Source organism: Actinomyces marseillensis (assembly GCF_900155605.1).
Taxonomy (GTDB): Bacteria; Actinomycetota; Actinomycetes; order Actinomycetales; family Actinomycetaceae; genus Pauljensenia; species Pauljensenia marseillensis.
This window is the reverse complement of sequence record NZ_LT707420.1, coordinates 1,634,969-1,692,639: the sequence shown is the minus strand read 5'-3', so window position 1 is coordinate 1,692,639 and position 57,671 is coordinate 1,634,969. Positions and strand designations below refer to the sequence as shown.

The window sequence follows — 57,671 nt, the reverse complement described above, 5'->3', positions numbered from 1 at the left end:
GTGACGACCTACGTCGGATCTGGAACGGGAATAATCGATGATGAACTTGCCGTAGTCGGCGAGTAGATTCACTTCACGAACAAAGAGTGGGCGTCGTCGTCGCCTGTGAATACAAAAATTGGGGGCTGCCGAAGTGGCAGCCCCCAATCGATGAATCCTGTATCAGGCGTCAGCCGCCTGGGCGCCGAGCATGCGCTCGGTCGTTGAAATCTGCTCACGCAGGAGTCGAATCAAAGCAGCGGATGCATCCTGGTGCGACTGAATCCAACGCATTCCCTGCGCAACCAAATCAAGGCCGTCCACGTAGCCGGCGAGGGCCTTCGGGAACATCAAAGTGACGATGTCCTCTGCAATGTGGAAGGTGTGGTCGCTCCAGATCTGCTGGAGGGAATCGAAGTAATCGGCAACGACAGGAACGTACATTTCGGGAGCCGTACGAGCCTGTGCCCAGAATCCGGAGACCATTGCCCAACGGGTATCGTTCGGGATTGAGGTGTCTCGAAGAACCGCGTCCCAGACCTGCTGCTTGACAGAAACGTCGCCGACCGCGGCACGCGCAGCCGCCGCCTTTTGATGACCGGTCATCGTGTCGTCTTCCGCTTCAAGGGCTGCAATCTCTGCCTCGCCGGCAAAACCACCCCGGACAAGCGCGGTGAGCAGTGTCCAACGCAGGTCGACGTCGAGGTCGAGTCCCATGAGGGTTTCGGTACCCTCGTACAGGCCGTGCACTGCCGCGAAGTGCTCGGGGAGAATTGCGCAGTGCGCGAGCTCGCGGACGAAGAGCTGTTGCTCGTCGGAGTGGGCACTGGCGGTGCGCGCCATGATCAGCAGCGCCGAGGCAACGCGCTCTTGCAGTGCACGACGACGCGCGGGTGCAACGTAGGTTTCGAGTGCCTGGTCGAGGTGGCGCAGGTACAGTCGCAGCATGGTTGCGTTGCGCTCTGCGGGCAGGGCACTGAGGAGGAGCATCAGGTAATCGCGCGCAGGCATTTCGCCATCGCGGGTCATGTCCCAAGCTGACGCCAAGATCACGCCGCGAGTCAAAGAATCCTCAAAGCGAGCGATGTTGCGGATTGCAAAGTCCAAGGACTGCGCATCCAGACGAACCTTCGCGTATGCCAGGTCCTGATCGTTAATCAGAATGAGATCGGGGCGTGCGATGCCAGTTGCCTCGGAGACAACGGTCGAGGAACCATCGACGTCGAGTTCTTGGCTGAAGACGCGCTCGATCGATCCATCCTCTGCCTGGCTGTATCCCGAAACAATGAGGCGGTGGGGGCGCAGTGACGAACCCTCGGAGAAGGGCTCCTGAATGACCTTGAGCTGGGTGATGGCGCCGTTGTCATAGACGTCGATCTGCGGACGCAGCGAGGTGATGCCGGCTTCTTCAAGCCACACGCGCGACCACTGCTTGAGATCTCGACCCGATGCCTTTTCCAGCTCGCCCAAGAGGTCTGCCAGAGTTGCGTTCGAGTAGGAATGCTTCGTCAGGTACTCATGCAGGCCGGCAAAGAAGTGCTCACGACCGACGTATGTGACCAACTGACGCAGGACAGAGGCGCCCTTCGCATAGGTAATGCCATCGAAGTTCACTTCAACATCGGCAAGATCTCGGATCTCGGCGGTGATCGGGTGAGTAGTCGGAAGCTGATCCTGGTTCATGCCCCAGTCCTTGCGGAGCATGAAGCCGGTCCAGCCTTCGGTGTATTCGGTGGCCTCTGCAAGAGCCAAGTGGCTCATGAACTCAGCGAAGGATTCGTTGAGCCACAGGTCATTCCACCACTTCATGGTGACCAAGTCGCCGAACCACATATGAGCAAGTTCGTGGAGAATCGTATTCGCACGAGCTTCAAGGTCAGCGGTTGTGGGACGAGTACGGAAGATGTACTGATCACGGAAAGTCACGCAGCCTGCGTTTTCCATTGCGCCAGCGTTGTACTCGGGAACGAAGATCTGGTCGTAGGTCTTGAAGGGGTAAGGAATACCGTAAGCATCCTCAAAGAAAGTGAATCCCGCGCGTGTGATATCCAAGATTCGATCGGAATCCAGAGAATCAAGCAGCGATGCGCGGCACCAAACACCCAGAGGAATCGTACGACCATCGCTGGAAACCAGCGAGTCGGTCACGCCCTGGTAGGGTCCGGCGATAATCGCGGTGATGTAGGTCGAGATACGTTCGGTCTCTTCGAAACGGTAGGTCCACGAGGAGTCGTTCATCTCGGGTTCGGGAGTCGCCGAGTTCGAGAAGACCTTCCATCCGGCGGGTACCGTCACCGTAAAGGTGAAGGTTGCCTTCAGATCGGGCTGTTCGAAAGTGGTGAATACGCGACGCGCGTCCGGAACTTCGAACTGGGAGTAGCAATAGGCCTGAGAGTCGGCCGGATCGACGAAACGGTGGAGACCCTCACCGGTGTGCATGTACTGGCAGTCAGCCTCGACCGTCAGGGTATTGTGTGCAGCAAGTTGCGGAAGGGCAATGCGGTGATCTTGGTGGATGAACGGATCCAAGCTCTCACCGTTGAGGACGATCGAGTGAACATTGTTCGACACCAAGTCCGCGAAGGTTGTTTCTCCTTCGGTTGCGCTGAATGTCACGGTTGTGCGCGAAAAGAAGTCCTTGTCTCCGCGCGTGAGGTCGAGTTCGACGTCATAGTGATCCACGCGGATCACGTCTGCACGCTGGATGGCTTCCTCGCGCGTCAGGTTCAGGCCAGGCATTGCTCACCTTCCGATTGTGTTGACGATCAGGACGCGCGGATGCGCGTAAACGTCTTAATTTTTACATGTTTGCCCTTGTGGCGCGAACCTTGCCGCGCCACAAGGGCAATTGTTGTATCGAATTGAAACCTTGGTTGTCGTGGCTACCAGATATGGACGCGCTCTTCGGGGGCAATCCACAGAGTGTCCCCGGGGGCCACATCGTAGGCCTCGGCGAAGGGGTCCATATTCGCAACGATCTGATTGCAGCGGAATTCTGCGGGGGAGTGAGGATCGATACTCAGGAGCTGTTTGGCGTACTCGCGGCGGATCGCCGTCCTCCATCCGCGAGCCCACGCGGTGAAGAAGCGCTGTGCTGCGCTTTGTCCGTCGATTTCAGTGGCCGATTGTGGGGTAAGTCCCTTCTGTGCAAGTCGAGCAACATAGGCCTGCCACGCGATGGAAAGCCCCGCCAAGTCACCAATGTTCTCGCCCAAGGTGAGCGCTCCATTGACATGGAGCGGGGGTTCTTCCCCTTGGAGATCCCGTGGGGTCAGTGCGTCGTATTGATCGACGAGGCGCTTGGTGCGTTCCTCGAAACGTTCCCGATCTTCTTCGGTCCACCAATTCTCCAAGTTGCCTTCCGCATCGAAGCGCGAACCTTGATCGTCAAAACCGTGTCCGATTTCGTGTCCGATTACTGCGCCGATAGCGCCGAAGTTTGAGGCATCATCAGCCTCTGGATCGAAGAATGGTGCTTGCAAGATCGCAGCGGGGAAGACGATTTCGTTCATCGTCGGGTCGTAGTAGGCATTGACAGTTTGAGGCGTCATGTGCCATTCACTTCGATCGACGGGGCCGCCGAGTTTATTCCAACGACGTTGAACGTGGAAGCGCGTTGCTGCCTCGACGGTTGCGACCAGGGAGTCTGAATCGAAGTGTAAGGATGAATAGTCGATCCATTGATCGGGGTAGCCGATCTTGGGAGTAAAGGTGCTGAGCTTCTTCAGTGCTTGAGCGCGGGTTTCTTCGCCCATCCACTCGCAGTGGGTGAGCGCCTGCTCATAGGCGTCGAGAAGGCTGCGGACGAGACTATCCATGATCTCTTTATTGGCGGGCGGGAAATGGCGGGAAACCCAAATTTCACCCATGGCCTCGCCAAGGAGAGAAGAGACCAAGGAAAGGCCGCGCTTCCATCGAGGGCGCAGCTCTTGAGTTCCTGAAAGAGTTCGTCCGTGGAACTCGAAGGAGGCATTGACGAAGTCTTCGGAGAGCAAGGAAGCGTACTCGTCGACGAGTGAGTGTTCCATCCACATCTTGAGGACTTCGAGATCAGTGTTTTTCCACAGCTGCGCTGCGCCCTCAAAAAACTCCGGATGCGACACGTTGAGCGTCTCAACCTTTTCCAAGGGAAGCTTTGCGGCCTTCGCCCACAGGTCCCATGGGAACGAAGGGTAGTTTTCGCACAATTCAGCCCAAGTCATGGGGTGGTCGGCTAAGAGAGGATCGCGGTTCGACACCGCATCGCGGTGGAAGGAAGCAACTTGTGTTTCGAATTCACGCACGGCTCGCGCGTGAGAAACGGCATCTTCTTCATTGAATCCGACCAGAGTAAAAAGCTTGGCGACGTAGGCTTCCCATGCTTCGAGAACTTCGCGATGCTGTTCCTCGCGGTAGTAGGCCTCGTCTGGAAGAGAGAGACCGCCCTGGTACAAGTCGAGCATGTGCTGACTGGAATTGTGTGCATCGGTACCGACGTAACTTCCAAAGAGGCCAGCGATTCCCTCGTAGCGGAAGGTTCCCATAAGCGTCGCGAGTTCGTCGTGGCTCGCTACTGCTCGAAGGCGTGTGAGTTTGTCGGAGATGGGGGAGAAACCTGCCTCGTTGGCAGCATCCTCATCCATAAATATTCCGTATAAATGGGCGATCAATTCCGCGTTGTGACCGGGGATTTTATTGGCGGCTGCGTCTTCTGCGATCGCTTTTTCCCACAGCTCAGATTGATCAAGAAGCTCATGGAAGGTTCCGTGCATGGGGCGGTCTGCGGGAATCTCGTGGGTTGCAAGCCACTCGCCGTTGGTGTAGCGGTAGAAATCGTCCTGTGGACGGTAAGTCTGCTCTTCAGTCATAAAGACACTGTACGTTGCGGCTAGTATGTGGCGCACGCCCGATTTCTTAGGAAGGCCTAAGTTCGCTGTGAATGATTACAGGCTGAAGTGAGTAATGTGCACATATGTGCAACACGCCTTGGGAAGATGTGCAAAGTCTCTAAAAGGGTCATGATTAATAAGGAAACAATCAGAAACTCTCTAAGGAACAACGTAACACTATGAGGACGATGGAGACTGATGTCGTAGTCATCGGTGGCGGCTCGACCGGTGCCGGCGTTGTCCGCGATGTCGCAATGCGCGGATTCCGTGCCATTCTTCTTGACCGGGCCGATATGGCTCAAGGAACTTCTGGGCGCTACCACGGATTGCTCCACTCAGGCGCACGTTACATTGCATCCGACCCTGAATCAGCAACCGAATGTGCAGAAGAAAATGCAATCGTTTCCCGTATCAATGCTGATGCGGTGGAGAAGACCGGCGGCCTCTTCGTGACAACCTCGGTCGACGATGAAGACTACGCCGATCAGTTCATCGCTCGCGCGAGAGCCGCTCACGTTCCTGCAGAAGAGATTTCTCCCGCTGAGGCTCTTCGTCGCGAGCCTCGACTTGATCCGGGACTTAAGCGCGCATTTGCAGTACAAGACGGAACCGTCGACGGCTGGCGTATGGTCTGGGGTGCGGCGCGCTCGGCCATTGCCTATGGAGCGGAGATCCTCACCTACACTCGTGCAACCGGAATTCAACGCAGCCAAGACCGTATCGAAGCGGTCTTCGCGCGCGATGAACGATCAGGCGAGGACATCCGGATTGACTGCTCCTTTGTCTTGAACTGTGGCGGCCCCTGGGCCGGACAAATCGCGGCGCTTGCGGACTGCCATGGAGTGGAAGTCGTTCCAGGTGCGGGAATCATGATCGCCATGAATCATCGTCTTTCACAGAACGTCATTAACCGCTGCATTTGGCCCGCTGACGGTGACATCTTGGTTCCCGTCCACCCCGTGTGCATTATCGGAACGACCGACTTGCGTGCGGAAGACCCCGACAAGTTGCCGATTCTTTCTGACCAAGTCCAGCAGATGCTTGACGCGGGAGAAACCCTGATTCCTGGCTTCCGCAAGTCGCGTGCTCTCCATGCGTGGGCGGGCGCTCGTCCGCTCATCAAAGACACTCGCGTCTCCGAATCAGATACCCGTCACATGGCCCGAGGAATGCACATCGTTGACCACCTGAGTCGCGATGGCGTTGATGGCATCTTGACCATTGCCGGCGGTAAGCTCACGACCTACCGATTGATGGCAGAACGCATCGTCGACATCATGTGTCAGCAGATGGGGGAGGAACGGCCCTGCCGTACCGCCGACGAAGTCGTTCCCGAGGCAGAAGGACACTCGAACTACTACATCGGCCACCGCCTCGACGATGTTGAACACCGTGGCGAGTCGCCTTCCAGCCAAGAGATCATCTGCGAATGCGAACTTGTCACCCGTGAAATGCTCGAACGCACAATGGACGTTCTTCCCGGTGGGCAACTCGATGACGTGCGCCGTCAAGTTCGTCTCGGAATGGGTCCCTGTCAGGGAGGTTTTTGCTCCCAGCGCAGCGCGGGGATTGCACATGAACGCGGTGACATCGACGCGCCTCGGACAAATGAACTGCTTCGCCTCTTCCTCAAGAACCGTTGGATCGGACTGTGGCCCATTCTCTTCGGTAAACAAGCCCGTCAGGCTGCTCTGGACAATTGGATCCACGAAGGAACCCTAGACGTCGAGCACCTGCCGACCGCTCCCGATGCTATTCCGCATGAATGCGCGTACTGGGATGCTGTCGAGAGTGGGGAAGAAGCCCTGGAAGATGGAGAAGAACAGGAAGGACTCACCCATGCGTGACGCAGTCGTTATCGGAGCGGGCCTTGCCGGTCTTGCTGCCAGCATCCGACTGGCGCAGCGCGGGGCTCAGGTCACTCTTGTCACCAAGGGAATTGGTGGACTCCAACTGGGGCAAGGGACAATCGACGCTCTGGGCTACGCCCCGGAACTCGTTGAACGTCCCCTAGACGCAATCACACAGCTCGCCGTTGATCACCCCACTCACCCCTACGCGCGCCTCGGGGCATCATACGTTGAGCAATCGCTTGAGTGGATTCGCGAACTTCTGGGTCCCGAGCGCCTCCTTGGCTCGGCCGATACGAATGTCCGTATTCCAACAGCGCTTGGCGCACTGCGTCCGACCGCCTTGTACCAGCCTTCGATGCAAGCCGGTATCCCTGTCGGGCAAAGCTATGTGATCGTTGGTTTCAAGCGTCTGAAGGACTTTTACCCCTCCCTTGCCGCCGAGAACATGCGTCTTCAAAAGGATGCCAACGGGCAGGCGATTGTGGCGCGTTCAGCCTATATTGATCTCGATATTCGCGGGCAAGAGCGCGACACGACCGGCACGAACTTTGCGCGCGCACTGGATCATAAGGAGACCCGCGAACGCCTTGTCGCACTTCTGAAAGAAGTCGTGCGCCCAGGTGAAACCGTCGGCCTTCCTGCCGTTCTTGGTCTGAATGATCCGACTGCTTGGAAAGACATCCAAGAAATGCTCGGCCAGCCCGTCTTTGAAATTGTTCTTCAGCCGCCGTCGGTACCGGGTATGCGCCTGAACCAAGAACTCACCGAGATTGCAAAAGCAAGCTGCCGTGTGATGCTGGGATCTTCCCTGGTTTCATACGAGGTCGAAGACCAGCAGGTGCAATCCGTGACCATCTCGACCGCTGGCCATGCCCGTACAATCCCGACCAAGTCCGTGATCCTTGCCGCGGGAGGATTCGAATCGGGAGCGCTCGAGATTGATTCTTACGGTCACGTGAGGGACACGGTTATGGGGCTTCCGCTAACAGGCGTTGATACGAGTTTGCTTAATGGAGACTTCTGGGGCAGTGAGCAGCCTCTCTTCAAGGTTGGCTTTGAAGTCGACGACAAGATGCGTGTGTGCACTCCGGGAGCAGGTCCCGTCTACTCCAACGTTTATGCGGCTGGTGGGAATCTGGCTGGTTCAACGCGTTGGAAGGAAAAGTCGGGCGATGGTATCGCGCTCGCAAGTGCGCTGCGCGCAGCCGATTCGATTGTGGAGGTTCTTCAATGAGTCTGGAAATTGTACCCGGCATCGAAGAAGCCGATGTTTTGGGGCTTGAAGGTGATGACTTCGGTCTTCGTGCTTCCCTCGATGCCTGCGTGAAGTGCACGATCTGTGAAACGCAATGCCCCGTCATGCGCGTGACCGATCTTTTCGCTGGTCCGAAGTACTCTGGTCCGCAAGCAGAACGCTACCGCCAAGAAGGTCAGTTCGTTGATCACTCGATCGACTACTGCTCCTCGTGCGGTACATGCTCTTTGGTGTGTCCTCAAGGCGTGAAGGTCACCGAAATGATCCACCACGCGCGAACCGACATGAAGAAGAAGCAGGGAATCCCGCTTCGCGATCAGCTCATTGGACGCACTGGCCTGATTGGCAGCGTCATGACCCCCTTCGCTCCCATCGCCAACTGGGCGCTGGATGTTAAGCCGATTCGCGTTGCTATGGAAAAGATCATTGGCGTTCACCGCAATGCCCCCATGCCTCGCGCCTATGGTCGCACCTTCGAAAGCTGGTTCAAGAAGCACACTCCGCTTCCCAACTCCGGTACGAAGGGACAAGTGATCTTCTTCCACGGTTGCGCAGGACAGTACTTTGAGGTCGAGACCTCAATCCACTCCGTGCTGGTACTTGAGCACTTGGGCTACGAAGTCCTTGTTCCACCGCATGGCTGCTGTGGTTTGGCTCTGCAGTCAAACGGTCTTTACGACGAATCGCGTAAGTATGTCTCGCGTCTGACCCATGACCTGCGCAAGGCGAATCGGGACGCACCGATTATTTCCTCTTCTGGTTCGTGTGGTGGAATGCTTCGCCATGAGGCTCACGACATCTTGGAAATGGATACCCCTGAACTTGAAGATGTCGCCTCACGCACCTGGGACATTTGCGAGTTCCTCATCGACCTCTACGATCGCGGCGAGCTCGACATGAATATGGAACGCATCGACGTGACCATTCCCTACCACGCACCCTGCCAGCTCAAATCGCAAGGTTTAGGTATGCCCGCGGTAGAACTCATGAGCTTGATCCCCGGGGTGACAGTGAAGGAATCCCAGCAGCCCTGCTGCGGTATCGCCGGAACCTACGGAATGAAGAAAGAAAAGTATGCGATCGCCCAAGCGGTGGGAGCTCCGGTTTTCGACTTCGTTAAGCAGGTCAATGTTGAACTCGCGGCCTGCGATACCGAGACCTGTCGGTGGCAGATTCGCACGGCAACCGGCGCGAATGTTGTTCACCCGATCTGGCTGATTCACAAGGCCTACGGTCTACCCGAAGGCTGAGATGAAAGAGAATATCCCCGGATGCGCAGATGACGATGCGCGCCCGGGGATATTACTGTTGCACCATGACTATCTCTCGTCGCGTCGTTGTCACCGGAGCTTCCAGCGGAATCGGACAAGCCACCGCCCGTCTTTTGGCAAAGCGGGGGTGGGATGTCATTGCTGTGGCCCGTCGCCGCGAGCGCCTCGCGGCCCTCGCTGACGAGATTGGCTGTGAGTATTGGGCGGCGGACCTCACCGACCACGCACAGGTGGAGGAAATGGTCGCGCATGTCCTAGAAGGCGGCCCCATCGATGCTCTCGTGAACAATGCGGGTGGAGCCATCGGCGTTGACCGGGTTGCGGATGCAGATCCCGCCAGGTGGAGTGAAATGTTTGAGCGCAATGTCCTCACGGCCTTGCACTGCACGCGCGCATTTCTCCCCTCAATGCGCGAGCGGGGAGGCGACCTCGTCTTCCTGACGTCAACAGCCGCCCACGACACATACCCGGGAGGCGGCGGTTACGTTGCCGCCAAGCACGCTGAGCGCATCATTGCCAATACCTTGCGTCAGGAGCTGGTGGGTGAGCCCGTGCGGATTATCGAGATCGCGCCCGGCATGGTGCAAACTGAAGAGTTTTCTCTCAATCGCTTGGGCTCTCAGGAAGCCGCGGACCGTGTGTATGAGGGGGTTGCCGAGCCCCTCGTCGCCGAGGATATCGCCGAGGCGATTGTGTGGACCTTGGAGCGGCCGCGTCACGTCAACATCGATTCGATGATCGTGCGCCCGGTTGCGCAGGCGACGAATACTCTTGTGGCCAGAACTGTGCCCGAGGCCTAGGGCAGGTGCGCACATCGCCTTCATTCCCCCTTGACCTCTCGTTATGCGCGTAGCGTGGCATAAGCGCTCACGCTTGCAACTGCGATCAGGAGAACAATGAATGCCCATGCGAGTGCAGGAGAACTTACCCGACGGGTAAGCCTCGCCCCGAGGATACCTCCGCACATCGAGGCCGCAGCGAAGCAGGTGACCATCACCCCGGCCTCGGCACTGATATCCAAAGTTCCCCCCAGTGCACGCGAAGCCAAGCCGAACAGCGCTGTAATGAGCATGATCAACAGGGATGTCGCGGATGCTCTCTTCATCGGGTAACGCAGAACAAGGTGGAGCGCAGGAACGATAGCGAAACCTCCGCCCACGCCAAAGAAACCTGTGAGAAAACCGGTCACGCTAGCTAAAAGAACCACTAAGGCTGCCTTCTTCAAGGTCGAAGCAAGCGTGCGTGGGGAATCCCCAGGCGTGGCCTCGTCAATTGATGAAGGGGACGCATCAGCGCGTGCACGCAACTGTCTATGCACCATAAAAATCGCAACAAACGCCAAAAGAACGCAAAACTCCAGCATGAGCGTTCGTGCTGATACCAGAGGGTTGAGCGCGGAGCCTCCCCACGTGCCGACGATCCCCGCGAAGGCGAAAAGGCTTCCTTGCTTCCAATCAACATGACCACTGGAAGCGCGAGTAATAAGAGAAACACAAGCGGTCGCACCCACGATGATCAGCGATAAAGTTGCAGCTTGATGGGGGTTTTGACCCAGGAGATATACCAAGACGGGGACCGATAAAATACCGCCACCCGCGCCGAGCGCTCCGACAACGATGCCGATCAACACGCCAATGAGCGTGGCTTCAATGAGCACGATGTTCCTCCTTGGGTGGGATATGGACTCCCAATGACTGAGCGACCAGGGGATTCATAATTTCTTGAGCGCTTCGTCCACGCGAAATCAAGAAAGCCATTGCGCGAAGTGCGGGCAGCGCATGCGCGTAAAAGCTCTTGTAGCCCTGACACAGATAGTTGTGGTCGGGGCCATTGTCTTGGGAAATAAAACGATCCTTGGGGCAGCCTCCCCAGCACAAGCGCAGGAATGGGCAATTCCAACACTCGGTATCGAGGTCCTGCTTCTTCGTTCCAAAATCGCGCATTGTGGGGGAGGAGGCAAGAGCAGCGAAATCGTGTGAATCGATATTTCCGACCAGCCAATCCGGTTCAACCCAGTGATCGCACGCGTAGACATCGCCGTTAAATTCCATGGCCATATTCGCCCCGCATGAGGGGGCATGAACGCATACACTCGCGGAACCAAAAAGCGCAGAGAGTGAAGAATCAAAATCTTGAACAAAGACCGAGCCGACGTCACGAAGAATCCACTCGTCGAAAATATCGGACAGGAAGCGACCGTACGACGATGGGGTGGTCGATCGTGAGGTCACGCAGTCTCCGTCTTGGCGATACAGGAGCGCCGAGCTTCCGCTTCGCCACCCGAGTTCGGCCTGGCGCAGATGTTCGCGGGGAACGCGCTCGACGATGGGGATAAATTGCATGTACCGCGCCCCGAGCTCGTCTCGGAAATAGCGGTAGACCTCCACTCCGTGATCCTCGTTTGCAGCGTGAACCGTGCACAAAATATTCGTCTCGACCTCGGCATTGCGAAGCTGTTCCCACCCGCGGATCACCATCGAGTGAGTTCCATGCCCGCCGCGGTTGAGGCGATAGGCGTCATGGAGTTCTTTCGGACCGTCGATAGAAATCCCAACCAGCACATCATTGTCTTTGAAGAAGCGTGCCCACTGTTCGGTGATCAAGGTGCCGTTGGTTTGGATAGCGTGGTGGACCACTTGTGTGGGGCGTCGATACTTCTCGCACAGCTCAATGAGGCGTTCAAAGAAGGGGAGCCCTCGCAGGGTTGGTTCGCCGCCCTGCCAGAGCATCGTGACATCCCCATCGGGGCTTGCCGCTAGGAAGTTTTTGACGTAGGTCTCTAGGGTTTCTTCGCTCATCGACTGGCGTTTTTGGTCGTAGAGGAGTTCTTTCGACAGGAAGAAACAGTACTGGCAGTCCAAATTGCAGGCGGCGCCCGTTGGCTTTGCGACAACCGAGAAGGGGAGCGCGCGAGCGGGGGAGTGCGTCATCGGGTTCCCTCGTTTTCCTTCTTGATTGACGAGGCCGTGGTTGTCGCCGCATAGGCAGCTGCTTGCGCCGCGGCAAGCGGTCCAAGTTCGGCGCGGACGACGTCGATGTTCCATTTCATTGCGGGGATTAATTCTCTTTCGAGGCCGTGGGCGAGCATATCGGAGACCTCAGGGATCGCCTCGGGAAGTTCCCCTGCCACAATGATCGCACGGGGGTTGATGAGAAGAGCAGCGTTTGCGCAGCAAGCCCCGACTGCTTCCATCGCATGTTCGAGAATTGATAGTGTTCTGGAATCTTGATTGCTGACTTTCCTTGCCAATTCGCTCAAAGAAGAGACATCGCATTGAGCACAGAGTGCTGGGATGGATGCAAGGGTTTCCAGGCACCCCTCTTTTCCGCATGCGCATGGGGTGTGAACGTCAGGGACACGCATATGTCCCAGTTCCCCTGTGAAGCCAAAGTCTCCACCCGATAGGCGATAGGAAATCACCAGGCTGGCGCCGATACCGTTGGAAAGTCGAACGTAGAGGATTGATGGATACCCCTGTCCCGCTCCCCATAGCGCCTCACTCAGGGCAGAAAGGCGGGCAGTTGTATCAATGAGGATATTCCCTTTCCAGCGGCGTGAAATGATATCGATAACGCTGTCGCGGCTGGGGTAGGGGGAATGCGGCGAGTGGGAAATATTTGACCCCATGGGAACGGGGAGACCAACCCCGATGGTGCGTACATAGTCGGTAATGACGCCGCGGGTGTGCGCGCGCTCAAGGAGGAGCGCTCCTATGGAATCAAGCGCCTCACGATAGTTGATGGGATGCGTGGCTGGAAGTGATTGTGCGATAAGGACATCGCCGCCTCGGTTGAGCAAGACTGCGGCGAAAGAGGCTCGGCTAATGACAATGCCGACTGAGTATGCACATGAACGTGCTGATGTGAAAAGAGTTGAAGGGCGGCCTGCTCCAGTCTTTTCTTCTCCTTTAAGGGAAATAACAGCGTGTGCATCGACAAGCTTTGCGATCGCACGCCCCAGCGTCGTTCTCGAAACCGCAAGGGCCTCGCAAAGTTCTGCACGTGACGCGGGGGGATTTTCGCCAAGATAACTGGTGATCTGGTCTTCCAAAGAGGGCACAGCGACGTGAAGATCGTAGTCCATGTCCTCTCCTTTGATGCTGTGTGGTGTGGGCCTCCCGCACGCCCCGGAAGGCCCACACCGAAGGCGTGTTACTTACCCATGACCTCGTCAAGATCGCTTCGGGCGGTGTTGACCAGCGGAATATCGAAGTCCGTCATGGCCGCCATCCACTTTGCGAAGGAGTGGTCTCCGCGTTCACGGAGTTGGAGGTATAGGTTCGTTGCGAGTTCGCGGCGAATGTCGTCGTAGACAGGCACCGTGTATACATTGTTCATCTCTGCGGGATCAACTCTCAAATCGTAGAGCTCATTGATGGACTCCGGTGAGATGACGAGTTTGAATTCCTTTGTGCGCAGCATTCGCTGTTGCAGCGGGAAGTGATGTCCGTGGAACTCGCAAACGATATTTTCACGCCAGCCGGGCACGTCTTCGCCTCGCGTGAGGTCAACAATCGAGCGGCCGTCTTCAACAAGGGCTGGATCGAGGCCAGCAATATCGAGGACGGTTGCGGGAAGGTCGATCAAAGACACGAAGGCGTCGGATTGGCCGACCGCAGAAACCCCGGGGATATGTGCGATGAAGGGGACGTTGTAGATATCGTCGTACATCATCGGGCCCTTATCGTTCAGGCGGTGAGAGCCGGTGAATTCTCCGTGGTCTGCGCAGAAGAAGACCGCGGTGTCATCGAGAATTCCTAGTTCGCGTGCCACGTCCATGATTCGACCGATTTCGAAGTCGATCATGGCGACGTATCCCCAGTAGACCGCGATGAGTTTCTTCCACTGGTCGTTATCGAAGGAGGACGTTGACCAGTAAGTTGCGTAGTTCTGCTGGATCTGCGGTTTACCGATGAGCGAGTCACCGAAGTTTTCGGGCAAGGTGACATCGTTTGGATCGATCAAATCGAACCATTCATCGGGGAGGAAGTAGGGGAGGTGCGGGCCAAAGAAGTGGACATCCAAGCTGAAGGGCTGTCCGTTTTCCTTCCAATCGGCCGCATATTCCCGGAGCTTTTCGATTGCTCGATCAGCTAGGAAACGCTCGAAGGTTGCTTCTTCTGGTTGTTCGAGGCGTGCGGCGATGATGTGCCCGTCGCGGCCTCCCGGGAGCTTTCCTCGCCAGAAGTCGTGGGCGCGAACTGGGGGAAGTCCGTGCTGGTTGAGCCATGCGACGTACTTTTCGTTGGCAACGGGGTTTTCAGCGCCCCAATAGGTGTCGTCATCGGCGCCGAACTTGTCGGGGAGGTTCGCCCCACAGTGGTACTTTCCAACGATGCCAACGTTGTAGCCTGCATCGCGAAGTGCCTGAGTGTAGGTCCAGGTCCCAAGGGGGATCATCGTCTGGTAGGCGATGTTCCATTCGGGGTTGGCCAGTACAAGGTGCTTTCCGGGGCGCTTTCCTGTTAGAAGTGAGGCGCGTGCGGGTGTGCAGATTGCGGTGGGAGTGAAACAGTTGGTGAAGGCAAAACCGTTGCGCCCCATCTCATCAATGACGGGAGTTTGGGCGTGGGGGTTGCCCAGGCAGCCGATCGTATCCGTGCGATGCTGGTCCGTCATGATCACCAGGACATTGCGGACATTGTCCGGGATGTCACTGGAGCGTTCGTATGTGTCAGACATGATGGTCCTTTCACTTCTCGGCAGCGGCGAGCTTGTCCATGTCTTCGAGTTCGGTACCGGTGGTTTCCTTCAGGTACTTTGCGGTGAAGATGACAGCTAGGACACCGAATGCGCAGTAGATCCAGTAGGTTCCTGCAGGCGACCACGAGATGAGGAAGGGGAAGAGCAAGACCACAAGGAAGTTGATGAAGAAGTCAGCTCCCGAGGCCATGGACATTGCGCCACCGCGAATCGAGTTGGGGAACATTTCGCCCATGACGATCGAGAAGATCGGTCCCCACGAGGAGGTGAATCCCAGCAGGAAGGTGCACAGCGCCGCGACAGCGAGGAAAGCCAATACCGGGTTGTCTGCAACGTCGGGCTTTCCGTCCACAACGGGTGCCAGGGTGAAGACGGTTGCAACGACACCCAGGGATACGAAGATCAGTGTGCCTCCGTAGATGAGCATCCGCTTACGTCCCACGTGGTCCACAAGGAGAATGCCGGAGACAACACCGACAATCTTGAAGCCCGTGATGAGCAGGGTTTGCTGCAATGCCATTGATTCGTTGAATCCCACTGCTGCGAAGAGGGAGTTTGAGTAGAAGAAGACGCCGTTGATGCCGGTGAGCTGCTGGAACGCGGCGATCATCATGCCAACCAGGACAAGTCCGCGCCACTTCGAGGAGAAGATCTCACCAATGCTGAGCTTGCGTCCGCCAGTTTCTTCCATTGATGCGGAGATTGCTTTGACGCGCGCTGCGGGGTCGTCTTCACCGCTGACCTTTGCGAGGACAGCTTCGGCTTCCTTCTTCTTGCCCACGGATACCAGGTAACGAGGCGACTCTGGAATCTGTGCCGTAAAGATCACAAAGAGGAGAGCAGGGATGATGAGGCATGCGAAAAGAACTTGCCAGGTCTGCAGCCCCCAGAATGCGGGCTTCGCGGCACCGCCGGTCAGGCGTACGACACCCATATTGATGAGGCCGGCAAAGAAAAGACCGAGGATGATGGCCAGCTGGCGGAAGCCAATCAGGCGGCCTCGGATATCAGCAGGTGCAATTTCTGCGACGTACCCGGGTGCAACGGTGGTTGCTGCACCAAAACCAATGCCGCCGACAATGCGGGTGAGGAGGAGGAAGGGGTATCCGAAGCTTCCCAGAATTGGTGAAAGAGGACCAAGGAGCGCTTCGAAGAGGAGGAAGGGACCAACCCACATCAGGGTTGTTTTGCGCCCGATCTTATCGGAAATACGTCCCGCTCCAAGTGCGCCGATGAGGCCGCCGATGACGCCTGCTGCGCCGGCAACGCCCTGGAGGAATGGGCCAAGGTGGAAGGTGGTGCCGACGGCTTTAATTGCGGCGTTGAGGACCATTCCTTCGAATCCGTAGAAGAAGGGGCCTAGGGTTGCAATGAGTGCAAGGAAAGTGGCGTATTTCCGCGCCCGACGTTGGGTTTCGGTCAACGGAACTGCCGTACGTGAGGTTGACATGAGGTCCGTCCTAAAGGGGAGAGGAATGAACTCATCGGATTGATCCGTGATGCCTCATCTTTGAGGCACCTACACGCTATCTCTGAGTGAATTTTGGGCGTTGACGTGGACAAAATTAATTTCTGTGAGCTGCGTCATAGGCGATGGCTTTCTCTTCACAGGAAAACCTCAGGTGCGACATAAAACAGACATAGAGGTGGTCCATACCTTGAAGACCAAGACGACAGGGCGGATGCCCCAGAGGAAAGGAATGCACATGAGCGCAGAAGATATGAACAAGGACCACCTGGACGAGACTCGAGTCATCGAGACTCAGGCCCAGGATGCGAAGGCACGTGATGCTCATGCCGACAAGACGACCTATGTGAACGTTGCCTACCAGAAGGAAGATGGAACCTACGAAGGTGCTTGGCTTCCCGCTGATGAGATTGTCTCTCACGAGGCCTCAGCAAAGCCCTCCTGGAAGAAGAAGGCAGTAGCCGCCGGTGCTGCAGCGGCTTTCTTGGTTGCAGGTTTTGGCGCAGGTTGGGCAACAAGTTCGGTGGCCTCTCCCGCTCCGACGCAGCAATCGCAGGCGGCGCCCGGACAGCCGGGCCAGGGTGGTCCGGGAGGTCAGCAGGGCCAGGGTGGCCCCGGCGGACAAGGTATGCCAGGCGGTCAGCAGGGCCAGGGTGGCCCCGGTGGTCAGGGTATGCCTGGCGGTCAGGGTGGTCCAGGAGGTCAGGGTATGCCTGGCGGTCAGCAGGGTATGCCTGGCGGTCAGCAGGGTCAGAATGGTCAGCAGGGTATGCCTGGCGGTCAGGGTGGCCCCGGCGCTCAGCAGGGCCAGGGTGGTCCGGGAGCTCAGAACGGCTCCTCCAAGAAGGGATCCGAGAACTCAACTGCAAAGAAGAAGGCTGCTGAGAACTCTTCTCAAAGCTCTGACTCCCAAAATTCTGATTCCTCGTCTAAGTAATGAGGAATTCCTGGTAGGGGTGCTCGACGTCGACATGGCGTCTGGGCACCCCTACTTCTTTTCGTAGACAAAGGGGGTATCGGGCGGATTAATCGGCGTGATACTCGCCGCTTTCAGATAGAGAGCTTTTGAGTTGCGGACTTCTAAAGTTCCTTGGATGCGAACCCATTGATCAGCCTGCGGCGCGAATGAGGTTGTGTTATTCACGGCAAAACCCAAGGCGTAAGCATCGGCTGCGCAGCACCACATGGTCATCCGGGATAAGCCGAAGCTGTCATCTGGACCGAATGGCGGCATCCCTGCCTCCGAGGAGGCTTTGTCTTTGGGTAAAACGAAGCCAGATACCTCGATTGTTTTGCCATCCCACTGATCGGGGTGGGTCACCATATCGATGACGCTGTCGTAGTAATTGTTCGTGTCGATCACGCGGTCGGTGTGGAAGTGTGCTGCGGAAGAAACATCTGAAGATGAAGGGATGGGCGTCGGTGAAATAGCACTCGCTGAGCTCGTTGACCCAAGGAAACTCGAGGGGACCAGAGAAAAAGGTAGGGACCATGCAATGACTGGAATGAGAAGATATACCGCATTCGCGCGTGTTCGGTGAGTATGTTTTTCCGGCCTACGTGCAAAAAGGTCGACAACGGCCCACACAGTGAAGACGACACACAAGAAAATGATCAGCGGAAGGAAACGAGGCGGGAAGAAATAGACCCATCGCCTCGAAAGGAAGAGGAAGCCTAAGCTCGCTGCAGCCAGGACAAAGATCAAAGCGCGTGCCCTCACAATGCACCTCCCAAGCCCCACCAGGTCAAGACAAGACCGGCCAACGCAACAACTGCGGTGATGGTTGCGCAGATGCGAAGAGTAAAGCGCGTCGAGAAAACGGCTGACAACATGAAGACGTTCTTCACATCAAGCATGGGGCCCATGAGCATGAATGTCATGAGTGCGCCGGGGGGAAGCAGACTCGTCATGCTCCGCGCCACGATCGCATCGGATGATGAACACTGAGAGAGAACAAAAGCCATCAACATTGCAACGGCAATGGACACATATGAGGAAGTATGTCCCGTCATAAACCCAGCAGGGAGAAGCCCCTGGATGATGCTGGAGAGTGCGGCTCCGATCAACATATAGGGTACGACGCGCAGGAAGGCCGAGGCTGACGCGGAAGAAAATGAAGAAAAACGCCCTCGCGTAGCGTGCGCCGCGTGGACTCCGCAACCATGTGAACACTCACAGGAGTCATCTGACTCGCTCTGGCGCAAAATCGCCGTCAGAGAGGGCATACGGATGCTGAGCAAAAGAGCAATTGTCATGGTGCAGATGACGGCTGCCACCACGCGGAGCGATACCGCTTTCAGTGACGGGCCAAAGGCGTACCACGTTGAAAACAAGACAAGTGGGTTGATGGATGGCGCCGCAAAAAGGATGATGAAAACAGTGCGCGGGGGAACGCCTCGACGCAGCAGGGTACGTACAAGAGGAACGGTTGAACAATCGCAGACGGGAAGAAGCGCGGAATAGACGAAAGCAACGACGCAACCGGCAATGCGGCCTCGTGGGAAGAAACGTGCAAGCTGACGAGGGGAAAGAAACACCTCAATCGCAGCAGCGATGAGGGAACTGATCGCCAAGAAAGGTAAAGACTGAAGGGTGATCCCTGAAAAGATTGCAATCATGCGGGAAATCGGGATACCTGCAGCAGTCAATGCCTCTTGAAAGCGGTAGGCGCACACCAAAGCAAGGCACACAACCGCTGTAACGGCCGTCGAAGGTCGGGAAATGTCCATGTGCCTTCTTCCTTGTTGCGTGGCTGTGCATACATCGCTAACTCTATCGCGATGCTGATCTCATTTTTGTGCTTGTGGCGAGATAGAAGTGCCTTGGGAGCGCGCTTTGCGTAGACTAGGACAGGCGTTGATCCGGCTACGTCTGTAGGAATCACCGGGGAGCATTCGGAAGAACGAGCGAAAGCTCTAGTAGAACCGAACGGGTAAGCCCGTCACAGCTGTTAATGAGCGGCTACGCAGCGCGTAGCAAGCGGGGTGGTACCGCGGGAATCGGCAACGCTGATCCTCGTCCCTGTGGACCTGCGACACAAGGACGAAACATGACGAAGCACGGCTTCTACCCGCGCCATCGCGATGAGCAAGTGGATCCAAGCCCGTCCTTCCCTCAGATGGAAGGACAGACCCTGGCTTTCTGGGCCGCTGATGACACCTTCCGTAAATCCATTACCCGCCGTCCCGCCGGTAAGGGCGGTCAGAACGAATTCGTGTTCTACGACGGCCCGCCTTTTGCAAACGGCCTCCCGCACTACGGTCACCTCTTGACCGGCTACATCAAGGACGTTGTCGGTCGCTACCAGACCATGCTCGGACACCACGTTGAGCGCCGTTTCGGTTGGGATACCCACGGTCTGCCCGCAGAGCTTGAAGCGCAGCGTCAGCTGGGAATCGAAGACGTCACCGAAATCACGCGTCCCGGCGGAATCGGTATCGAGGCCTTCAATGCTGCCTGCCGCTCCTCCGTGCTTCGCTACACCAAGGAATGGGAAGAGTACGTTACTCGCCAGGCCCGCTGGGTCGATTTCGACAACGACTACAAGACCTTGGATATGTCTTACACAGAATCGGTCTTGTGGGCATTCAAGCAGCTTTACGATAAGGGGCTTGCCTACCAGGGTTACCGCGTTTTGCCGTACTGCTGGCATGACCGCACTCCCTTGAGCAACCATGAGCTCAAGATGGACGACGATGTGTATCAGGATCGCACTGATAACACCGTTACCGTCGGCCTGCGCTTGGAAAAGAAGCTGCGCGAAGATTCTGAGCGTCCCGAACTGGCACTGATCTGGACGACCACGCCGTGGACCCTTCCTTCGAACTCGGCGATCGCTGTGGGACCGCAGATCGACTACGCCTTGGTTCAGGTTGCACCAGATCATGAGGGTGTCCTTGCTGGCGAGCGTGTCCTGATCGCCTCGGACCTGATCAGCGCTTACGCCAAGGAACTGGGTGAAGATCCGCAGGTCGTCGCCACCTATAAGGGTTCGGAACTGGTTGGTCTGCACTACCACCCGATCTACGATTTCTTTGATACCCCCGAGCGCCGTGCAGAGGGCGGCGCGCCCGGCCCCAACGGCTGGTCGATCATCGCCGCTGACTACGTGACGACCACGGATGGTACCGGCCTTGTCCACCAGGCTCCCGCATTCGGTGAAGACGATATGTGGACCTGCATGGAATACGGTATCGGCGTGGTGCTGCCCATCGACGAGGGCGGTGTTTTCACCTCGGAGGTCCCCGATTATGAGGGCATGCAGATCTTCGATGCGAACCGCTACGTCGTGGCTGACCTGCGCGAGCAGGGGGGACCGATCGCGCGTCGCGCGCCCGAAATTCGCGCCGTGCTGGTTCGCGAAAAGTCCTACGTGCACTCCTACCCGCACTGCTGGCGCTGCCGCAAGCCGCTCATGTATAAGGCAGTGTCCTCGTGGTTCGTGCGCGTGACCGAGATCCGTGACCGCATGGTCGAACTCAACCAAGAGATCACGTGGACCCCCGCGCACATCAAGGACGGTATCTTCGGCAAGTGGCTGGAGGGCGCTCGCGACTGGTCGATTTCGCGTAACCGCTTCTGGGGCGCACCGATCCCCGTGTGGGTATCGGACGATCCGCAATACCCACGTACCGACGTTTACGGCTCGGTTGCAGAGCTGGAAGCCGACTTCGGCGTGAAGGTCACGGACTTCCACCGTCCCTTCATTGATCAGCTCACCCGCCCGAACCCGGACGACCCGACAGGCAAGTCGACGATGCGTCGTATTTCCGACGTCTTCGACTGCTGGTTTGAGTCCGGCTCCATGCCCTTCGCGCAGGTTCACTACCCGTTTGAGAACCAGGAGTGGTTCGAAAACCACTACCCGGGCGACTTCATTGTCGAGTACATCGGTCAGACGCGCGGCTGGTTCTATACGCTGCACGTCCTAGCGACTGCGCTCTTTGATCGCCCGGCCTTCCGTTCGTGCGTCTCCCACGGTATTGTTCTGGGTGACGACGGCCTGAAGATGAGCAAGTCCCTGCGCAACTACCCGGATGTGGCCGAGGTCTTCAACAAGTACGGTTCCGACGCGATGCGTTGGTTCCTTATGTCCAGCCCGGTCGTGCGCGGCGGAAACCTCATGGTCAAGGAAGAGTCGATCCGCGATACGGTTCGCCAGGTGCTCCTGCCCATTTGGAACACCTACTACTTCTTTACCCTGTACGCCGGTGCGTGCAACGGGGGAGCGGGCTACGAGGCCAAGCGCCTTGACCTATCGGATCAGGCAGTTGTCGATGCTCTGCCTCAGATGGATCGCTACCTGCTTGCTCACACGCGCTCCTTGGCTGAGGACGCTCGCGGCGCATTGGACGCCTATGACGTTGCCGGTGCCTGCGACGCGATCCGCGACTACCTGGATGTGCTGACCAACTGGTACGTGCGTACTCAGCGCCAGCGTTTCTGGGACGAGGACAGTGCAGCATTCGACGCCCTCTACACCGCCTTGGTCACCCTCATGGAGCTGGCAGCCCCCTTGCTGCCGCTGCTTTCCGAGGAGATCTGGCGCGGCCTGACGGGTGGGGAATCCGTGCACTTGGTGGACTTCCCCGTGATTTCCGAGGCCGTGGCTGACTCTGCGCTTGTCGAGGCCATGGACGAGGTTCGTTCCGTCGTCTCCGCTGCTCACGCCCTGCGTAAGACCCACCAGCTGCGCGTGCGTCAGCCTTTGGCTTCCTTGCAGGTTGTCTCTGAGCACCACAAGGAGCTGGAGCCCTTCGCGGATCTTATTGCCTCTGAAGTCAACGTCAAGTCTGTGGTGTTTGCTTCTCCTGAGACTTCTGGTTTGAGTGTGCGCACTGAGCTTTCGCTTAACCCGCGTGCCTTTGATCCGGCTGTTCGTAAGCTGACGAGCCAGCTGTTTAAGGCTCAGAAGTCCGGTGAGTGGGAGGTTGTGGACGGTGAGTGCCGCTTCGCTTCCGTTGAGTTGGATGGGAAGCCGCTGGTGTTGACCGGTGACATGTTCTCCGTTTCCACTTCTGTGGACGCCGCCGAGGGCCAGGTTGCAGATGTTCTGCCCTCAGGCACCTTCGTTGTGCTCGATACGGAGCTGACCCCTGAGCTTGAGGCCGAGGGCTACGCTCGCGATGTCGTTCGCGCCGTCCAGGATGAGCGTAAGAATGCTGGCCTGCACATTGCGGACCGCATCGACCTGACGCTGACGGTTCCGGCTGAGCATGTGAGCGATGTCGAGACTTGGAAGGACATGATTGCTTCCGAGACTCTGGCATTGTCCCTGTCGGTTGAGGCAGGGGAGAAGCTCGCTGTGAGCGTCTCCAAGCACTGAGTCTGAGCGCTTTCAATCGGTCAAATCCGCGGGGTGGGCCACACATCTGTGTGGCCCACCCCCCTTTGCGCATCATTGCGGTGTGCTTTATCCAACCGCGTCGACAGCTTCTTTCGCTGTCTTTAGGCCAACGCCGGTGCGGTCTCGGTAGGCCTTGACGGCTTCGAGCTTGCGTCCATCGAGCACCAGTGCGCGTTCAGATGGGCTCAGTGCTAGGTCGATGGTTTCTCCGGAGGCTTTTAAGAGTCGTTCGAGGTGTGCAACTCGCTCCTTCAAACGCTCATTTTCTTCGCGCAGCTCTTCGAACTCGCGTGCATCCCCAATCCAGATACTCATATGTGCCCTCCTTTGGGCTGTGCCTTTGTGATACGGGTGATTCTATCAAGGACCTCATCTGCAAAGAAAGCATTATTGTGTGCCAGATAACAGAGTTATAACGTTTTATGAAAACGTTTTAACTCGCCTCGGTGCACGCGCTACAGTATCGACATGGCCTCACGGGTCCGACTTGTCGACGTTGCGAGAAACGCTGGAGTTTCACCGACTACCGCTTCACTCATCCTCAGCGGTAGTCGCGCAGACGCGTTCGCTTCCGCGACCCAAAAGAAGGTTCACGAGGCCGCCCGAAGCCTTGGCTACACTCGTTCAATCCTTGGCTCTTCCCTAAAATCGGGTGCCACGCGCACAATCTGCTTTTTCTACACCCCTCCCATGGACCGCTTCGTCGAGAGATTCCAACTGCACGCGAGCGCGCGCCTCGAAGAAGAAAACCTCCACCTAGTGTCGATCCCCGTGCGCATCGGCGAAGAACAACAGATCGTCAACGCCCTGTCGTGCGGCCTCTACGACAGTGCCTGCCTCGCCTGCAATCCCACCAGTGCCGAGGCCCTCATGGACTTACTCCCCACGCCGCCTATTCCCACCATGATCTTTGGCACCCTCCCGCCAAACCCCTCCTACATCGGGGTAACCATTGACGAAACCGCGGGGATTAGGCAGGCTCTCAGTGGCCTCGTCAAGGGAGGAGCGAAGAAGATCGCCTATCTCACCCAGCGCCGTAGCGCCGACGAACTTGAAAACGAACCGCGCTGGCACGCATACACCAAATTCCTCAGCGATTCACACCTGGGTACCCCTGAAATTTTGGCGTACACAGAGGGGAGCATCCCCTCCGCTTTCCAGTGCGCCACCACGATTTTCACCGGTCGAGATCCCCTTCCCGATGCGGTGTATTGCGATTCTGATCGAGTTGCCATTGGCGCAGTCCTTGCAGCAACTCAATGCGGAATCGCAATTCCCGATGACCTCCAAATCATCGGCACAGGCGCCTCCGTCGATGGTGGCGACCTTCACCCCGCACTATCCACAATCGGCCTCGACAACCAAGACCTGGATAGTGCGGTCACTCTACTGTCCACACTCAGCGGTGAAGAACCGGAGTCGACAACGCTGACACTTCGGTGGCACTACATGCCCCGAGGGACGACGCACTAAACGAGAAAGAACATAAGGAGCGCAATGATGCGACACAGCTCTTCTAAGCGGCTCAGCCGCACTCTGTCGGTATGCGCGGCTTTTGCCATGGCCGCTTCTCTTGCCGCGTGCTCAACTCCCGGTGGAGTTGGACAACAGTCCTCTGACTCCTCGAGCGAATCCTCGCAGTCGCTGGGAATCCAGGGCGATCGCACCGGTAAGGAAATCCTGATCTACATGTCGGCTGGCCGCGATTACAAGGCCTACACCGACACCTTCGCGGCCTTCGAGAAGGAACACAACGTCAAGATCAATGTCCAGTACTACCAGTGGGGCGACCTGCAGCAAAAGCTCACCGCTGACTTCCTCTCCGGCCAGACCCCTGACCTCGTCGAAGAAAACGGCGGATGGTGGTCCACTCGCTGGGGCGCAGACGGCAACATCATGTCCCTGGATCCCTTCCTCCAGAAGGAATCCGGATTCCTCGATGACTTCGTCGAGTCTGGCCTTGCAAACCGTCAAGCCGACGGCAAGACCTACGGCATTCCTCTCCACGTGACCATGGGCGGCCTCGTCTTTGGTAACAAGGAAATGATGGACAAAGCCGGCGTGACCATGCCCAAGACTTGGGACGAACTGCGCGAAGCCTCCAAGAAGATCCAGGAATCCGGCGTTGAGTACGGTCTGGCACTCAACAACGATGCCTCCTACACCGTTCCATTCCTCATGCAGGCCGGAGTCACCTTCACCAAGGACGGCAACGAACCCATGACCCCCGCAGCCAAGGCAACCGAAGCCATGCAGTTCCAGTACGACCTGATCTACAAGGACAAGCTGGCCCCGGTTCCTGTTGCCTCGAATGACTACGCCGCACCGCGTAAGGTTTTCACCTCCAAGCGAGCAGGCTTCATCCTCACCGGTCCCTGGGATATCTCAGCAGTGCGCAAGGAAGATCCGAACTTCCCGCTGACAGTTGGTGAACCCCTCAAGGGTGATGTCCAGAAGACCTACCTGGCTGGCTCGGGCATGATGATCCCCTCGAAGTCGCAGAACGCAGAGCTCGCATGGCAGCTCATCAAGGATATGACCAGCCTCAAGGTCCAAGAAGCCGTCACCGCTGAGACCGGAATGGCAATGTCGCGTAAGTCCTGGGCGAACTCTGACGTTGTGAAGAACGATCCGATTCTCTCCGTCGTCGCTAAGTCGCGTGAATTTGCCGCGACCCCCGACAAGGCATTCTGGGGTAACGAAAATGCTGCAAAGATCTCGGACGCCCGCAAGGTGATGTACGAAGAGATCATCCTCAATGGAAAGGACCCGGCTGCTCAGGTCCAGACCTACGAGACCACGGTTGCAGGACTCCTGAAGCAGTAACTCATGTCCGTCTCGTCTCGGAGCCGGGGGCGTCGGGGAGGGATGCGCGCACGCCAAGCGCGTACCGCGTATCTCTTCCTGACCCCCGCGGTCATCTACTTCGTTCTCTTCATGTTCTGGCCGCTGATCCAGGAATTTCAGCTGTCCTTCACGCGCGGCTTTACAACGCTGCGCCCCGTGGGATGGAAGAACTATTCCTCGATCATCCGTGACCCCGAAGTCCAACATGCCTTCGGAATCACCCTGATCTACGCGGCCTCGGCACTGATTTTGGGTGCGTGCGTGGGCTTGCTCCTCGCGCTCATCCTCAACCAGAAATTCCGTGGGCGCACTCTTGCGCGCACGATGATCCTGACCCCCTACATGACCTCGGTGGCCATCGTTGGCTTGATGTGGCGCAATATCTTGGACCCGACGACGGGTATCTTGAACTCGGTGCTCTCCAGCCTGCACCTTCCCACCCAGCAGTGGCTCACCACCGCACCGCTGGCAACCCTTGTCGGGATTACCGTGTGGCAAGAAGCCGGCTACTTCATGCTTCTTTTCCTGGCTGGCTTGCAGGGCATCGATCCTCAGATTTACGAGGCCGCGCGCCTCGATGGTGCATCCCCTTGGAAGCGCTTCTGGTCCTTGACCCTTCCTCTCCTCGCCCCGACGACGCTCTTCGTCGGTCTGGTTGGAATGATTTCAACCCTCCAGCAATTCGGCCTACCGTACTTGGTGACCAATGGCGGGCCTGGAAACGCCACGAGCTTGTACGTCTACCAGGTGTACCGTGAGACCTTCCAGAGTGGAAACCTGGGCTACGCATCTGCCATGAGCTTCGCATTCTTGGCAGTCATTATGGTTTTGTCCCTGATCCAGATTCGGACGGGACGAAGGAAAGAGGCACTATGATGTGCGTACCTACCCCGCCCCCGGCCTCGGCAGTCATCAAAAAGAAGAAGAGCATCGCTGAGGATGAACTCTTCCCGGGAGCACGCCTGATTTCGCTGATTTTCATTTGGATTGCCGCAGCGATCGCTGTTGCCCCGCTGCTGTACATGATCTCTTTGGCTTTCCAATCCGATGCGGAAGTTTCCGGTGGATCAGCGGTCTTGATCCCCGCGAAGTGGCAATGGGAGAACATCGGCAGGCTCTTTGCAGCCGCCCCCTTTGGTCGTTTCCTCTTCAACTCGATCCTGGTCGCCGGGCTGATCACCTGCTCGCACATCGTTTTCGCGCCGCTGGTCGGATACGTTTTTGCGAAGTTTGAATTCCCGGGCAAACAGGTCTTCTTCATTGCGATCTTGTCGACCATGATGATCCCGCTCTTCGTGCGTATGATCCCGCTGTATGTGTGGTTCTCGCAGATCGGGTGGCTTGATACCTATCAGGGTCTGGTCATGCCATTCCTCATGAGCGCTTTCTCGATCTTCCTCATGCGCCAGTTCATTGCGGGCGTTCCCGACTCTTTGATCGAGGCGGCTCGCGTGGACGGAGCAAATGAACTGCGGATCTACCGTTCGATTGTTCTCCCGCAGTGCAAACCCGCACTGACGGTCCTGGGATTGTTCACCTTTGTTTTCCAGATGAATGAATTCTTGTGGCCTTTGATTGCGACCAGCTCGCTGGAGATGCGAACAATTACTATTGGACTATCAATCTTTAAGAGTGAATCTTTCACCGCTTGGAACCTGACGGCAATGGGATCTCTCATGCTGTTTATCCCCGTGTGCTTGCTCTTCGTCCTCACGCAGAAGCACATCGTTCAGGGCATCGCGATGACGGGTATCAAGTAGGAGTTACCGTGAGTGAGAACCATCCGAATATCGTCCTCATTGCCGTTGATCAATGGAGGGGGGATTGCCTGTCGATTCTGGGACACCCCGATGTGCGCACCCCCTATCTTGATCAGCTAGCTGGGGGAGGAGTGCAGATGACGCAGGCCTATGCGGCGTGCCCCACCTGTGTTCCTTCTCGGATGGGACTCATGACCGGAACCGCCCCAACCACGCACCGCCGGATCGGCTATCAGGACGGAATTACTTTCGATATGCCGGTTACGCTTCCCGGGGCGCTTCGCGATGCCGGGTACCAGACTCAAGCAATCGGCAAGATGCACTACTGGCCAGAGCGCGGTCGCATTGGTTTTGATGATGTCATTTTGCACGATGGCTATCTTCACTACTCGCGTCACCGCGAGCGCGATTGCCGGATGTACGACGACTACCTGACATGGCTGCGTGAGCAAGAAGGCGCGGGTGCCGCAGAGGATTACATCGATAATGGCCTCGAATGTAATTCGATGGTTGCACGTCCCTGGGATAAGGCGGAAAAACTGCACCCCACGAATTGGGTCGTCACCGAGGCAACTCAGTGGCTCTACCGGCGCGACCCCACCTGTCCTTTCTTCCTCTACCTATCCTTCCATCGTCCGCACGCTCCGCTTGATCCGCCGCAGTGGGCTTTTGATAGCTACGACCAGGACGACCTCACTCTTCCGGGCGAGGACAATTGGTCGGATGAATTGATGAGTGAAGAGAGACGGGATTGGGACCCGACCGCACTCGCTGCCCACTATCGTGAACGGGACGTGCGGCTCGCGCGCGCCGGCTACTACGGGCACATGACACACATTGATTCCCAGATTTCAAGGTTTATCCAGACGCTCGGTGAGTTCGGACTAGCCGAGAACACGGTGATCGCTTTTATCTCCGATCACGGGGATATGATGGGCGATCACGGACTGTGGCGAAAAGGTTACCCTTACGAGGCCTCCTCACACGTTCCCTTCATCTTGTACGGTGCGGGGATCGCTCCCGGCACGCGCGTGGACAGTGTGGTTGAGATCCGCGACGTGATGCCGACACTGCTGGACGTTGCTGGCGTGGAGATTCCTGAGGAAGTTGAGGGCCGCTCTGTCCTTCCCTTGATTGCCGAGGCCGACGATGAAGTTCCGTGGAGAGAGTACCTTCACGGCGAGCATTACTTGTTTGACCAATCGATACAGTGGATTCGTTTCGGAGCCTACAAGTATGTGTGGTTCTCCGGTTGGGGAATCGAACAGCTCTTCAACCTCGATGAAGACCCCGAAGAATTGGTTGACCTGTGCAAACTTTCCGCTGATGCGCGAAGCACTGAAGATAGCGAGGCACTTACTCGCGGAAGAAACTACCTGATCGCCGAACTCGAAGGACGCGAAGAAGGATATGTGTCTGAGGGACATTTAGTTTCCGGACGCGAGGCCGTGAAGGTTCTGACGCATTCCTATCCGCTTCGCGAAGAAGCACGTTAGGACTACAACCAACCCGCTGCCCGCGCCAAGGATGCGGCCTCTGCGCGGGTACGTGCCTCCATCTTGAGCATCGCTGAGGAGACATGGTTACGCACGGTTCCTTGACTCAGTCCCAGCGCGTGGGCGATGTCGGAGATCGTACCGCCGCGCTCAACTTCGCGTAGAACGTCTGCCTCACGCGGGGTGAGTGATGATGAACCGCTTGAGAGTGCCTCCACTGCAAGACTCTGGTCAATCGCACGACCGCCTGCTGCGACTGTGCGTACGCCCTCGGCCAAAGCTTCGACAGGTGCGTTCTTCACCATGAAGCCCGTTGCCCCCGCATCGAGGGCACGTTGCAAGTAACCCGGCCGGCCGAATGTCGTGACAATCAGTACGCGTACCCCGGGGAAACGGGCGCGAATTGCTTCGGTTGTCGTGATGCCGTCCATGTGAGGCATTTCGATGTCGACAATTGCGACATCGGCGGGAGAGGCTGGGCGTGCAGAACTCGTCGGTTTTGCGTCGAGCGAAGCGTCTTGCGTTGCTAGACGAGTCAGTTCCTCAAGAGCCTGCACTCCATCGGCGGCCTGAGCGACTACCTCGATGTCACGCTCCAAGTTGAGCAGCCCCGCCAAAGCTCCCCGAATCATTGCCTGATCGTCGGCCACAAGCACACGAATTGTCACGCTCACCTCCTGCGTAGCCATCTGGGCTACTAGGTTAGCGCAGTTGGGGGCGCTATTCCTTGCGCTGGTTCACCGTATCGGAGGATGGGTCCTCTTCGCCGAGAGGCATAGAGGGGAAAGTGAGGGAAATCGTCCACGTATGTCCCGATGCGCCCCAGGTCAAGGTTCCCTCATCACCGACGAGCTCGGATAGCCCAACGAGGCCTGATCCCGATCCTGCTGTAGAAGCGGCGTAGGCGGCAGAATAACCGTCATTCCAGACACTGACACCCTCTGGAGATAAATGAATACGGACGAGGGAAGGGTGAGCGTGAAGGAGAGCATTCGTGACTCCCTCGCGAATGACATGGGCTGCAGCCGCCGAGCGCGGTCCCGACGCAGGCTCCCCATCGTTTGTGATCTCGGCATCAATGCGTGCGACCTCGAGCAAAGATCGTGCCTCTTGGAGCTCCTCGGAGGGGGATAGTGCGCGCGTGGCCGCAACGATGCGGCGAACGTCAGCCAAGGCCTCGTTTGATTGAGCAGTAACTGAACGGATTTGTTCACGCGCTTCCTCGTTGTGTCCCTCGTCCAAAAGACGACCGGCCAATTCAGAAATCATCGTGATGCCCATCAACGAGTGACCCAAGATATCGTGCAGGTCAGTGCTCATGCGCGCTCGCTCAGCTGCCTTTGCGCGCTGGATTGCATCTTGGCGGCGTAGACGTTCGCGAGTCGAGCGCTCCATACGCCAGCGAGCCATGCCCACAAAGATGCCAACCAACGCTAGGTAACACCCCGCCCACAGGGGCTCACCCTCCGCGTAAGCAAATACTCCAGCGATCGCAACGATTGGGACGATCCCTGCGATCACGTAGCGGCTTGGTGCTTGGAACACCCAAGCAACCAGGAAAAAGGAGGTCAACATGAAGGCGTAGGGGACACCGATACGGACTGCGTAGACGAGGTAGGCCAGCGTTGCGAGCGCCAGTGCCGCGTGGGAGAGGGCGAACGGCCTCGTGAAGGAGTTGCGGGCGGGCAGGGGATTGGTCAGCCACGTCGCCGAGTTAGCGATCGCGAGGAAAAGGCACAGTCCGATGATGCTCGCGCGCTGCATTGAGGAAGGTAATTCCATGGCGTAGGCAAGGGGAAAGCCTAAGAACAGCATCCACGGGGCTGCCCACGCCAGGGAAATTAAACGTTCCTTCATGGCAATAGCCTAGCGAGCCGTGTCGTGGGACGCGCCCCACCAGGCAATTCCAGCCGTAATAACCGCCCACCCGGCGATGTTGAGCCAGGCGGATGTCGGCATTGTTACGGTTCCGGCGACCGCATAGACCGCCTGCACGGCGCCGTACAGGGGAGTGAAGGGTGCGATCTGTGAGACGAAGGGCGGCAGCTGGTCGAGCGGGATGAACATGCCTGACACGAAGGCGCCCATGAGCATGACGAAAGCGGAGGCGCTGTAGGCGTTCTCGCCCTTGATTGTGTATCCGCAGGCAAGGCCAATGAGCGCACCCAAGGCCGAGAGAGCAACGACGACGAGCCCGCTGATGATCCAGGCACTCGTCTCCATCTGCGAACCGGTCGCAAGCCCCACGCTGAAGCAGATGAGCGCGATGAAAGCGCTCAGTGCCACGAGGGCAGTCAATCGAACCAGCAGGATGACCCACGGCTGGATGGGGGTCAGGGCGTACATGCGTGAGATGCCGGTCGTGCGTTCAACGGAGAGTGTTGCGCCAAGAGATCCACCCACCAGGATGACGCCGTAGGTGGTCATCATGACGACCATGGCAGCGGCGAGGTTCCCGCGTCCGGTCTGTGTGGTGCGCGCGGCCTCGGTCATGCCGAACATCGCGTACATGAACAGCGGGATGGCCAGTGCGAAGGCCATATTCCACGGATTGAGGATGTGAGAGAGGAAAGTCGAGATCCACAGTTTCCCAGCCCCCTTGAAGGGGGAGGGGACGGGATGGTCGGTGGATCGTACAGGTGCTTGGGTGGTCATGATGCCTTCTTCTTGTGTCGTGTCTGCGTTCGTGGGGCGACGCTCACTCTGCGTCCGCGTGTGAGGTGATGCGCTCGAAAACGTCTTCAAGGTCTTCGTTGTCTGCGACGACTTGCTCGGTCGGCGCGTCGAGGAGCACACGTCCCTCATCGATAATGACGATGCGGTCTGCGTCCTTGCGGGCCTCCGTGAGGTAGTGCGTGGCGAAGAGGAGGGTGCGACCTTCTGCGGCTTCGGCGCGCATTGTCTCCCAGAATGCGCGGCGGGCGAGCGCGTCCATTCCCGCGGTCGGCTCGTCGAGGATGAGGAAGTCCGGGTTGCCCGCCAGTGCCAGGGCGAGGCGTACACGCTGGCGCTCGCCTCCAGAGAGCTTGTCGATCGGACGTTTGGCCAACTGAGTGAGTTTTGTGCGTTCAAGGAGTTCGTCAGTGGGGATCGGGTTGGCGTGCATTGAGGCCACCAGATCGATGGTGTAGCCGACCCTGCCGTCTCGAGGCATTGAGCCAGTTTGGAGCATTGCTCCGACGAGGGAACGGCGCACGGCCTCACGTGGACTCATTCCGTAGACGCTGATCTCACCCGAAGTTGGTGTGGCCAAGCCAAGGACGATGTCGAGGAAAGTGCTCTTGCCTGCGCCGTTAACGCCGAGGATCGCAACGATTTCGCCGGGCATCAGGGTGAGGTTGACTCCTCGCAGTGCCTCGACGGGGCCGAAAGACTGGTGGATGTTGGTCGCCTGCAGAGCAGGGGCTGCTTCTGTATTCATGGTTCAAGTGTGTGCGCCCATGAATGAGGCCAGAAGTGTCCTTTGATGCAGGAGTCCCCATGACAAATGTCATGGGGACTCCTGCGCGGATAACACGCCTACTAGGGATGCTCAGAGCTCGTCGGGTCTTTGGATGAATATCCTAGGGCTGAGGTTTTTCGTCGAAGATGATCTCTTCTGTTATCCAGACATCGCTCCAGCGAGGGTGAGTTATTTTGCACTGCGCGTAGTACTTTTGGTTTCCTTCGAAAACATTCATGTACACGCTGTAGTAAGCCATTCCCTTATCGTCTGCGGTCTTTCTGATGGAACGTTTAGAGGTAAGGCTAATATTTCGTTGGAGGTTCTCTTTAAGTGCACGACTGCACTGTTGCTCGACAATCGCTTCTTCGTCTGCATCAGTGCTTTCGTAATGAGGCTGAGTCGCGGAAACTGACGGTGCCACAGAATTTGAGGGCGTTGGTCTTGATGTTTCTTGCACAGAAGGTGATGGGGCAAATGGAAAGCTACGCCACAAGAAAAAGACAGCGGTTATCGCGATGATGACGAGTGCAACCCAGATTATGACAGGCTTCTTTGTCGGGGACTTTGCCGGTTCTGGATGCGGAGATTGTTGTGCTTGGCCGTATCTTTTGAGCGGAGCGTAAGTTTCGACATGTGGAAGATGTGGAGATGCCTGAGGAACGGGGGAGTCGGCGGAAGGCATGAGACTAGGCATGGGTGATCCTGACAACAGGAGTAGGTGTCGGTGAAGAACTATCCGAGATTGTTGGAGTCGGCAAAGGAGTGGGGTCAATTTTCACGTTGGTCGTGTCAAACGAAAAACTGATGCTTTGGACTTCTTTACTCAACACGGCTGTGCAAGTCACGTCATAGGTTTGCACAGCTTCTGTTCCAATGGATCCTGAGACTATTCCGGTCATCATGTATTGAGTGCCGGCTGAGCCATATGGTCCGAGCTTCGTAATGTTCAGTGCTCGGATGCCTACCAGTGAGAAGCCGGGAGTATTCTTGATCTCCATGCTGCACCGGCTAACAACTTGTCTCCCAATCGATTCTCCTACTGGTTGTTCAGGGGAGGAAGACGGTGAGGAAGTTGCGCTCAATGAGCTTGGTCCCGGTGTTGGAACCGGTGAGGCTCCCCGCGTGGAGGAATGCCACAGGAAGAAGCCAATAATCAGTGCAAGCACTATCGCAACTGCAATCCACACAATTGCTTTACCTTGGGGGTTTCGCGGTTTTAGCTGCGTAGAGTGAGGCGTCTGCTGCTCCGTATACTGCCCATGCAGTAGTATCGGTCTGCTACCCTGCGGGAGCGGTGAAGCTTCTTGCCCAGCCGGGTATCCGGATTGCACGGTGGAATCAGGCATGCGTCCCTCGTTCATTGCTGCGGATTCGGGTCGACAAAGGCTTTGATCTCATATGAGTCACTTGCCTTCACGTGAGTAGCTGTGCACTTCATGTGGAAAAGGGCCGACGAAAAATCGGTATCTTCCTTGTACTTTCGTTCTGCATGTACCGTTCCGTCAACCTCGTATTCTTCATCGCCGTTGTCGCGTGTTCCGGTTTTCTTGAGATAATCCGTAGAGACAGCCTTGGATTGGTAATCATCGCGGAGAGACTGAGCGGCTGCACTCGAACACTTGAAAGTAATCATCAGCCATGTCTTTTCATCGATACCGTCATCTCGGTTCTTCGTCGTTGGTGTCGGGGTGGGGAAGAATGATTGAGACGCGGCGGGAAGCAGGGTGAGATCGACTGCCCCGTCAACGTTGAAAGTATCGCTGGCCTCGACATAAGTGACAGGGCAGGTGATTTCGTACCTGCTTTGGACTGAGGATCCCTTGGCATAGCCCGTCACCGTGGCGGTGTAGGTGTACTTCACCTTCCCGGCGGTATTTTTATCGGTAATTCTGAGCGTTTTGGTTTTGATCTGGAGGAGGAGGTCCATCTTTCCGGATGTCTGTGACGCATTGGCGCATTTACTTTGGACCTTCTCAATAGTGTCTTCATCGATGCCATCGTCAATAGGATGGGGTGGAATCCAGTCGGGGAGAGACGCTGACGGTAATGGAACCGATGATGACGTGCTTGGAGTCGGTGCTGGTTGAACCTTCTGAGTGGAACTATTGCGCCACATGAAGAAGACAACAATCAACGCCAAAATGGTGAGAGCTGCGATCCACGTAACGATTGGTCCCTTAGCGATGTTTTCTCTTGGAAGCTCATCGTGAGGAGGCATTGGCAGCTGCTGCTCGTCCTCGGATGTCCGATATTCTCCATCCTGAGGAACAAATGGAGTTCCTTGGGGAGCGGAATCTCCCGAATTTGGGGTGAAATCAGACATGCGCTCTCCTTTCTGTGAGCAGGATGCAAATTGACAGCGCCGATGTCCTTCCTAGCAAGATCACTTCTCGCCGTGGAACGAAAAATGCCCCTCACTCAATCGGATCTGTCCCAATCGATGAATCCTCTGTCTTCCACAGGTCATCATCTTTTACATGGACGACCGTGCAGCGAGCCTCATACTTAGTTTGTCCTTCGAAGGCATGGCCCTTGACGTTATATTGCTGGTCACCATTCGAACGCGTTTCGCCGATCTGAATTTCGTCGACAAAGACGACGTTAATGGGGCGAGTGCTGTTCAGTTTGGCAGTGATCGAACAAGATTTTTCAATGAGCATCGCAGTTTTGTCATCGATTCCCTCGTGGCGAGTTTTAGATGGGCTTGGTGAGGAAGATTTTGCCGTGGGAGATTTTGACGCAGTCGTTGAAGTCTTGGGTTTGGGTGAAGGAGAAGTCGGCTTGGGTGTCGGCGTGGAAGAAGTGGGAACGGGTGTGGGGGAAGAAATAGACGGAGTGGGCGCGGGCGAAACGCTCGTGCTCGAAGACCTCCACAGGAAGAAGGCAAGAAGGAGTACAAGAACCGCAACTACTGCGATCCACACGTATAGAGGGCCTTTGTTGAATGATGAGCGAGGCGCAGGCGGATATGGTCCTTGTTGAGGCTGGAAACCTCCCTGTGGTGCCTGATACTGGCCTTGAGGATATGGAGCTTGGGGATAAGAACCTTGGGGAGTGTACCCGCCGCCGTAGGGTTGGGGGCTTGGGGATCCTGGTGCCGGAGTGAAGTTAGACATCGAATAATTCTCTTTTACTACTACAGATGGCGGACATAGCTTATCTAGTTACTCCCCTTGCAGATCCTAGGGGAGTAACTAGATAAGCTCCTATTTGACGGGATTTTCGTGCACAGTGATCTCTTCCGTCGCCCAGATTTCACTCCACCTGGGGTGAGCGACCTTGCACTCAAGAAGGTACTGAGTATCGCCTTTATATCCGAAGACCGAAACATCGAAACTCATGTCTCCATTTGGAGTCTCAGACCGATACATGTCATCGACTTCGGTTCGGTCGTACTTCTGGTCAACATACTGTTTAATGGCATCGGTGCAGCTCTTCTCAACGAGAATTGCCGTGTTGTAGTCGATGTCGGGGAAACGGGTAGGTGTCGGCTTAGCAGAAGTCTTTTTCTTCGTTGGAGAAGCTGAGTGCGACGCGCTTGTCGTTGATTCGCTTGGAACGGGTGCCGCGGACGTCGGCGTAGGAGTCGGCGGTACCTGAGGCGTGAAACTGCGCCACAAGAAAAAGACAGCGACCAACGCCAGGACCGCAACAATCGCAACCCAGATCATGACCGGACCTTTATTAACTGGCGGCTTTGGAGGAGCAGGATACGGGGATTGCTGGGGCTGGTATTGTCCCTGGAACGGCGGGTAAGCGCCGTCTTGTGGAAACTGTGGTGCTCCCTGGGGTTGAGGGTATTCGGGGTAAGGCGTGAAATCACTCATGGGGTCTTCTTAACAACAGGCGTCGGAGTTGAACTATCTGAGACAGCGGGGGTTGACACAGGCGTGGGCTCAATCTCGACGCTGGTGGTATCGAAGACAAAGCCAACCCCGGCCGCTGCTGGATCGTCTGCCACAACGGCGGTACACGTCATTCGATAGGTTTCTATGGCATCGGATCCGTTTGATCCCGAAACTAGGCCGGTCATCATGTATTGAGTGCCGACATCACCGTAGCGTCCGATTTCTTTGATCGTCAGCGCCCTAATTCCCTCAAACTTGGGGAAGCGAGGGGTGTTTAACACGCCGATCCTACAGTTAGCAACCACATCATGTCCGATGAAGTCATCAACTTTTTCTCCGGTGTCAGAAGAAGCAGTGGCGTTCGATGATGGTGATACCGGGGTCGGAGTCGGAGATGCTCCCGGAGTTAAAGCTCGCCAGGCGAAGAAAGCTGCGACCGCAAGAAGAGCGATGACAACTGAAATCCAGACAATGAGCTTGATGCTGCGCTTTGGAGTTGCCGGCAGTGGGTTCGGCGTTTGCGGAGAGGGATATTGTCCCTGAGGCGGTGGATACACGCTTCCTTGGGGGAACTGCGGGCTACCTTGGGGAGCCGGGTAGCCCGGGGTGGGGGAGAAATCAGACATGAGTTCCTCGTTCATTGGATCGGATTCGGGTCAATCTCTGCCTTCACGTCATATGAATCATCTGCCTTCATATGAGTAGCGGTGCACTTCATTTGGAAGAGGCTTGAAGAGAAATCGGTAGATTCCTTGTACTTACGTTCTGCATGAACTTTTCCAGTCAGCTCGTACTCCTCGTTGCCATTACTCAACGTCGCGGTTTTCTTGAGGTAATCGATTGACACTGCCATGACTTTGTAATCGTCACGAATAGATTGCGTGGAAGCGTTTGAGCACTTTTCAAAGATGATCATCCATGTTTTCTCATCGATGTCATCATCGTGGAACTTCCTAGTCGGTGTCGGAGCCGGCGAAGAAGATTGTGAAGGATCGGCAAGCGGCGTAAGACCCACATCTCCTACAACAATGAACGTGTTACTTGATTGAGTGTGAACAACGCTGCAGACGATCTCGAAGCTGCTCGTTGAAGATGAACCCTTTGCGTAGCCGGTCAAGGTGCCCGTGTACGTGTACTTCATGTCGCCGTTGCCGAACTTTCCTTCAAAGTGCACTGACTTTGTTTTAATCTCCTTGACGGCGTCCACCTTCCCAGACTTGGTAGCCTCGCTCCAGCACGCACCGCGGCTCCCCGAAATGGTTTCTTCATCGATCCCATCATCGACGGACTGTGAAGGGTTCGGATTGGGGGTGGCAGATGAGAAAGACGAGGGATCAGGGGCACTTGGACTTGGCGACGGTGAGGTACCGCGGCCGGACGTGTGCCACAAGAAAAAGACAACAACCAATGCAAGAACGGTCAGTACCGCAATCCATGCGATGATCGGCCCCTTTGAACTGGGGTTCTTCTCAGGTTCGACATACGGAGCTTGAGGAGCCTGATAAGGAGCTTGTGGCTGCGGGTAGGCTCCGCCTTGAGGGATCACAGGAGGGCCCTGGGGAGCTGGGTATCCGGAATTTGGTGGAAAATCAGACATAAGCTCCTCGCACATCTCCCTCGTTTAACGATTAAGTGGTCTCAGTCTACGTTCCAGCACGCATCTGGGTGAAATCTCTTCCTTCCCATCCACGCAACGATACCCACAAACGCGGCGCCCCCATGGCCTCGTCGATAGAATAGGCCCAGCTCAACTTAGGGAGGACTCATGACCGGGGAATCATTCTTCGCGCATCATTCACATGACGAGGCAGAGCAAGCCGCTCCCGCTTCGCAAGAAGAGCAGCGTCCGGGGACAATTCCAGCTGACCTCATTCCCTACCTCGAAGAAGCTGACCGCGTCGACGAAGAGGACTTCGATAATGAGTCAGCAGATAGTGAGCCCGACGAACGCGATCTTGCCCTCGAGGCGCTGGCGCTGAACTCGATGCTCCTAGGCCCAGACCCGTCAATCCTCGCTGAGCTTGAAGGCGACTACTCCCAGTGGGGAGAAGATTGGGAAGAAGAACTTGCTGAGCGGCGCGCAGAAGACGCACACCGCGAAGCTTTGACGGATGCTGCCCATAGTGCTCGGATGGAAGCGCGCGTTGAGGAAATCTACCAAGAAATCATCGCGAGGGTCCCCGAACATCAGGTTCAACCGACCTTGGATCGTGTGAAAGAAACGCTCGATATCTTGGGTGATCCCCAAAATAGCTATCCCAGCGTGCACATCACCGGCACCAATGGAAAGACCTCAACAACGCGCATGATCGATGCGCTTCTGGCGGCAAGCGGCGTGCGAACCGGACGATTCACCTCTCCGCACCTCGTTGATGTCCGCGAGAGAATCACCATCGAACAAGAATCGATCTCTGCAGAAGAATTCGTGCGCACATGGGACGATATTGCTCCCTATATCGAAATGGTCGACCGTGCCCACGCCGAAATAGATGGAACCCGACTGTCATTTTTTGAAGTCTTCACGGTTATGGCTTTTGCAGCCTTTGCTGACCACCCCGTTGACGCTGCCGTCGTCGAAGTTGGAATGGGAGGCAGATGGGACGCGACGAACGTTATTGATGCTGGAGTCAGCGTCATCATGCCCATTGCGATCGACCATGAAAAGTGGCTCGGATCGACCATTCGTGAGATCGCAGAAGAAAAGGCAGGAATCATCAAGCCCGGTCAGATCGTGATCGTTGCCCGCCAAGAGGAAGAAGCCTTGCGGGTGATCGAAGAGCGTGCGGCCAGCGTCGATGCAATTGTTCGCCTTGAAGGTCGAGACTTTGAAGTCCTTGATCGTCAGCTTGGGGTCGGTGGGCAAATGATTACCGTCCGCACCCCTGCAGCGGTCTATGAGGACGTTTTCGTTCCCCTATTTGGTAGCTACCAGGCGAATAATGCTGCAGCTGCGATCGCAGCCGTCGAGGCCTTCATGGGCGGGCGTGCGCTGGATGCTCGCCTTGTCGAGGCCGGGATGCTTGCCGCTACTTCACCGGGGCGCCTTCAAGTTGTGCGCCACTCGCCGACGATTATTGTGGACGCCGCGCACAATCCTGCCGGTGCACACACCCTGGGTGAATCCATTTCCGAGGCCTTCGACTTTGAGCGCATCGTCGGCGTCTATTCGGGGATGGGGGATAAGGATATCGAAGGAGTACTCGGCGAGGTTGAGCCCTATCTTGATTCCCTCGTGGTCACACAGATGCCCGGAGTGCGCGCAAAACCCGCCGAAGAAATCGCCGAAATCGCGCGCGATGTTTTCGGGGAAGACCGCGTGGAAGTCCACGAGGATATCCTCGAAGCAATTGCCGCTGCCGTTAACCTTGGCGAGGCCGGGGATGAGAGTGCCCCCGCAACCGGCGTTGTCGTTTTTGGCTCGGTCCTCTTAGCTGGGGAAGTCCTGCGTCTCATGGGAATTCGCCCCTAGTAATTTCACTGCGAGCATGGCATGATTTTGAGTAAATCCAGCTCAGGGGGTAGATAGGGTTGACTCACTCGCGCACAGAGCTTGCCGTGAGCTCATCACCCTCTGTTCCTGTCGCCGTGATATCTGGTGGTGGCGGGGGACATGAACCCATGGATTCGGGCTTCCTTGGCCAAGGGATGCTCAGTGGCTGCGCGACCGGAGAACACTTTACTGCGCCTTCTGCCACGGATATTGCTCAGCTCCTCACTCGAATGATCGAAGAGACCCCTGCGGAAGAAGTCCTTGCTATCGTCAAGAACTACACCGGGGATGTGCTCAATTTTCAACTGGCAGTGGAGCTTCTTGAAGACACGGGCGTTGCCTGCACGCTGGTATACGTTCATGACGACCTGGCAACTCGCGGGGTTTCGCAAGGAGCGCGCGGGATTGCAGGCACACTCCTTTACGAGAAAATTCTTGGTGCCGGTGCATCGCTTGCAATGACAAGCGAGGAGCTCGGCCAGGTTGCAGCCGAAATTGAACAGACGATCGTCAGCTATGGGATTTGTTTCCGTGCCCCTACAACGCCCGACGGAAAGCTCTCCTTCGATCTTGCCAAGGGGCATGCCGAAATGGGAGTTGGAATCCATGGAGAAAAGGGCGTTTCAACGCTTTCGTATTCGGCGCGCTCCGAGGTCATTTTTCTAGCTGTTCAGGAAGTTTTTAGCCAACTTCCTCCAGGCAGCGAAGAAGTGATCGCTCTGGTGAATAACTTGGGGTCTGCCCCTGAGGAAGACCTGAAATATGCGTGCTCCGCAATAGAAGAATATGCACGTTGCACTGGCGAAACTATCGCTCGTATGAAGAGTGGGCTTTTTGTCACCAGTGACGATATGGACGGTCTGTCGCTGACCTTAATGCGCGCGCGTCCGGATATCCTTGCCCTTTATGATGCTCCGACCCTTGCCCCCGCATGGAGTGAATGAAATGAACACCATCAACACACAGTGGTTTACCCAGTGGATGCGCCTGTGCGCAGCCTCCTTGCTTCGCGAAGAAGAACGCCTGACCGAACTTGACCGTCAAATCGGTGACGGTGACCACGGTACGAACATCACACGTGGTTTCACCCAGGTTGAGAACGCCCTCGCAGATTCCGAGTGGAATTCGCTGTGCGAAGGACTCACCTTGGTTGCGAAGACTCTGATGACTCATGTTGGGGGAGCCTCCGGGCCCCTATACGGCACTGGTTTTCTCAGAGGTGGCCGTGCCCTTGCACAGAATTCAGATTGTCCGGACAATGAGGCGATCGCAGTCTTGTATGAGGCTATTGCCGAAGGAATTTCACAGCGCGGTAATGCAAGTGCTGGCGATAAAACCATGCTCGACGCATGGCTTCCCGCGGCCCAAATCGCACGAGAATTGGCCTCGCAAGGAAAAAACGTTAACGAGGTACTGCAAGCTGCTGCGCATGCCGCACAGCGTGGAGCTGCACTGACCGAGGGGATGAAGGCGCTCAAAGGACGTGCGTCTTATCTTGGAGAACGCTCGATCGGACACGTGGATCCGGGGGCTGTTTCTTCAGCAATCATCATCATGCAGGCAGCCCGCGCTGCCGCCGACGATTAGGACATAACAATGGCGTGTGTTGCATTCGTGATCATCTCGCACAGTCAGGAACTTGCTGAAGGCGTTGTTGAACTTGCCTCTCAAATGGCTCCCGACATCCATTTCGAGATTGCTGCGGGGGAGGATACTGGCGGTTTAGGCACGTCTATGAGCAAGGTCGAAGATGCCCTTGATCGAGCGCTCGCACGCATTCATAAACCCGGTAGCGACTCGTGTCGGCGCGGTGTGCTTCTTCTGACAGACTTGGGTTCTTCGACCATGGTCGCCCAGACCGTCCTTGAGCTACGCGGTAACCCGAAAGATTGCATGTGCGTGACTGCCCCCTTGGTCGAGGGGACGGTTGCTGCTGCGGTCGCAGCCCACGGTGGTAGCGGGCTTGCCCAAGTCGCGGTTGCTGCCTGTCAAAGCGCCATTGACTTGGCGGAGCGCGCCCGCACTGAAATTGCGCAAATCACGAGTGTTGTTCTGGAGCCATCTTCTTCCCGAGTTTTTGAAATTACCTCGCAGCAGATTCTTGAAGAAGAAATGACAGTCAGTGACCCTGCTGGCCTGCATGCCCGTCCTGCTGCACTTCTTGTCCGAGCTCTTGCTCCAATGGATGCGCAGGTCTGGATCAATGATGTTGATGCCTCCTCTGTTTTGGAGCTCATGTCCTTGGGGGTTCGCCAGGGCCAGCACATCCATGTCCGCGCGCAGGGCCTCGAGCGCGAAGAAGCAATGCGATGCGTCCGGGAAATGCTCCAAGGACACGGAAGTTGATCGAAATTCTGCTGAATATCTTCAGGAAGCTTTAGGCTTAGATTCGTGCACCTTAAAACACTTTCACTGAGAGGATTCAAATCCTTCGCAAGTGCAACGACTCTACGCCTGGAACCCGGGATTACCTGTGTGGTTGGTCCGAATGGTTCTGGAAAGTCCAATGTCGTCGACGCTTTAGCGTGGGTGATGGGGGAGCAAGGTGCAAAAACGCTTCGCGGCGCGAATATGGCCGACGTCATCTTTGCCGGAACATCAGGTCGCGCACCCTTGGGACGAGCGCAGGTCGACTTAACCATCGACAACAGTGACGGTCTCCTTCCCATCGACTACTCCGAAGTCACCATCAGTCGCACTCTTTTCCGAGGCGGTGGCAGCGAATACGCAATTAATGGAACGCCGGCCAGGCTCCTGGATATCCAAGAATTGCTTTCTGATACCGGTATGGGCCGTCAAATGCACGTCATTGTCGGGCAAGGTCAGCTTGACACGATCTTGTCGTCAACGCCGGAAGAACGCCGCGGTTTCATTGAAGAGGCTGCGGGGGTTCTCAAGCACCGCAGGCGAAAAGAACGCGCATTGAAAAAACTTGGGGATATGGATCAAAACTTGGTCCGGGTCCTCGACCTCACTTCAGAAATCGAGCGTCAGCTGCGTCCTCTTGCGCGCCAAGCGAAGATCGCACGTCGAGCCTCGCTCATTCAAGCGCGTGTACGCGACGCAAAAGCGCGTCTTCTTGCCGATGATCTGGTGATTGCTCGAGATCGGCTTCAGCGCGGATCTGATGATGCTGACGTCCAGCATGAGCGCCTAGCACACCTGCAAGAAGAAGAAACACTCAGAAGCGCCGATATTCGACGCCTGGAAGAAGAAGAGCGCCTCCGGCACCCGCAGGTCGCACAGGCAATGGAAGAATGGCAATCGCTCACCGCAATTGCCCAGCGTCTCGATGCCACCATGACGATCGCACGCGAGCGCGTGTTGACTCATTCCCAACCGGAATTGGCCCCTCAAACCGAAGACCCCGCATCCTTGGATGAACGCGCGCAAGCCGCCAGCCACGAGGATGCACAGATTCTTCAACGAGTTCAAAGCGCCCAGAGTCGAGTCGACGAGGCTCTTCGTCTTCGCGGCGAAGCCGAACGCCTCGATGACGAGGCCCAGCGTGCTTTGGCACAAGCAAACCGACTTCTCGCCGACTATCGCGAGGCCAGTGCGCGCCTCAGTGCGGGTCTTGCCTCGGCATCGTCACGCTTTGATGCCGCCCAGGCGGAAGCAAAGCGCGCAAAGACCCAGGTAGACGCGGCCCGAGAGCGTGAGGCGAAGGCCGCTCAGGAGGCGCAAGCCTATTCGGAAGATCATCCCAGCAACGATTCACTCGCCTCGAAAGCACTCAACGCTGCACAAAAAACTCGAGAAGAAGCACGCGAGAAGGTTGATGCGCTGCTTGCACTTGAACGCGACGCGCGAGCTGAACGCGCGCGTTGGGAAGCGCGCCGCGATGCGCTCGCTCAAACTCTCACTCCCAGCGACGGTACTGCCTCGTTTATGGAAGCCAAGGGATCGATGGGTGATCTGCCCAGTTGCGTCCATGTCGATGCCGGGTATGAGAATGCAATTGCTCAGCTGCTTTTCCCCTTCTCAGACGCGTTGGTGATGGATACACACGAGCACGCGTGGGAGAACGTTCGCGATGCCGACGAGCGTGGCCAGGGACAAGTCCGTTTCCTCATCGCAGATTGCGCGGCGACTAACCGCAAGCCGGCCCCACTTGAGGGAATTCCGGGCAAATGGGCCAGAGACGCCGTCACCTCGGAGCGTTTTTCTGCTCTTCTTGATGTGCTCCTTGACGGTGCGTGGGTGTCGCAGACCATTGAAGAAGCACGAATCGCTATTGCCCGCCCAGAAATTGAGTGCGTGGCAACTGTGCGCGGGGACCTCGTGACGAATTCATCCGTGCTGGTAGCGGGGGAAGAGAGCGCTTCGCCCCTTGCCTTGCGGGCACAGTACGAGGAAGCAGCGGCGGCTGCCGCGGAAGCATTAAAGCGGGAAAGTGATGCTCAAGAGCAACTGAGTGAAGCCAACGCTGCTCTGGACCAAGCTGTGCGTGGAGCAAATGATGCACTCAAGGCGCTTCGTGAAGAGGACGCGCGTCAAGCGAAGATCGCACAGGAGGCGGCTCGCGTTCACAGCGGCGCTCGTGCCGCTCACGCGGAAACAACGCGTGCCGAAGAGACCCTGAAACGCGCCGAAGAACAACTTGAGCACGCGCGCATTGCCCACGAAAATGCGCAGGAACGTGCGCGAACCGGCGCACTTGAAGCTCCCGATGTTGATCTCGAGGCCGCGACTCGCCTCGCCGAAGAACGCGCAGCTGCAGCGCGCGCGGCGCGGGAAGAAGAGACGCAGGCGCGCCTTGCTTTGCGTGCAGCAGAAGAAGAATCACGAGGCGCAGCCTCGCGCGCCCGTAATCTTCGACAGGCCGCTGCCCGTAGCCGCGAGGAAAGAATTGCCTACCAGCGCAGGGAAGAGCGACGTAAGCGTGAACTTGCACGTGCTCAAAGCGTTCTAGAAGAGGCACAGCGGGGCTTCGAATATGCGCAAAGGGCAGTTGCCGCAGCAAAGGGACGCCGCGACGCCATCGAAGTGGCGCGGCGTGAAGATTCGGAGAAACTCGCGGGAGTTCGCGCTCAACTCGATGCCGTTCGCGCTCAAATTTCTGAGCTCACTCTTGCCTCCCAACAGGCTCAGATTCTGCGCGCGGAATTACGGATGCGTGTCGAGCAACTTGAGGGGCGTTCTTTGGAGGAAATCTCCATGGACGCAGATGACCTCATCGAACACTATGGCCCGCATAACCTAGTCCCCATCCTCACCGAGGACGCACTCAACCAGGTCAGCCCAGAGGACGTTGATTCGAATGAGGAAGGACTGCCTGCCCAAGAAACAGAAGATTCTGTGCCTTCACGGCCCTATGTGCGCGAAGAACAGGTCAAGGTCCTTGACCAAGCCCTCAAAGAACTCGAGAAACTGGGCCGTGTCAATCCTCTTGCTTTGGAAGAACATGCGGCTTTGGCTAAGCGGCACGAATTCCTCGTCGCCCAAGTACACGACCTCAAAAAATCTAAGGCAGATCTTCTCCATATCGTCGAAGATGTTGATCGCCTGGTTCAAGAAGCCTTCGAAGATGCATGGAAGGACACAGCGAAGCACTTTGAACACACTTTCAATGTTCTCTTCCCAGGTGGAGAGGGCCATCTTGTCTTGACTGATCCCGATTCGATGCTCGATACGGGGATCGAAATTGAGGCCCGACCTGCCGGCAAGAAAGTCAAACGCCTCTCGCTCCTCTCTGGCGGCGAGCGTTCTCTTGCTGCCTTAGCTTTCCTCGTTGCGATCTTTAAGGCTCGCCCCTCTCCCTTCTATGTGATGGACGAGGTTGAGGCAGCCCTAGATGACATTAATCTCTCGCGCTTGCTGGAGATCTTCAAAGAATTGCGCGCGACCTCGCAGCTGATTGTGATTACGCACCAGAAGCGAACAATGGAAATCGCTGACGCTCTGTACGGCGTCACCATGAGGGACGGTGTGACTCGCGTGGTCTCTCAACGCCTGAATGAATAGGGCGTGCACTTGGCATAGCCGCGTCACTGATGGGAAAGTTAAGACATGATTGAAGGAATTGCGGTCTACATCGTCACCATGATCGTCATGCTTGCTATTGCCTCAGCGGTCATCTTGGGCTTCGCCCTGCACAGGCGTAGTGCTGATCAATGGAAAGACCATTTGAAGAGTCAATCCAGCCAAGAGATTCCGACCCAGATTCCCGAGATCAGCGTCCGTGAAGAGAATATGAGAAACGTGCTTGATAGCTCTCGTAGTTCTCGCGGTTACATGGTTGCCGATGGCCTCCCCGGTTTCGAGGCTGTTGAAGCAATGACCGAACGTATTGAAGACATTGCAAGCCGTCGAGGCTCTCACGCGAAGTCTGCCTCTCGCCAGCAAGGCGAATCGCAAAGCGGTGCCTCCAGCGACGTTGCACCGACAGAAAAAGCCTAAAAAGGAAGACCTGAGGAAAGATTGACCCATGCAGGCTCTCATGGATTTTGTTCATAACCCGGTGGCACCCATCATTTTGGTGGGAGTCATTGTTGTGCTCGTTGGTGCGATTCTTGCCTTCACGCGCTCGCGTAAGCCGAAGGATGCCCAGCTTCCTCCCGCTACGCCTACACAGGTGCCTGCCGAGGCCGCGCCTGAAGAACCCCGTGAAAGCGAGGCGGGCGACTCCGATCAGATTCGCGCCGGCCCGATTGCCGGCGAAGAGACCGCTGCGGAGGGGGACGCGAGCGTTGAGCCTGCCTCGGCCTCGGAAGAAGAAGCTGCCCAAGAAGTTGAGGTTCCCGAGTCGATTCCTTCGCGCATGGGACGCCTCCGTGCGCGTCTGGCGCGCTCCGGTGCGCTGGGCAAGTCCCTACTTTCCCTTCTCTCTAGGGGAGACCTATCGGCTACCGATTGGGAAGAAATTGAAGACTCCCTGCTGATCGCGGACTTGGGATTGGACGCAACCGAAGAGCTCATGGAGGCACTCCGTACGCGCGTCAAGGTTGAAAATACCTCGGATCCGCAGGTCGTTCGTGCTCTCTTGCGCGAAGAACTGCTCAAGCTAGTTGGGCCAGACATGGACCGCTCCGTCAACCTCGGTGTCCGCGACGTCGACGGTGTTCGAGTCCCAGCAACGATTTTGATGGTGGGCGTGAACGGTACCGGTAAGACCACGACAACCGGAAAGATGGCGCGTATTTTCCGCGCTGAAGGACACGAAGTTCTCCTTGGTGCGGCTGATACTTTCCGCGCAGCTGCCGCCGATCAGCTTGAAACCTGGGGAAGTCGCGTGGGTGTTGGCGTTGTCCGTTCTGAGCGTGAGGGAGCGGATCCCGCATCAGTTGCTTTTGAATCGGTTGAAGAAGGCATTCGTCGAGGCTGTGACATCGTCATGGTGGATACGGCTGGTCGACTTCAAACGAAGTCTGCGCTCATGGATGAACTTGGCAAGGTTAAGCGCGTGATGGAAAAGCACGCGCCCGTGAGCGAAGTTCTTTTGGTCTTGGACGCAACTACCGGTCAAAACGGCTTGCGACAGGCAGAAGTGTTTGCTGAGGTTGCAGGGGTGACGGGCATTGTCTTGTCGAAGCTTGATGGCTCAGCGAAGGGCGGAATCGTCGTTTCTGTCCAGCGCACTCTGGGCGTTCCTGTGAAGTTTGTCGGGCTTGGAGAAGGCCCAGACGACCTCGCACCTTTCGACCCGAACTCGTTTGTTGATGCGATCGTGGGCTAGAACCCACTACCCTTAAAACCTGGTTCTGTATTTTTGTGCTCGTGAGGAGTAGTCACAGTGGCTTTCTCGGATCTGTCTGATCGTTTGACAGCGTCTTTTAAGAAGCTGCGTTCGCGCGGTGTATTGACCGAGTCTGATGTTGATCAGACCATCAGCGAGATTCGACGCGCACTCTTGGATGCCGACGTCGCACTGCCCGTTGTTCGCGAGTTCACGACGCAGGTTCGCCAGAAGGCCTATGGTGCCGCTCGCTCTCGTGCTCTCAATCCTGGTCAGCAAGTCGTTCGAATCGTTCACGACGAACTGGTCGAGATTCTTGGTGGTGAAACCCGAGAGCTCCACTTCGCTCAGCGCGGTCCCACAGTCTTCATGCTCGCTGGTCTGCAGGGTGCAGGTAAGACGACTTTGGCCGGAAAGCTTGGAAAGTGGCTGCGCGAAGAAGGCAAGTCTGTCTTGCTCGTTGCTTCAGACCTCCAGCGCCCCAATGCGGTTGGTCAGCTGCAAATCGTTGGTGAGCGTGCGGGCGTTCAGGTGTGGGCGCCACAGCCCGGTAATGGTGTCGGCGATCCGGTTCAAGTAGCTCGCTCGGGCCTTGACTATGCGATTACGAACGGCATCAACGTCGTTATCGTTGATACCGCGGGTCGCTTGGGCGTTGACGAAGAAATGATGGCCCAGGCCATTGCCATTCGCGAGGCCGTCAACCCCCACGAAGTCATGTTTGTCCTAGACGCGATGATCGGTCAGGACGCTGTTAATACGGCGACTGCTTTCCGTGACGGTGTGGGCTTTACGGGCGTTGTTCTTTCCAAACTCGATGGCGATGCCCGAGGCGGTGCTGCGCTCTCTGTTCGAGGCGTAACGGGTGCACCCATCCTCTTTGCTTCAACGGGCGAAGGCTTGGATGACTTCGAACGTTTCCATGCAGATCGCATGGCCAGCCGTATCCTCGATATGGGCGACATCATGACGCTCATCGAGCAGGCAGAAAAGCGCCTCGATGCTGAAGAAGCAGAGAAGATGGCCAAGAAGGCCATGTCCGGTGAACTCACCTTGGACGACTTCCTCAGCCAGCTCCAACAGGTCCGCAAGCTGGGTTCAATGAAGAAGGTTCTGGGAATGATTCCCGGAATGGCCCAGATGCGTGATCAGCTTGAGAACTTCGATGAACGCGAGGTGAACCGCGTCGAGGCGATTGTTCGCTCGATGACCCCTGCCGAACGCGCAGACGTTTCGATTCTCAACGGCTCACGCCGTGCTCGTATTGCTCGCGGTTCTGGCGTCACGGTTGCTGAGGTCAATAATCTGGTCAAGCGTTTTGAAGCCGCGAAGACCATGATGGGGCAAATGGGTCAGATGGGACCGGGAGGAATGCCCGGAATGGGATCCATGCCCGGAAGCGGCGGAAAAGCAAAGCAGAAGGCACAAGCTCGTAAGGACCGTGCTCAGCGAGCACGCGTGGCCAAGAAGGCGCGTAGTGGTAACCCTGCAAAGCGTCGTCAGCAAGAACTCGAGGCCCTACTTCCTCCCGAACAGCGTTCGAGTGCGCCCTCGGGTTCGGCTTTTGGTGTGAGCGAGGCCCCGCAAGAAGGCCCTCGCCCGACTTTGGATGATCTTCCCGAAGATATCCGTCGAATGCTCGGCCGTTCCTGATGTATTTTGACGGGCACTTATTGACCGAATCGGGTTGGGTTCGCGGTGTGTGGGCCCTTGCTCCGGTCATTTCGTCCGTTGATACTATTCCGCGAGGAGCACAGGTTGTACGCGGGTGGGCGACCCCCGGCCTCGTCGATGCGCACTGTCACATCGGTGTCGGTCACGGTGCCCGCGTTCTGAGTGCAGATGAACAGCGTGGACAGCTTCGCACTGAGCTCAGTGCGGGCGTGACACTTCTACGTGATTGCGGTTCTCCCGTCGATACCTCGTGGGTTCAAGGCGAGGCTGGTCTACCAGTCCTTATTCGATGCGGTCGTCACATCGCTCGCCCCAAGCGCTATATTCGAGGCCTTGCTCGCGAGGTTGAGGATGCCAGGGATCTTACTGCGGTTGCACTTGAAGAACTGGCACGTGGCGACGGCTGGGTGAAGATCGTGGGGGACTGGATCGATCGCAGTAGGGGAAGGGACGCGGATCTTGAGCCTTTGTGGCCTCGCGGTGCGCTTGTCGAGGCCGTCGCGGCGGTGCACGAGTCAGGTGGCCGCGTCGCTGTTCACGCCTTTTCTCATCGCGTCATTGATGATCTCTTAGAAGCTGGAGTGGACAATATCGAGCACGCCAGCGGAATGGATCGAGACCAGATTGCTGAGGCATGTTCCCGGGGCGTAGCAGTGTCAGTCACTATGCTGCAACGCGAGCTTTTTGGGGAGTTTGCTGAGCAAAGCCGCATCAAGTATCCGCGTTACTCGGCGACGATGATGGGACTATCGAAGAATCGATATGAACAGGCGCAGCTTCTTTTCGACTCGGGGATAACGATTTTGCCGGCAAGTGATACCGGCGGTTATCAAGAGCCCGGGAGTATTCGCAGTGAACTTGACGCATGGGCCAACTTGGGAGTTCCAGCCGATGAGATCCTTTCTCGTGCAACGCTCAAGGCTCGACAGTATCTGAAATCCACTGCGGGTTTTGTTGGCGGGAGCGCGGATCTAATGATTTATGAGCAATGCCCCTCGCGCTCGGTTGACGCTCTTCTTCATCCGACGCAGATCTGCCGCGAAGGAATGCTTGTCGCCTCGGTGTAGGCTCGGATTCAATCCTGGCGGTGATGAAGACCACCGCCAGGATTGAAGTCTTTATGCCAATCGGCTTGGAATAACCCTTTATTACTGGCATAATTGTTCGCTGTACTCGACGTGCGAAGAGCCCTCTCATCTGAGTTCGTCGCGTCCCGGGATGATCATCGTCTGTGTTTCCCTACCTGACGTATGTCTGTCCCACACCGATTTGAAACAGGAGTGACCACAACAGTGGCAGTTCGCATTCGTTTGAAGCGCATGGGCAAGATCCATGCACCCGTTTACCGTGTCGTTGTCGTCGACTCGCGCAAGAAGCGTGACGGCCGCGTCATCGAAGAGGTCGGTCTGTACGATCCGACCCCGAACCCCTCGACCATCGAGATCAAGTCTGACCGCGTGCAGTACTGGCTCGGCGTGGGCGCACAGCCCTCGGACCAGGTTCGTAACCTGCTCGTCTTGACCGGCGATATCGCTCGCTTCAATGGCAAGGCTGACGCAGTGTCCCGCGTTCAGTACGCAGATGCCGACAAGGCAGCCGCTGCTGCTCAGGCCATCAAGGACGCCGAAGCCGCTGCTGAAAAGCGCAAGGCAGACGCCTCCGCCAAGAAGGCTGAGGAAGAAGCTGCTCGCAAGGCTGAAGAAGAAGCCGCACAGGCTGCTGCCGCTGAAGAAGCTGCAGAAGAGCCCAAGGCTGAAGAAGAAGCCGGCGAGGAAGCCTGATTATGCTTGCTGATGCACTCGAACACCTGGTCAGCGGAATTGTTGACCACCCCGAAGACGTGCGGGTTTCATCCCGTTCCATGCGTCGCGGGCAGATGCTTGAGGTTCGCGTGAACCCGGAGGATCTGGGACGTGTCATCGGTCGTGGCGGTCGCACGGCTCGTGCGCTGCGCACGGTGGTCAACGCACTCTCCCCGCGAGGGAGTGTTCGCGTTGATGTTGTTGACACCGACCGCGAGTGACAACGCAGTGATCTCAAACGGGGACCTGGCTCGATCAGGTCCCCGTTTGTCGTTCCTATGACAAGGACTTTCCCATGCTTATGACGGCAGCACTGATTGGCCCCGCACACGGACTGCGCGGGGAAGTGATTCTCGATATCCGTAGCGATGATCCCGAACTTTTCATCAGCGGGACAGTTTTTGAAACCTCGGAGCAGTCCATGCCTGAGCTCACGCTTCGCTCCATCCGTCAGCATAAAGAACGCGTGGTTGCCTTATTCGAGGAAGTGAGCGACCGCGAAGGCGCAGAAGCTCTTCGAGGCGTGCGCCTGCTGACCGATGAACGCGAAGAAGAAGATGCCTGGTATCCTCATCAGCTCAAAGGCCTGCAAGCGCTTGATCTGCAAGGCCAGCCCTTGGGAACCGTTAAGGGAATTCAGATGGGAGCGGCCCAAGATCTGCTCTTAGTCGCAACTCAGTCTGGTGTTGTGATGGTTCCTTTTGTTCACCAAATCGTTCCCGAGGTTGATGTCGAGGGTGGAACCGTCACCATCGATCCGCTGCCTGGTCTTTTTGACGACGACGCTGTTGAAGCACGCTGATTCGAGCAGGGAAGAAACCACGAATGCGCATTGACCTGATCAGTATTTTCCCGCAGTACTTTTCTGTTCTTGACCTTTCCCTCATGGGTAAAGCACGAACTAGTGGGCACTTAGATATTCGCGTTCATGATTTGCGCGAATGGACTCACGATCGCCACCGAACAGTTGACGACACTCCCTACGGTGGTGGCGCCGGAATGGTCATGAAGCCCGATGTCTGGGGTGAGGCGCTCGACGACATTGTCGGTGACTCCACAAATTGCGTTTTAGCCGTCCCCACTCCCTCCGGTATTCCTTTTACCCAAAAGAAGGCCCAAGAACTCGCAGGTTTTGATCGCATCATTGTGGCGTGCGGGCGCTACGAAGGGATCGACCAACGCGTCGCTGACCACTACCGAAGCCGCGGCCTCGTCGTTGAAGAATTTTCGATCGGCGATTATGTCCTCAACGGGGGAGAAGTGGCCGCGCTCGTGCTTGTCGAGGCCGTTGGACGCTTGCTTGACGGTGTGATCGGGAATCCTGATTCTTTGGTTGAGGAATCACACAGTGGCATTGGACTCTTGGAGTACCCTGTCTACACGAAACCTCAGTCGTGGCGAGGGCTTGAGGTTCCATCGGTTCTCATGAGCGGAGATCACGCGAAGATCGAACGATGGAGGAGTGACCGTTCGCTTGAACGAACCACTCGTCGACGTCCCGATATTATTTCGCGTATCGATCCACATCAGCTTTCAACTCGCGACCGTGAAGTTATTGCGGCGCACGGCTTGCTCGTTTGCGATGATGGGTTCAGGACTGTTGAGATTCGTCGCGCGAGGAAAGAAGAGGCCGAGGCGATCAGTGCGCTTGCCTCACGCACCTTCCCCCTCGCCGTGCCTGATACGATCCCCGCCGAGGCCGCGCAGGACTTTATCCTCACGGGGCTGACTCCCGAGGTTTTTGCGAAGTATCTCGCTGATGAACACGCGCGGTGCTTTGTTGCCTGCAGCGACGGAGTACTCATTGCCTATTCTCTAGTCTTCCTTAATGCTCCAGCAGATATGCCGAGGGGAAATGGGAAATACCCCCTTGACGAGCATGCGGCATACCTATCGAAGTGCTACGCGGATCTCGATGTGCACGGCAGCGGAATCGCGGGAGCTTTGCTTGAGCACACGATTGACGCAGTTCGCCACGAAGGCGCGACGCAGATCGTCTTGGGAACCCACATCTACAACGAGCGCGCGCAGCGTTTCTATCGCAAACACGGTTTCAAGAAAGCGGGGCGACGTCATTTCCGACTCAATGATCACGTCGATGCCTCCGATGTGGTCATGGTTCGCCCTGAAGGCGTCTAACTCGCTCTTTCGTAAGGCAAATCACCGTTTTTCGGGAAGGTTTTTTCTCTTGGCACTGTTCTTTTCCTCAAAGAATGTGGCAAACTTGAACGGTCTGTGTGTGGCGTAACCTGCCGCGGGGGGCCGCCGGATCATACGGACATATTCACGATCGCAGGCTTGACCTGCCGAAGAGACGTGACTGACCTGCGGCAGAAGCGTCAAGGAGTAAACATGCAAAAGCTGGACGCCGTCGATGCAGCTTCGCTGCGCGAAGACATCCCTGCTTTCCGTTCCGGTGACACCGTCAAGGTTCACGTGAAGGTTATCGAAGGTAACCGTTCGCGTATCCAGGTTTTCCAGGGCGTCGTTATCGCTCGCCGTGGCCACGGTGTGTCCGAAACCTTCACCGTCCGTAAGATTTCCTTCGGTGTCGGTGTTGAGCGTACCTTCCCCCTGCACGCACCGACGATCGACAAGATCGAAGTTGTCGTCAAGGGCGATGTGCGCCGCGCAAAGCTCTACTACCTGCGTGAGCGCCACGGTAAGGCTGCAAAGATCAAGGAGCACCGCTCCGGATCTGCCGAGTGACACTCACTCGCGATTTAAGCCCGGTATCCTTAAGGATGCCGGGTTTTCGCATACGTGTGAGAATTTACGGTAGTAAAAGGAAAGGGAACCGACTATGAGCCGCCGTGGAACGCGCGAAAAAAGTGTACGAATGCCAGTCGCTCACGGCCCCTCGATCAAAGACATCGAGCGTGCTGAGCGTCGCGCACGCAAGAACCCTCTCAATTGGCTGCGGGAGATGGCGATCATCATCATCTGCGCCCTTGTCATTTCTTCGCTGCTTCGCGCTTTTCTTGTGCAGGTCTTTTGGATCCCTTCCGCCTCGATGCGCAACACCTTGATCGAACACGATCGGATCGCTGTTTCTCGAGTCTCGCAGTACACCGGTGATATCCGACGTGGTGACGTGGTCGTCTTCGATGACACTCTCGGGTGGCTGTCGAAAAACGACACAGAGAGCTCAAGCCCGCTTCGAAAGATCGCCGAATTTACGGGAATTCTTCCCGCCGGCGGTGAACAGACCTTAGTCAAGCGCGTGATCGGACTGGGCGGGGACCATGTCACCTGTTGCACGGCAGAAGGCAAGATCGAAGTTAACGGTGTCGCGATTAGCGAACCCTACCTTGCCAGCCCAGGTCCGGCCTCGTCGATGACTTTCGACGTCACTGTCCCCGAAGGACACCTGTGGGTGATGGGGGATAACCGAACGAACTCGGCAGATTCTCGCTACCACATGGGGAACGGACAATCTCCCTACGTTCCCGAAAGCGCAGTGGTGGGGCGAGCATTTGCGGTGATTTGGCCGACCAACCGCCTTACCTGGCTTGGAGATCGCTCGGTTTTCTCCGGAGTTCCTGATCCTCAATGACCTCCTCTTCGCAGGCGCCTCGACAGCGCTCAGCTAAGCTGCAGCCCACGCGTGAGTGGGAGCAAGAACTGCAGTCTCGTTTCGGCGTTGTTGCAGGAATGGACGAGGTCGGGCGAGGTGCACTTGCAGGCCCGGTGTGCGTTGGTCTTGCTTTTGCGCCTCCTACCGGAGACGATGTTCTTCCCGGGCTTGCCGATTCAAAAATGCTCAGTATTCGTGCGCGCGAGGCCTTATATGAGCCGGTTTATCAGTGGAGTCCCTGCATTGAAATCGGGCAGGCCAGTAACACTGAGATTGATCGTTTTGGAATTGTTGCGGCCTTGAGGCTGGCGGGGCGCCGAGCCATGAAGGCTGCACAGGCTCGTGGTTTCAATGCCGATGTCATCATTTTGGATGGAAGCCATGATTGGCTGAGCGACTCGCCGGATCTTTTTGCCAGTTTTGACGGTCCTTCCTATCCCGATATCGCTGTTCCACCTGTTGTGACACGGGTAAAAGCGGATGCACATTGTGCGGTTGTATCGGCAGCGTCTGTTGCAGCGAAGGTGTATCGCGACCGCTTGATGATGGAGTGTGAGGACCCGGGGTATGACTGGGCCGGGAACAAAGGGTATTCCTCCGCGGCTCATATTCGCGGGCTCCGCGAGCTGGGGGCTTCTGACTTTCATCGACGCTCGTGGAAACTTCCGGGTGTCGACGAATAAAAGACACTGCGGCCCTCTAAGATACTGAGAGCAACACAGGAGGCCGTCATGTCGAACGATATTGAATCTTACGAGAATAATCTCGAACTAGCGCTTTTCCGCGAATATCGCGACGTCATCGGACTCTTTAAGTACGTTGTCGAAACCGAACGCCGTTTCTACCTGTGCAATCACGTTGATGTACAAGCTCGACCTGTTGGCGGCGATATTTTCTTTGAGCTGACCCTGACCGACGCCTGGGTCTGGGATATCTATCGTTCTTCGCGTTTCGTTCACTCTGTCCGCGTTGTTACCTACAAGGACGTCAACGTCGAGGAGCTTAACAAGCCTGAACTTCCTCTTGCTTAAGGACGGTATAGCAAGGTTCCGCCGCAGGAACCTGGTGACCTATTGTTGTTCAGGAAACGGTTTTATCCACAGGGTGATCTCTGAACGGCGTTTCCCACAGATTCCCCGTCCTACCTAATTTTTGCTTGCTGTACCTGCCATTCTTCCTCTCAAGGGAAGGAGTAATGGTGGATCACAGGAAATACCTTGGCCAGGCAGGGGAGGAGTATGCCTGCCGCTTCATCGAAGACAACGGCCTAGAAGTTCTTGAACGGAATTGGCGTGATTCGCGGCGCGGAGAACTCGACATCCTTGCGCGTGAGGGGCACACAGCTGTTGTTGTCGAGGTCCGCACACGAATCGGCACAACGTATGGGAGTGCTCTGGAGTCTGTTGACACTCGCAAAGTGCTCCAGTTGCGGCGCCTTGCTGCCCGATGGGCACATCAGCACTCCTCCTTTTCCAAGCTCCGCATTGATGTCATTGCTCTGACTGTCCCTCGCGGGTGCGCAGAAGAAGTGCGCGAAGGCGGGAGAGCCGATTTCGATCGCTATCCACCGAAAATCGAGTGGGTCAGGGGCATCGCATGAGTTCCTTCCTTGCGCGCACGCGAGCTGTCGCTTTGGTTGGCCTCGATGGGACCATCGTCGATGTCGAAACACACGTGGGGCGCGGACTAGTGACCTTTACCCTCGTTGGGCTGCCAGATGCCTCTCTGCGAGAAGCGCGCGATCGCGTTCGCTCAGCGCTTCAAGCGTGTGAACTGGAAGTACTGGATCGCCATGTGACAGTGGGGCTTTCACCTGCCGGTTTACCCAAATCAGGTTCGGGTTTTGACTTCGCGATCGCTGTATCCATTCTTCTTGCCTCGTCAAAGATCAGAGCTCAAGGCGTCGCTGGAGAAATCTTCATCGGTGAACTGGGACTGGATGGAAGTCTTCATACCATTCCTGGAGTCCTGCCAGCAGTGATTGCGGCCAGGCGCGCTGGGATCTCTCGGGTCTATGTTCCACAAGAAGCGCGCGAAGAAGCTTCACTTGTGCCGGGAATTGAGGTGCGCTCCTTTGCCCATCTTGCAGATTTTGTTCGCGCATGTGGAGGAGAAGCAACCCGAGCTCGGATCGTGGGCGTTTCTGGAAACACAGGATCGCGGCCACAACGAAATGAATCAGGAGAAAAATCGGGTCTGACTCGCGCTGAGATCGACTTTTCTCAAGTTCGCGGGCACAACGCTGCCGTGGACGCTGTTGCTCTTGCTGCGGCGGGCGGCCACCATCTGATGCTGATTGGTGAACCGGGAAGTGGGAAAACGATGATCGCTTCTCGAATTCCTTCGATTCTTCCAGAGTTAAGCGAGAGTGATGCTCTGACCGCAAGTGCGATTCATTCCCTTGCCGGGGATCTTCCTGCAGGTGGGTTGCTTGACCATGCGCCTTTTCAATCCCCTCATCACTCCATGTCGATTCCTGCGATGGTCGGTGGTGGAAGTAGCTGTATTCGTCCGGGAGCTGTGTCTCTTGCCCACGGGGGAGTTCTCTTTCTCGATGAGGCTACTGAATTCGCGCCTGCGGTCTTGGACTCATTACGCCAGCCCCTTGAATCTGGTTGGGTCAGAATTCAGCGTTCGGGTCATATCGCGTCCTATCCCGCGTCCTTTCAATTAGTTTTGGCGACGAATCCATGCCCGTGTGGACATCTTGGCGGGAGAACGAAGAGCTGCACGTGTTCGTCCGTGCAACGACGGCGTTATCTGGGGCGCCTCTCTGGGCCTCTCATAGATCGTATTGACATTACTTTGTCGATGAGGGTTCCGACGCAAGCCGACTTGAAGTGCGCAGCAGACTTCACTTCCGCATCGTTAAAGGAACAAGTGTGCGAGGCACGTGAGCGGGCGTTACGGCGATTGCGAGATACTCCTTGGCAGCTCAATCGGGATGTGGAGGGTTCGTGGATCCGTTCGACTCACCCACCTTCGGAACGGATTTTGTCTCTGATTGATCGCTCTGTTGACCGGGGAGAAGTTTCCATGCGAGGCGCAGACCGCCTCCTTCGATTGATGTGGACCTGTGCTGATTTCTCTGGAAAAAATACGATCGGGCTGGAGGAATTCTCCTGCGCACTCCAGCTTCGCCAAGGAGGCGAACACTATGGAATCGGATAATCAACAACTGCTGGACGAGGTGTGGTGGAACTGCATCAGCGAGCCCGCGGATACCCAACTTGAAGTTCTTCGATGCGCATTGGGTGATGAAGAGGCGAAGCGCTGGCTTCTTGCAGAACAGGTCTTGATCCCTGACGCG

53 protein-coding genes (2 of these 53 running past the window's edge) are annotated in these 57,671 nt (G+C 56.7%); 33 read left to right on the top strand and 20 right to left on the bottom strand.

Annotated features, from left to right (window positions below; translation table 11 throughout):
• On the top strand, positions 1-66 hold the final stretch of the coding sequence (locus tag BQ8011_RS07475) for an MFS transporter (RefSeq protein WP_072456046.1). The gene continues 1,185 nt to the left of window position 1, outside the view; 66 of the gene's 1,251 nt are visible here — the last part of the coding sequence; its start codon lies beyond the left edge, outside the window; it ends in the stop codon at positions 64-66.
• 96 nt (positions 67-162) lie between these two features.
• Here the strand turns inward: BQ8011_RS07475 and pepN are convergent, their stop codons facing one another.
• Together pepN and BQ8011_RS07465 are read right to left on the bottom strand one after the other, a co-directional pair.
• The gene (gene pepN / locus BQ8011_RS07470) at positions 163-2,718 is read right to left on the bottom strand and encodes an aminopeptidase N (protein ID WP_072456044.1); all 2,556 of its coding nucleotides are present in this window, start codon (positions 2,716-2,718) and stop codon (positions 163-165) included.
• 143 nt (positions 2,719-2,861) lie between these two features.
• Positions 2,862-4,826: a M13 family metallopeptidase gene (locus BQ8011_RS07465; protein ID WP_072456042.1), complete on the bottom strand. Its 1,965-nt coding sequence runs from the start codon at positions 4,824-4,826 to the stop codon at positions 2,862-2,864.
• Between the two features lie 200 nt (positions 4,827-5,026).
• Between BQ8011_RS07465 and glpA the strand changes: the two genes are divergently transcribed.
• The 4 genes from glpA to BQ8011_RS07445 all read left to right on the top strand — a co-directional run bounded on the left by glpA (position 5,027) and on the right by BQ8011_RS07445 (position 10,026).
• Positions 5,027-6,694, top strand: coding sequence for an anaerobic glycerol-3-phosphate dehydrogenase subunit GlpA (glpA, locus tag BQ8011_RS07460; protein ID WP_072456040.1), 1,668 nt, complete (start codon positions 5,027-5,029; stop codon positions 6,692-6,694).
• A complete protein-coding gene (gene glpB / locus BQ8011_RS07455) occupies positions 6,687-7,934 on the top strand; it encodes a glycerol-3-phosphate dehydrogenase subunit GlpB (protein ID WP_072456038.1) in 1,248 nt (415 codons plus the stop codon). Before glpA ends, glpB begins: the two co-directional genes overlap by 8 nt.
• Positions 7,931-9,205, top strand: a complete 1,275-nt coding sequence (locus tag BQ8011_RS07450; RefSeq protein WP_034501564.1) for an anaerobic glycerol-3-phosphate dehydrogenase subunit C — start codon at positions 7,931-7,933, stop codon at positions 9,203-9,205. Before glpB ends, BQ8011_RS07450 begins: the two co-directional genes overlap by 4 nt.
• A gap of 65 nt (positions 9,206-9,270) precedes the next feature.
• Positions 9,271-10,026 (top strand): SDR family NAD(P)-dependent oxidoreductase, encoded by a 756-nt coding sequence (locus tag BQ8011_RS07445; RefSeq protein WP_072456036.1) that lies wholly within the window; start codon positions 9,271-9,273, stop codon positions 10,024-10,026.
• A gap of 41 nt (positions 10,027-10,067) precedes the next feature.
• On the opposite strand, the gene BQ8011_RS07440 is transcribed toward BQ8011_RS07445, so the two are convergent.
• From BQ8011_RS07440 to BQ8011_RS07420, 5 genes are all read right to left on the bottom strand, one after another.
• Positions 10,068-10,883, bottom strand: coding sequence for a sulfite exporter TauE/SafE family protein (locus BQ8011_RS07440; protein WP_072456034.1), 816 nt, complete (start codon positions 10,881-10,883; stop codon positions 10,068-10,070).
• A complete protein-coding gene (locus BQ8011_RS07435; RefSeq protein WP_072456032.1) occupies positions 10,873-12,156 on the bottom strand; it encodes an anaerobic sulfatase maturase in 1,284 nt (427 codons plus the stop codon). The genes BQ8011_RS07440 and BQ8011_RS07435 overlap by 11 nt, the downstream gene beginning before the upstream one ends.
• Positions 12,153-13,310 carry an ROK family transcriptional regulator gene (locus BQ8011_RS07430; RefSeq protein WP_072456030.1) on the bottom strand — a complete coding sequence of 386 codons (1,158 nt, stop codon included), beginning with the start codon at positions 13,308-13,310 and terminating at the stop codon, positions 12,153-12,155. The genes BQ8011_RS07435 and BQ8011_RS07430 overlap by 4 nt, the downstream gene beginning before the upstream one ends.
• Before the next feature lie 68 nt (positions 13,311-13,378).
• Positions 13,379-14,908 (bottom strand): sulfatase family protein, encoded by a 1,530-nt coding sequence (locus BQ8011_RS07425; RefSeq protein ID WP_072456028.1) that lies wholly within the window; start codon positions 14,906-14,908, stop codon positions 13,379-13,381.
• Between the two features lie 10 nt (positions 14,909-14,918).
• Positions 14,919-16,379, bottom strand: coding sequence for a sugar porter family MFS transporter (locus BQ8011_RS07420; protein ID WP_072456026.1), 1,461 nt, complete (start codon positions 16,377-16,379; stop codon positions 14,919-14,921).
• Positions 16,380-16,635: 256 nt separating this feature from the next.
• Between BQ8011_RS07420 and BQ8011_RS07415 the strand changes: the two genes are divergently transcribed.
• Positions 16,636-17,334: a hypothetical protein gene (locus tag BQ8011_RS07415; protein WP_231945296.1), complete on the top strand. Its 699-nt coding sequence runs from the start codon at positions 16,636-16,638 to the stop codon at positions 17,332-17,334.
• A gap of 51 nt (positions 17,335-17,385) precedes the next feature.
• Here BQ8011_RS07415 and BQ8011_RS07410 read toward each other — a convergent pair whose 3' ends face one another.
• Entirely contained in the window at positions 17,386-18,117 is a 732-nt protein-coding gene (locus tag BQ8011_RS07410; RefSeq protein WP_072456022.1) for a TIGR03943 family putative permease subunit, read from the bottom strand.
• Positions 18,114-19,127, bottom strand: coding sequence for a permease (locus tag BQ8011_RS07405; RefSeq protein ID WP_072456020.1), 1,014 nt, complete (start codon positions 19,125-19,127; stop codon positions 18,114-18,116). The genes BQ8011_RS07410 and BQ8011_RS07405 overlap by 4 nt, the downstream gene beginning before the upstream one ends.
• Before the next feature lie 320 nt (positions 19,128-19,447).
• Between BQ8011_RS07405 and ileS the strand changes: the two genes are divergently transcribed.
• On the top strand, positions 19,448-22,723 hold the full coding sequence (gene ileS, locus BQ8011_RS07400; protein ID WP_072456018.1) for an isoleucine--tRNA ligase: 3,276 nt from the start codon (positions 19,448-19,450) through the stop codon (positions 22,721-22,723).
• Positions 22,724-22,810: 87 nt separating this feature from the next.
• Here the strand turns inward: ileS and BQ8011_RS07395 are convergent, their stop codons facing one another.
• Positions 22,811-23,059: a hypothetical protein gene (locus BQ8011_RS07395; RefSeq protein WP_072456016.1), complete on the bottom strand. Its 249-nt coding sequence runs from the start codon at positions 23,057-23,059 to the stop codon at positions 22,811-22,813.
• 153 nt (positions 23,060-23,212) lie between these two features.
• On the opposite strand from BQ8011_RS07395, the gene BQ8011_RS07390 reads away from it, so the two are divergent.
• Genes BQ8011_RS07390 through BQ8011_RS07370 form a run of 5 tightly spaced genes read left to right on the top strand, consistent with a single transcriptional unit; the run spans position 23,213 to position 28,847 of the window.
• On the top strand, positions 23,213-24,217 hold the full coding sequence (locus tag BQ8011_RS07390) for a LacI family DNA-binding transcriptional regulator (RefSeq protein ID WP_072456014.1): 1,005 nt from the start codon (positions 23,213-23,215) through the stop codon (positions 24,215-24,217).
• A gap of 24 nt (positions 24,218-24,241) precedes the next feature.
• Entirely contained in the window at positions 24,242-25,570 is a 1,329-nt protein-coding gene (locus tag BQ8011_RS07385; protein ID WP_231945295.1) for an ABC transporter substrate-binding protein, read from the top strand.
• Between the two features lie 42 nt (positions 25,571-25,612).
• Positions 25,613-26,467 carry a carbohydrate ABC transporter permease gene (locus BQ8011_RS07380; protein ID WP_019127097.1) on the top strand — a complete coding sequence of 285 codons (855 nt, stop codon included), beginning with the start codon at positions 25,613-25,615 and terminating at the stop codon, positions 26,465-26,467.
• The gene (locus tag BQ8011_RS07375) at positions 26,464-27,351 is read left to right on the top strand and encodes a carbohydrate ABC transporter permease (RefSeq protein WP_072456012.1); all 888 of its coding nucleotides are present in this window, start codon (positions 26,464-26,466) and stop codon (positions 27,349-27,351) included. Before BQ8011_RS07380 ends, BQ8011_RS07375 begins: the two co-directional genes overlap by 4 nt.
• Positions 27,352-27,359: 8 nt before the next feature.
• The gene (locus tag BQ8011_RS07370) at positions 27,360-28,847 is read left to right on the top strand and encodes an arylsulfatase (protein WP_072456010.1); all 1,488 of its coding nucleotides are present in this window, start codon (positions 27,360-27,362) and stop codon (positions 28,845-28,847) included.
• A 2-nt stretch (positions 28,848-28,849) separates the two neighbouring features.
• Here BQ8011_RS07370 and BQ8011_RS07365 read toward each other — a convergent pair whose 3' ends face one another.
• The 7 genes from BQ8011_RS07365 to BQ8011_RS07335 form a co-directional block, all read right to left on the bottom strand.
• Positions 28,850-29,515 (bottom strand): response regulator transcription factor, encoded by a 666-nt coding sequence (locus BQ8011_RS07365; protein ID WP_072457739.1) that lies wholly within the window; start codon positions 29,513-29,515, stop codon positions 28,850-28,852.
• Positions 29,516-29,567: 52 nt separating this feature from the next.
• Positions 29,568-30,704 (bottom strand): sensor histidine kinase, encoded by a 1,137-nt coding sequence (locus BQ8011_RS07360; protein WP_072456008.1) that lies wholly within the window; start codon positions 30,702-30,704, stop codon positions 29,568-29,570.
• A 9-nt stretch (positions 30,705-30,713) separates the two neighbouring features.
• Positions 30,714-31,502: an ABC transporter permease gene (locus tag BQ8011_RS07355; protein ID WP_072456006.1), complete on the bottom strand. Its 789-nt coding sequence runs from the start codon at positions 31,500-31,502 to the stop codon at positions 30,714-30,716.
• Between the two features lie 43 nt (positions 31,503-31,545).
• A complete protein-coding gene (locus BQ8011_RS07350) occupies positions 31,546-32,268 on the bottom strand; it encodes an ABC transporter ATP-binding protein (RefSeq protein ID WP_072456004.1) in 723 nt (240 codons plus the stop codon).
• Positions 32,269-32,410: 142 nt separating this feature from the next.
• Positions 32,411-32,986 carry a hypothetical protein gene (locus tag BQ8011_RS09025; RefSeq protein WP_157884992.1) on the bottom strand — a complete coding sequence of 192 codons (576 nt, stop codon included), beginning with the start codon at positions 32,984-32,986 and terminating at the stop codon, positions 32,411-32,413.
• Between the two features lie 663 nt (positions 32,987-33,649).
• On the bottom strand, positions 33,650-34,615 hold the full coding sequence (locus BQ8011_RS07340) for a hypothetical protein (RefSeq protein WP_034501542.1): 966 nt from the start codon (positions 34,613-34,615) through the stop codon (positions 33,650-33,652).
• 91 nt (positions 34,616-34,706) lie between these two features.
• On the bottom strand, positions 34,707-34,952 hold the full coding sequence (locus BQ8011_RS07335; RefSeq protein ID WP_034501541.1) for a hypothetical protein: 246 nt from the start codon (positions 34,950-34,952) through the stop codon (positions 34,707-34,709).
• On the opposite strand from BQ8011_RS07335, the gene BQ8011_RS09020 reads away from it, so the two are divergent.
• Positions 34,945-35,274: a hypothetical protein gene (locus BQ8011_RS09020; RefSeq protein ID WP_157884991.1), complete on the top strand. Its 330-nt coding sequence runs from the start codon at positions 34,945-34,947 to the stop codon at positions 35,272-35,274. The two genes, BQ8011_RS07335 and BQ8011_RS09020, sit on opposite strands and share 8 nt — an antisense overlap.
• Before the next feature lie 224 nt (positions 35,275-35,498).
• On the opposite strand, the gene BQ8011_RS07325 is transcribed toward BQ8011_RS09020, so the two are convergent.
• From BQ8011_RS07325 to BQ8011_RS07315, 3 genes are read right to left on the bottom strand one after another with little or no spacing between them, the layout of a single operon-like run.
• Positions 35,499-36,119 carry a hypothetical protein gene (locus BQ8011_RS07325; RefSeq protein WP_157884990.1) on the bottom strand — a complete coding sequence of 207 codons (621 nt, stop codon included), beginning with the start codon at positions 36,117-36,119 and terminating at the stop codon, positions 35,499-35,501.
• Positions 36,116-36,781, bottom strand: coding sequence for a DUF3824 domain-containing protein (locus BQ8011_RS07320; protein ID WP_034501538.1), 666 nt, complete (start codon positions 36,779-36,781; stop codon positions 36,116-36,118). Before BQ8011_RS07320 ends, BQ8011_RS07325 begins: the two co-directional genes overlap by 4 nt.
• Positions 36,778-37,737 carry a hypothetical protein gene (locus BQ8011_RS07315; protein WP_034501537.1) on the bottom strand — a complete coding sequence of 320 codons (960 nt, stop codon included), beginning with the start codon at positions 37,735-37,737 and terminating at the stop codon, positions 36,778-36,780. Before BQ8011_RS07315 ends, BQ8011_RS07320 begins: the two co-directional genes overlap by 4 nt.
• 168 nt (positions 37,738-37,905) lie before the next feature.
• Here BQ8011_RS07315 and BQ8011_RS07310 point away from each other — a divergent pair, with 168 nt between their 5' ends.
• From BQ8011_RS07310 to dprA, 20 genes are all read left to right on the top strand, one after another.
• Positions 37,906-39,609 carry a bifunctional folylpolyglutamate synthase/dihydrofolate synthase gene (locus BQ8011_RS07310; RefSeq protein WP_072456002.1) on the top strand — a complete coding sequence of 568 codons (1,704 nt, stop codon included), beginning with the start codon at positions 37,906-37,908 and terminating at the stop codon, positions 39,607-39,609.
• Positions 39,610-39,695: 86 nt separating this feature from the next.
• Entirely contained in the window at positions 39,696-40,574 is an 879-nt protein-coding gene (locus tag BQ8011_RS07305; protein ID WP_072457737.1) for a dihydroxyacetone kinase subunit DhaK, read from the top strand.
• Position 40,575: 1 nt separating this feature from the next.
• Positions 40,576-41,217: a dihydroxyacetone kinase subunit DhaL gene (gene dhaL, locus BQ8011_RS07300; RefSeq protein WP_072456000.1), complete on the top strand. Its 642-nt coding sequence runs from the start codon at positions 40,576-40,578 to the stop codon at positions 41,215-41,217.
• Between the two features lie 9 nt (positions 41,218-41,226).
• Positions 41,227-41,976, top strand: coding sequence for an HPr family phosphocarrier protein (locus tag BQ8011_RS07295; RefSeq protein WP_072455998.1), 750 nt, complete (start codon positions 41,227-41,229; stop codon positions 41,974-41,976).
• 45 nt (positions 41,977-42,021) lie between these two features.
• The gene (smc, locus tag BQ8011_RS07290) at positions 42,022-45,597 is read left to right on the top strand and encodes a chromosome segregation protein SMC (RefSeq protein WP_072455996.1); all 3,576 of its coding nucleotides are present in this window, start codon (positions 42,022-42,024) and stop codon (positions 45,595-45,597) included.
• A 45-nt stretch (positions 45,598-45,642) separates the two neighbouring features.
• Positions 45,643-46,032, top strand: coding sequence for a hypothetical protein (locus BQ8011_RS07285; RefSeq protein ID WP_231945294.1), 390 nt, complete (start codon positions 45,643-45,645; stop codon positions 46,030-46,032).
• A 28-nt stretch (positions 46,033-46,060) separates the two neighbouring features.
• Positions 46,061-47,308, top strand: a complete 1,248-nt coding sequence (gene ftsY / locus BQ8011_RS07280; RefSeq protein ID WP_072455994.1) for a signal recognition particle-docking protein FtsY — start codon at positions 46,061-46,063, stop codon at positions 47,306-47,308.
• Positions 47,309-47,365: 57 nt separating this feature from the next.
• A complete protein-coding gene (ffh, locus tag BQ8011_RS07275) occupies positions 47,366-48,961 on the top strand; it encodes a signal recognition particle protein (RefSeq protein ID WP_072455992.1) in 1,596 nt (531 codons plus the stop codon).
• 20 nt (positions 48,962-48,981) lie between these two features.
• Complete coding sequence (locus tag BQ8011_RS07270) at positions 48,982-50,049, top strand: amidohydrolase family protein (RefSeq protein WP_157884989.1); 1,068 nt, start codon at positions 48,982-48,984, stop codon at positions 50,047-50,049.
• Positions 50,050-50,274: 225 nt separating this feature from the next.
• A complete protein-coding gene (rpsP, locus tag BQ8011_RS07265) occupies positions 50,275-50,763 on the top strand; it encodes a 30S ribosomal protein S16 (protein ID WP_034501527.1) in 489 nt (162 codons plus the stop codon).
• 2 nt (positions 50,764-50,765) lie between these two features.
• Positions 50,766-51,005, top strand: coding sequence for an RNA-binding protein (locus BQ8011_RS07260; protein WP_072455987.1), 240 nt, complete (start codon positions 50,766-50,768; stop codon positions 51,003-51,005).
• Between the two features lie 74 nt (positions 51,006-51,079).
• The gene (rimM, locus tag BQ8011_RS07255) at positions 51,080-51,586 is read left to right on the top strand and encodes a ribosome maturation factor RimM (protein WP_072455985.1); all 507 of its coding nucleotides are present in this window, start codon (positions 51,080-51,082) and stop codon (positions 51,584-51,586) included.
• 23 nt (positions 51,587-51,609) lie between these two features.
• Positions 51,610-52,923, top strand: a complete 1,314-nt coding sequence (trmD, locus tag BQ8011_RS07250) for a tRNA (guanosine(37)-N1)-methyltransferase TrmD (protein ID WP_072455983.1) — start codon at positions 51,610-51,612, stop codon at positions 52,921-52,923.
• Between the two features lie 213 nt (positions 52,924-53,136).
• Positions 53,137-53,493, top strand: coding sequence for a 50S ribosomal protein L19 (gene rplS, locus BQ8011_RS07245; protein WP_034501521.1), 357 nt, complete (start codon positions 53,137-53,139; stop codon positions 53,491-53,493).
• 130 nt (positions 53,494-53,623) lie between these two features.
• Positions 53,624-54,340 (top strand): signal peptidase I, encoded by a 717-nt coding sequence (gene lepB / locus BQ8011_RS07240; RefSeq protein ID WP_072457735.1) that lies wholly within the window; start codon positions 53,624-53,626, stop codon positions 54,338-54,340.
• A complete protein-coding gene (locus BQ8011_RS07235; protein ID WP_072455981.1) occupies positions 54,337-55,044 on the top strand; it encodes a ribonuclease HII in 708 nt (235 codons plus the stop codon). Before lepB ends, BQ8011_RS07235 begins: the two co-directional genes overlap by 4 nt.
• A 48-nt stretch (positions 55,045-55,092) precedes the next feature.
• Positions 55,093-55,392, top strand: a complete 300-nt coding sequence (locus BQ8011_RS07230) for a DUF2469 domain-containing protein (protein ID WP_034501519.1) — start codon at positions 55,093-55,095, stop codon at positions 55,390-55,392.
• Between the two features lie 164 nt (positions 55,393-55,556).
• Entirely contained in the window at positions 55,557-55,961 is a 405-nt protein-coding gene (locus BQ8011_RS07225) for a YraN family protein (RefSeq protein WP_072455979.1), read from the top strand.
• The gene (locus tag BQ8011_RS07220) at positions 55,958-57,532 is read left to right on the top strand and encodes a YifB family Mg chelatase-like AAA ATPase (protein ID WP_231945293.1); all 1,575 of its coding nucleotides are present in this window, start codon (positions 55,958-55,960) and stop codon (positions 57,530-57,532) included. Before BQ8011_RS07225 ends, BQ8011_RS07220 begins: the two co-directional genes overlap by 4 nt.
• Positions 57,519-57,671, top strand: partial view of a DNA-processing protein DprA gene (gene dprA / locus BQ8011_RS07215; protein WP_072455975.1) — the start only. Its footprint extends 1,005 nt past the window's final position; 153 of the gene's 1,158 nt are visible here — the first part of the coding sequence; it begins with the start codon at positions 57,519-57,521; the stop codon falls past the right edge of the window. Before BQ8011_RS07220 ends, dprA begins: the two co-directional genes overlap by 14 nt.

Excerpts from the sequence above, each read along its gene's own strand:
- pepN (WP_072456044.1), bottom strand. The coding sequence starts at position 2,718 with ATGCCTGGCCTGAACCTGACGCGCGAGGAAGCCATCCAGCGTGCAGAC.
- BQ8011_RS07465 (WP_072456042.1), bottom strand. The coding sequence starts at position 4,826 with ATGACTGAAGAGCAGACTTACCGTCCACAGGACGATTTCTACCGCTAC.
- glpA (WP_072456040.1), top strand. The coding sequence starts at position 5,027 with ATGAGGACGATGGAGACTGATGTCGTAGTCATCGGTGGCGGCTCGACC.
- glpB (WP_072456038.1), top strand. The coding sequence starts at position 6,687 with ATGCGTGACGCAGTCGTTATCGGAGCGGGCCTTGCCGGTCTTGCTGCC.
- BQ8011_RS07450 (WP_034501564.1), top strand. The coding sequence starts at position 7,931 with ATGAGTCTGGAAATTGTACCCGGCATCGAAGAAGCCGATGTTTTGGGG.
- BQ8011_RS07445 (WP_072456036.1), top strand. The coding sequence starts at position 9,271 with ATGACTATCTCTCGTCGCGTCGTTGTCACCGGAGCTTCCAGCGGAATC.
- BQ8011_RS07435 (WP_072456032.1), bottom strand. The coding sequence starts at position 12,156 with ATGACGCACTCCCCCGCTCGCGCGCTCCCCTTCTCGGTTGTCGCAAAG.
- BQ8011_RS07430 (WP_072456030.1), bottom strand. The coding sequence starts at position 13,310 with ATGGACTACGATCTTCACGTCGCTGTGCCCTCTTTGGAAGACCAGATC.
- BQ8011_RS07425 (WP_072456028.1), bottom strand. The coding sequence starts at position 14,908 with ATGTCTGACACATACGAACGCTCCAGTGACATCCCGGACAATGTCCGC.
- BQ8011_RS07420 (WP_072456026.1), bottom strand. The coding sequence starts at position 16,379 with ATGTCAACCTCACGTACGGCAGTTCCGTTGACCGAAACCCAACGTCGG.
- BQ8011_RS07415 (WP_231945296.1), top strand. The coding sequence starts at position 16,636 with ATGAGCGCAGAAGATATGAACAAGGACCACCTGGACGAGACTCGAGTC.
- BQ8011_RS07405 (WP_072456020.1), bottom strand. The coding sequence starts at position 19,127 with ATGGACATTTCCCGACCTTCGACGGCCGTTACAGCGGTTGTGTGCCTT.
- ileS (WP_072456018.1), top strand. The coding sequence starts at position 19,448 with ATGACGAAGCACGGCTTCTACCCGCGCCATCGCGATGAGCAAGTGGAT.
- BQ8011_RS07395 (WP_072456016.1), bottom strand. The coding sequence starts at position 23,059 with ATGAGTATCTGGATTGGGGATGCACGCGAGTTCGAAGAGCTGCGCGAA.
- BQ8011_RS07390 (WP_072456014.1), top strand. The coding sequence starts at position 23,213 with ATGGCCTCACGGGTCCGACTTGTCGACGTTGCGAGAAACGCTGGAGTT.
- BQ8011_RS07385 (WP_231945295.1), top strand. The coding sequence starts at position 24,242 with ATGATGCGACACAGCTCTTCTAAGCGGCTCAGCCGCACTCTGTCGGTA.
- BQ8011_RS07380 (WP_019127097.1), top strand. The coding sequence starts at position 25,613 with ATGCGCGCACGCCAAGCGCGTACCGCGTATCTCTTCCTGACCCCCGCG.
- BQ8011_RS07375 (WP_072456012.1), top strand. The coding sequence starts at position 26,464 with ATGATGTGCGTACCTACCCCGCCCCCGGCCTCGGCAGTCATCAAAAAG.
- BQ8011_RS07360 (WP_072456008.1), bottom strand. The coding sequence starts at position 30,704 with ATGAAGGAACGTTTAATTTCCCTGGCGTGGGCAGCCCCGTGGATGCTG.
- BQ8011_RS07355 (WP_072456006.1), bottom strand. The coding sequence starts at position 31,502 with ATGACCACCCAAGCACCTGTACGATCCACCGACCATCCCGTCCCCTCC.
- BQ8011_RS07350 (WP_072456004.1), bottom strand. The coding sequence starts at position 32,268 with ATGAATACAGAAGCAGCCCCTGCTCTGCAGGCGACCAACATCCACCAG.
- BQ8011_RS09025 (WP_157884992.1), bottom strand. The coding sequence starts at position 32,986 with ATGCCTAGTCTCATGCCTTCCGCCGACTCCCCCGTTCCTCAGGCATCT.
- BQ8011_RS07340 (WP_034501542.1), bottom strand. The coding sequence starts at position 34,615 with ATGTCTGATTTCACCCCAAATTCGGGAGATTCCGCTCCCCAAGGAACT.
- BQ8011_RS09020 (WP_157884991.1), top strand. The coding sequence starts at position 34,945 with ATGAGCATCGCAGTTTTGTCATCGATTCCCTCGTGGCGAGTTTTAGAT.
- BQ8011_RS07335 (WP_034501541.1), bottom strand. The coding sequence starts at position 34,952 with ATGCTCATTGAAAAATCTTGTTCGATCACTGCCAAACTGAACAGCACT.
- BQ8011_RS07325 (WP_157884990.1), bottom strand. The coding sequence starts at position 36,119 with ATGAGTGATTTCACGCCTTACCCCGAATACCCTCAACCCCAGGGAGCA.
- BQ8011_RS07320 (WP_034501538.1), bottom strand. The coding sequence starts at position 36,781 with ATGAACGAGGAACTCATGTCTGATTTCTCCCCCACCCCGGGCTACCCG.
- BQ8011_RS07315 (WP_034501537.1), bottom strand. The coding sequence starts at position 37,737 with ATGTCTGATTTTCCACCAAATTCCGGATACCCAGCTCCCCAGGGCCCT.
- BQ8011_RS07310 (WP_072456002.1), top strand. The coding sequence starts at position 37,906 with ATGACCGGGGAATCATTCTTCGCGCATCATTCACATGACGAGGCAGAG.
- dhaL (WP_072456000.1), top strand. The coding sequence starts at position 40,576 with ATGAACACCATCAACACACAGTGGTTTACCCAGTGGATGCGCCTGTGC.
- BQ8011_RS07295 (WP_072455998.1), top strand. The coding sequence starts at position 41,227 with ATGGCGTGTGTTGCATTCGTGATCATCTCGCACAGTCAGGAACTTGCT.
- BQ8011_RS07285 (WP_231945294.1), top strand. The coding sequence starts at position 45,643 with ATGATTGAAGGAATTGCGGTCTACATCGTCACCATGATCGTCATGCTT.
- ftsY (WP_072455994.1), top strand. The coding sequence starts at position 46,061 with ATGCAGGCTCTCATGGATTTTGTTCATAACCCGGTGGCACCCATCATT.
- BQ8011_RS07260 (WP_072455987.1), top strand. The coding sequence starts at position 50,766 with ATGCTTGCTGATGCACTCGAACACCTGGTCAGCGGAATTGTTGACCAC.
- rimM (WP_072455985.1), top strand. The coding sequence starts at position 51,080 with ATGCTTATGACGGCAGCACTGATTGGCCCCGCACACGGACTGCGCGGG.
- trmD (WP_072455983.1), top strand. The coding sequence starts at position 51,610 with ATGCGCATTGACCTGATCAGTATTTTCCCGCAGTACTTTTCTGTTCTT.
- rplS (WP_034501521.1), top strand. The coding sequence starts at position 53,137 with ATGCAAAAGCTGGACGCCGTCGATGCAGCTTCGCTGCGCGAAGACATC.
- lepB (WP_072457735.1), top strand. The coding sequence starts at position 53,624 with ATGCCAGTCGCTCACGGCCCCTCGATCAAAGACATCGAGCGTGCTGAG.
- BQ8011_RS07235 (WP_072455981.1), top strand. The coding sequence starts at position 54,337 with ATGACCTCCTCTTCGCAGGCGCCTCGACAGCGCTCAGCTAAGCTGCAG.
- BQ8011_RS07230 (WP_034501519.1), top strand. The coding sequence starts at position 55,093 with ATGTCGAACGATATTGAATCTTACGAGAATAATCTCGAACTAGCGCTT.
- BQ8011_RS07225 (WP_072455979.1), top strand. The coding sequence starts at position 55,557 with ATGGTGGATCACAGGAAATACCTTGGCCAGGCAGGGGAGGAGTATGCC.
- BQ8011_RS07220 (WP_231945293.1), top strand. The coding sequence starts at position 55,958 with ATGAGTTCCTTCCTTGCGCGCACGCGAGCTGTCGCTTTGGTTGGCCTC.